The sequence below is a fragment of the Paenarthrobacter sp. NPDC091669 genome, from assembly GCF_044756725.1.
In the GTDB taxonomy this organism is placed as follows: Bacteria; Actinomycetota; Actinomycetes; order Actinomycetales; family Micrococcaceae; genus Arthrobacter; species Arthrobacter bambusae_C.
In genome coordinates this window covers 440,874-495,986 of record NZ_JBIVTK010000001.1, presented here as the reverse complement: position 1 = coordinate 495,986, position 55,113 = coordinate 440,874, and the positions used below count along the sequence as shown (strand labels likewise).

The 55,113-nt window shown below is 62.9% G+C and carries 56 protein-coding genes (2 of these 56 running past the window's edge); 34 read left to right on the top strand and 22 right to left on the bottom strand.

Annotated features, from left to right (window positions below):
* Both ACIQLI_RS02400 and ACIQLI_RS02395 read left to right on the top strand, forming a co-directional pair.
* On the top strand, window positions 1–658 hold the end of the coding sequence (locus ACIQLI_RS02400; protein WP_400384791.1) for a hypothetical protein. It extends 10,199 nt beyond the left edge of the window; only the last 658 of its 10,857 coding nucleotides appear in the window; its start codon lies beyond the left edge, outside the window; the stop codon is at window positions 656–658.
* A 91-nt stretch (window positions 659–749) separates the two neighbouring features.
* Window positions 750–1,178, top strand: coding sequence for a hypothetical protein (locus tag ACIQLI_RS02395; protein ID WP_172324518.1), 429 nt, complete (start codon window positions 750–752; stop codon window positions 1,176–1,178).
* A 64-nt stretch (window positions 1,179–1,242) separates the two neighbouring features.
* Here the strand turns inward: ACIQLI_RS02395 and ACIQLI_RS02390 are convergent, their stop codons facing one another.
* Window positions 1,243–1,620, bottom strand: a complete 378-nt coding sequence (locus ACIQLI_RS02390) for a hypothetical protein (protein ID WP_400384799.1) — start codon at window positions 1,618–1,620, stop codon at window positions 1,243–1,245.
* 296 nt (window positions 1,621–1,916) lie between these two features.
* On the opposite strand from ACIQLI_RS02390, the gene ACIQLI_RS02385 reads away from it, so the two are divergent.
* From ACIQLI_RS02385 to ACIQLI_RS02345, 9 genes are all read left to right on the top strand, one after another.
* Window positions 1,917–3,479 (top strand): aspartate aminotransferase family protein, encoded by a 1,563-nt coding sequence (locus tag ACIQLI_RS02385; RefSeq protein ID WP_354231875.1) that lies wholly within the window; start codon window positions 1,917–1,919, stop codon window positions 3,477–3,479.
* On the top strand, window positions 3,476–4,831 hold the full coding sequence (locus ACIQLI_RS02380) for a lysine N(6)-hydroxylase/L-ornithine N(5)-oxygenase family protein (RefSeq protein ID WP_400384602.1): 1,356 nt from the start codon (window positions 3,476–3,478) through the stop codon (window positions 4,829–4,831). The genes ACIQLI_RS02385 and ACIQLI_RS02380 overlap by 4 nt, the downstream gene beginning before the upstream one ends.
* Entirely contained in the window at window positions 4,828–5,418 is a 591-nt protein-coding gene (locus tag ACIQLI_RS02375; RefSeq protein WP_354231879.1) for a GNAT family N-acetyltransferase, read from the top strand. Before ACIQLI_RS02380 ends, ACIQLI_RS02375 begins: the two co-directional genes overlap by 4 nt.
* Complete coding sequence (locus tag ACIQLI_RS02370; protein ID WP_400384600.1) at window positions 5,415–7,265, top strand: IucA/IucC family protein; 1,851 nt, start codon at window positions 5,415–5,417, stop codon at window positions 7,263–7,265. Before ACIQLI_RS02375 ends, ACIQLI_RS02370 begins: the two co-directional genes overlap by 4 nt.
* A gap of 184 nt (window positions 7,266–7,449) precedes the next feature.
* Window positions 7,450–8,493 (top strand): LacI family DNA-binding transcriptional regulator, encoded by a 1,044-nt coding sequence (locus tag ACIQLI_RS02365; RefSeq protein ID WP_400384598.1) that lies wholly within the window; start codon window positions 7,450–7,452, stop codon window positions 8,491–8,493.
* The gene (locus tag ACIQLI_RS02360; RefSeq protein WP_354231885.1) at window positions 8,490–9,473 is read left to right on the top strand and encodes an ABC transporter permease subunit; all 984 of its coding nucleotides are present in this window, start codon (window positions 8,490–8,492) and stop codon (window positions 9,471–9,473) included. Before ACIQLI_RS02365 ends, ACIQLI_RS02360 begins: the two co-directional genes overlap by 4 nt.
* 7 nt (window positions 9,474–9,480) lie before the next feature.
* A complete protein-coding gene (locus tag ACIQLI_RS02355; RefSeq protein WP_354231887.1) occupies window positions 9,481–10,440 on the top strand; it encodes a carbohydrate ABC transporter permease in 960 nt (319 codons plus the stop codon).
* 77 nt (window positions 10,441–10,517) lie between these two features.
* Window positions 10,518–12,125 (top strand): ABC transporter substrate-binding protein, encoded by a 1,608-nt coding sequence (locus tag ACIQLI_RS02350; protein WP_400384595.1) that lies wholly within the window; start codon window positions 10,518–10,520, stop codon window positions 12,123–12,125.
* 93 nt (window positions 12,126–12,218) lie between these two features.
* Entirely contained in the window at window positions 12,219–13,727 is a 1,509-nt protein-coding gene (locus ACIQLI_RS02345) for a glycoside hydrolase family 32 protein (protein WP_400384593.1), read from the top strand.
* Window positions 13,728–13,827: 100 nt separating this feature from the next.
* On the opposite strand, the gene ACIQLI_RS02340 is transcribed toward ACIQLI_RS02345, so the two are convergent.
* A complete protein-coding gene (locus tag ACIQLI_RS02340) occupies window positions 13,828–15,153 on the bottom strand; it encodes a BNR-4 repeat-containing protein (RefSeq protein ID WP_400384591.1) in 1,326 nt (441 codons plus the stop codon).
* A gap of 58 nt (window positions 15,154–15,211) precedes the next feature.
* Between ACIQLI_RS02340 and ACIQLI_RS02335 the strand changes: the two genes are divergently transcribed.
* Together ACIQLI_RS02335 and ACIQLI_RS02330 are read left to right on the top strand one after the other, a co-directional pair.
* A complete protein-coding gene (locus tag ACIQLI_RS02335) occupies window positions 15,212–15,991 on the top strand; it encodes an SDR family oxidoreductase (RefSeq protein WP_089593303.1) in 780 nt (259 codons plus the stop codon).
* A gap of 129 nt (window positions 15,992–16,120) precedes the next feature.
* Window positions 16,121–17,887, top strand: a complete 1,767-nt coding sequence (locus tag ACIQLI_RS02330; protein ID WP_400384589.1) for a sigma-70 family RNA polymerase sigma factor — start codon at window positions 16,121–16,123, stop codon at window positions 17,885–17,887.
* 74 nt (window positions 17,888–17,961) lie between these two features.
* Here ACIQLI_RS02330 and ACIQLI_RS02325 read toward each other — a convergent pair whose 3' ends face one another.
* On the bottom strand, window positions 17,962–19,035 hold the full coding sequence (locus ACIQLI_RS02325; RefSeq protein WP_400384587.1) for an FUSC family protein: 1,074 nt from the start codon (window positions 19,033–19,035) through the stop codon (window positions 17,962–17,964).
* Window positions 19,036–19,168: 133 nt separating this feature from the next.
* On the opposite strand from ACIQLI_RS02325, the gene ACIQLI_RS02320 reads away from it, so the two are divergent.
* Window positions 19,169–19,639, top strand: coding sequence for an SRPBCC family protein (locus tag ACIQLI_RS02320; protein ID WP_207595884.1), 471 nt, complete (start codon window positions 19,169–19,171; stop codon window positions 19,637–19,639).
* Window positions 19,636–20,151 carry a GNAT family N-acetyltransferase gene (locus ACIQLI_RS02315; RefSeq protein ID WP_400384585.1) on the top strand — a complete coding sequence of 172 codons (516 nt, stop codon included), beginning with the start codon at window positions 19,636–19,638 and terminating at the stop codon, window positions 20,149–20,151. Before ACIQLI_RS02320 ends, ACIQLI_RS02315 begins: the two co-directional genes overlap by 4 nt.
* Window positions 20,152–20,162: 11 nt before the next feature.
* Here ACIQLI_RS02315 and ACIQLI_RS02310 read toward each other — a convergent pair whose 3' ends face one another.
* The 3 genes from ACIQLI_RS02310 to ACIQLI_RS02300 are packed head-to-tail and all read right to left on the bottom strand — an operon-like array spanning window position 20,163 to window position 22,142.
* Window positions 20,163–20,582, bottom strand: coding sequence for a VOC family protein (locus ACIQLI_RS02310; protein WP_400384583.1), 420 nt, complete (start codon window positions 20,580–20,582; stop codon window positions 20,163–20,165).
* A 9-nt stretch (window positions 20,583–20,591) separates the two neighbouring features.
* The gene (locus ACIQLI_RS02305) at window positions 20,592–21,215 is read right to left on the bottom strand and encodes an FMN-binding negative transcriptional regulator (RefSeq protein ID WP_400384581.1); all 624 of its coding nucleotides are present in this window, start codon (window positions 21,213–21,215) and stop codon (window positions 20,592–20,594) included.
* Window positions 21,216–21,221: 6 nt separating this feature from the next.
* Window positions 21,222–22,142, bottom strand: a complete 921-nt coding sequence (locus tag ACIQLI_RS02300; RefSeq protein WP_400384579.1) for a DMT family transporter — start codon at window positions 22,140–22,142, stop codon at window positions 21,222–21,224.
* Here ACIQLI_RS02300 and ACIQLI_RS02295 point away from each other — a divergent pair.
* Window positions 22,141–23,556, top strand: coding sequence for a PLP-dependent aminotransferase family protein (locus ACIQLI_RS02295; RefSeq protein ID WP_400384577.1), 1,416 nt, complete (start codon window positions 22,141–22,143; stop codon window positions 23,554–23,556). The genes ACIQLI_RS02300 and ACIQLI_RS02295 overlap by 2 nt on opposite strands.
* A 169-nt stretch (window positions 23,557–23,725) precedes the next feature.
* Here the strand turns inward: ACIQLI_RS02295 and ACIQLI_RS02290 are convergent, their stop codons facing one another.
* Both ACIQLI_RS02290 and ACIQLI_RS02285 read right to left on the bottom strand, forming a co-directional pair.
* Entirely contained in the window at window positions 23,726–25,360 is a 1,635-nt protein-coding gene (locus tag ACIQLI_RS02290) for an MFS transporter (protein WP_400384575.1), read from the bottom strand.
* A 229-nt stretch (window positions 25,361–25,589) separates the two neighbouring features.
* Complete coding sequence (locus tag ACIQLI_RS02285) at window positions 25,590–26,528, bottom strand: putative protein N(5)-glutamine methyltransferase (protein WP_400384573.1); 939 nt, start codon at window positions 26,526–26,528, stop codon at window positions 25,590–25,592.
* A gap of 183 nt (window positions 26,529–26,711) precedes the next feature.
* Between ACIQLI_RS02285 and ACIQLI_RS02280 the strand changes: the two genes are divergently transcribed.
* Both ACIQLI_RS02280 and ACIQLI_RS02275 read left to right on the top strand, forming a co-directional pair.
* The gene (locus ACIQLI_RS02280; protein WP_400384571.1) at window positions 26,712–26,945 is read left to right on the top strand and encodes a hypothetical protein; all 234 of its coding nucleotides are present in this window, start codon (window positions 26,712–26,714) and stop codon (window positions 26,943–26,945) included.
* A gap of 51 nt (window positions 26,946–26,996) precedes the next feature.
* Entirely contained in the window at window positions 26,997–27,257 is a 261-nt protein-coding gene (locus tag ACIQLI_RS02275) for a hypothetical protein (protein ID WP_354231922.1), read from the top strand.
* A gap of 90 nt (window positions 27,258–27,347) precedes the next feature.
* On the opposite strand, the gene ACIQLI_RS02270 is transcribed toward ACIQLI_RS02275, so the two are convergent.
* On the bottom strand, window positions 27,348–29,888 hold the full coding sequence (locus tag ACIQLI_RS02270; RefSeq protein WP_400384569.1) for an ATP-dependent DNA ligase: 2,541 nt from the start codon (window positions 29,886–29,888) through the stop codon (window positions 27,348–27,350).
* Window positions 29,889–29,926: 38 nt separating this feature from the next.
* Here ACIQLI_RS02270 and ACIQLI_RS02265 point away from each other — a divergent pair, with 38 nt between their 5' ends.
* Complete coding sequence (locus ACIQLI_RS02265; protein WP_400384567.1) at window positions 29,927–30,793, top strand: Ku protein; 867 nt, start codon at window positions 29,927–29,929, stop codon at window positions 30,791–30,793.
* A gap of 30 nt (window positions 30,794–30,823) precedes the next feature.
* Here the strand turns inward: ACIQLI_RS02265 and ACIQLI_RS02260 are convergent, their stop codons facing one another.
* Genes ACIQLI_RS02260 through ACIQLI_RS02250 form a run of 3 tightly spaced genes read right to left on the bottom strand, consistent with a single transcriptional unit; the run spans window position 30,824 to window position 32,355 of the window.
* Window positions 30,824–31,087: a Rho termination factor N-terminal domain-containing protein gene (locus ACIQLI_RS02260; RefSeq protein ID WP_400384565.1), complete on the bottom strand. Its 264-nt coding sequence runs from the start codon at window positions 31,085–31,087 to the stop codon at window positions 30,824–30,826.
* A gap of 24 nt (window positions 31,088–31,111) precedes the next feature.
* On the bottom strand, window positions 31,112–31,825 hold the full coding sequence (locus ACIQLI_RS02255) for a DUF6766 family protein (RefSeq protein WP_354231929.1): 714 nt from the start codon (window positions 31,823–31,825) through the stop codon (window positions 31,112–31,114).
* Window positions 31,826–31,830: 5 nt separating this feature from the next.
* Entirely contained in the window at window positions 31,831–32,355 is a 525-nt protein-coding gene (locus ACIQLI_RS02250; protein WP_354231930.1) for a DUF6328 family protein, read from the bottom strand.
* A gap of 116 nt (window positions 32,356–32,471) precedes the next feature.
* Between ACIQLI_RS02250 and ACIQLI_RS02245 the strand changes: the two genes are divergently transcribed.
* Entirely contained in the window at window positions 32,472–32,687 is a 216-nt protein-coding gene (locus ACIQLI_RS02245) for a hypothetical protein (protein WP_354231932.1), read from the top strand.
* Window positions 32,688–32,738: 51 nt separating this feature from the next.
* Here ACIQLI_RS02245 and ACIQLI_RS02240 read toward each other — a convergent pair whose 3' ends face one another.
* Complete coding sequence (locus ACIQLI_RS02240) at window positions 32,739–32,909, bottom strand: hypothetical protein (protein WP_172323795.1); 171 nt, start codon at window positions 32,907–32,909, stop codon at window positions 32,739–32,741.
* A gap of 307 nt (window positions 32,910–33,216) precedes the next feature.
* Here ACIQLI_RS02240 and ACIQLI_RS02235 point away from each other — a divergent pair, with 307 nt between their 5' ends.
* The 4 genes from ACIQLI_RS02235 (at window position 33,217) to ACIQLI_RS02220 (ending at window position 35,953) form a co-directional block, all read left to right on the top strand.
* The gene (locus ACIQLI_RS02235; protein WP_024819119.1) at window positions 33,217–33,696 is read left to right on the top strand and encodes a Dps family protein; all 480 of its coding nucleotides are present in this window, start codon (window positions 33,217–33,219) and stop codon (window positions 33,694–33,696) included.
* A gap of 41 nt (window positions 33,697–33,737) precedes the next feature.
* Window positions 33,738–34,700 carry a DNA topoisomerase IB gene (locus ACIQLI_RS02230; protein ID WP_400384561.1) on the top strand — a complete coding sequence of 321 codons (963 nt, stop codon included), beginning with the start codon at window positions 33,738–33,740 and terminating at the stop codon, window positions 34,698–34,700.
* 101 nt (window positions 34,701–34,801) lie between these two features.
* Window positions 34,802–35,359: a hypothetical protein gene (locus ACIQLI_RS02225; protein WP_354231936.1), complete on the top strand. Its 558-nt coding sequence runs from the start codon at window positions 34,802–34,804 to the stop codon at window positions 35,357–35,359.
* 6 nt (window positions 35,360–35,365) lie between these two features.
* The gene (locus ACIQLI_RS02220; protein WP_354231937.1) at window positions 35,366–35,953 is read left to right on the top strand and encodes a TetR family transcriptional regulator C-terminal domain-containing protein; all 588 of its coding nucleotides are present in this window, start codon (window positions 35,366–35,368) and stop codon (window positions 35,951–35,953) included.
* Window positions 35,954–36,075: 122 nt separating this feature from the next.
* On the opposite strand, the gene ACIQLI_RS02215 is transcribed toward ACIQLI_RS02220, so the two are convergent.
* The 6 genes from ACIQLI_RS02215 to ACIQLI_RS02190 form a co-directional block, all read right to left on the bottom strand.
* A complete protein-coding gene (locus tag ACIQLI_RS02215; protein ID WP_017197107.1) occupies window positions 36,076–36,354 on the bottom strand; it encodes an HPr family phosphocarrier protein in 279 nt (92 codons plus the stop codon).
* 69 nt (window positions 36,355–36,423) lie between these two features.
* A complete protein-coding gene (locus ACIQLI_RS02210; protein WP_400384558.1) occupies window positions 36,424–38,433 on the bottom strand; it encodes a fructose-specific PTS transporter subunit EIIC in 2,010 nt (669 codons plus the stop codon).
* On the bottom strand, window positions 38,430–39,422 hold the full coding sequence (locus ACIQLI_RS02205; protein ID WP_400384556.1) for a 1-phosphofructokinase family hexose kinase: 993 nt from the start codon (window positions 39,420–39,422) through the stop codon (window positions 38,430–38,432). Before ACIQLI_RS02205 ends, ACIQLI_RS02210 begins: the two co-directional genes overlap by 4 nt.
* Window positions 39,419–40,210 carry a DeoR/GlpR family DNA-binding transcription regulator gene (locus ACIQLI_RS02200; protein ID WP_280626056.1) on the bottom strand — a complete coding sequence of 264 codons (792 nt, stop codon included), beginning with the start codon at window positions 40,208–40,210 and terminating at the stop codon, window positions 39,419–39,421. Before ACIQLI_RS02200 ends, ACIQLI_RS02205 begins: the two co-directional genes overlap by 4 nt.
* 298 nt (window positions 40,211–40,508) lie before the next feature.
* Window positions 40,509–40,700 (bottom strand): hypothetical protein, encoded by a 192-nt coding sequence (locus tag ACIQLI_RS02195; RefSeq protein WP_400384554.1) that lies wholly within the window; start codon window positions 40,698–40,700, stop codon window positions 40,509–40,511.
* Between the two features lie 253 nt (window positions 40,701–40,953).
* The gene (locus ACIQLI_RS02190) at window positions 40,954–41,385 is read right to left on the bottom strand and encodes a hypothetical protein (protein ID WP_354231945.1); all 432 of its coding nucleotides are present in this window, start codon (window positions 41,383–41,385) and stop codon (window positions 40,954–40,956) included.
* 178 nt (window positions 41,386–41,563) lie between these two features.
* Between ACIQLI_RS02190 and ACIQLI_RS02185 the strand changes: the two genes are divergently transcribed.
* From ACIQLI_RS02185 to ACIQLI_RS02175, 3 genes are all read left to right on the top strand, one after another.
* Window positions 41,564–42,337: a GAF and ANTAR domain-containing protein gene (locus ACIQLI_RS02185; RefSeq protein WP_400384552.1), complete on the top strand. Its 774-nt coding sequence runs from the start codon at window positions 41,564–41,566 to the stop codon at window positions 42,335–42,337.
* A 216-nt stretch (window positions 42,338–42,553) separates the two neighbouring features.
* Window positions 42,554–43,009, top strand: coding sequence for a hypothetical protein (locus ACIQLI_RS02180; protein ID WP_400384550.1), 456 nt, complete (start codon window positions 42,554–42,556; stop codon window positions 43,007–43,009).
* Window positions 43,010–43,046: 37 nt separating this feature from the next.
* Window positions 43,047–44,222, top strand: a complete 1,176-nt coding sequence (locus tag ACIQLI_RS02175; protein ID WP_400384548.1) for a glutamate--cysteine ligase — start codon at window positions 43,047–43,049, stop codon at window positions 44,220–44,222.
* Window positions 44,223–44,286: 64 nt separating this feature from the next.
* Here the strand turns inward: ACIQLI_RS02175 and ACIQLI_RS02170 are convergent, their stop codons facing one another.
* Window positions 44,287–44,688 carry a VOC family protein gene (locus ACIQLI_RS02170; protein WP_207595927.1) on the bottom strand — a complete coding sequence of 134 codons (402 nt, stop codon included), beginning with the start codon at window positions 44,686–44,688 and terminating at the stop codon, window positions 44,287–44,289.
* A gap of 10 nt (window positions 44,689–44,698) precedes the next feature.
* The gene (locus tag ACIQLI_RS02165) at window positions 44,699–45,166 is read right to left on the bottom strand and encodes a helix-turn-helix transcriptional regulator (RefSeq protein ID WP_354231953.1); all 468 of its coding nucleotides are present in this window, start codon (window positions 45,164–45,166) and stop codon (window positions 44,699–44,701) included.
* 26 nt (window positions 45,167–45,192) lie between these two features.
* Between ACIQLI_RS02165 and ACIQLI_RS02160 the strand changes: the two genes are divergently transcribed.
* From ACIQLI_RS02160 to ACIQLI_RS02150, 3 genes are all read left to right on the top strand, one after another.
* Window positions 45,193–45,810, top strand: coding sequence for a phospholipase (locus ACIQLI_RS02160; protein WP_354232113.1), 618 nt, complete (start codon window positions 45,193–45,195; stop codon window positions 45,808–45,810).
* 541 nt (window positions 45,811–46,351) lie between these two features.
* Entirely contained in the window at window positions 46,352–47,083 is a 732-nt protein-coding gene (locus ACIQLI_RS02155; protein ID WP_354232115.1) for an HAD-IA family hydrolase, read from the top strand.
* A gap of 30 nt (window positions 47,084–47,113) precedes the next feature.
* A complete protein-coding gene (locus tag ACIQLI_RS02150) occupies window positions 47,114–49,468 on the top strand; it encodes a glycoside hydrolase family 65 protein (protein ID WP_400384545.1) in 2,355 nt (784 codons plus the stop codon).
* A gap of 33 nt (window positions 49,469–49,501) precedes the next feature.
* On the opposite strand, the gene ACIQLI_RS02145 is transcribed toward ACIQLI_RS02150, so the two are convergent.
* Window positions 49,502–51,097, bottom strand: coding sequence for a PucR family transcriptional regulator (locus ACIQLI_RS02145; RefSeq protein ID WP_400384543.1), 1,596 nt, complete (start codon window positions 51,095–51,097; stop codon window positions 49,502–49,504).
* 195 nt (window positions 51,098–51,292) lie between these two features.
* Between ACIQLI_RS02145 and ACIQLI_RS02140 the strand changes: the two genes are divergently transcribed.
* The 4 genes in view from ACIQLI_RS02140 to ACIQLI_RS02125 are tightly spaced (at most 28 nt apart) and all read left to right on the top strand, a layout consistent with a single transcriptional unit that may run on beyond the window.
* The gene (locus ACIQLI_RS02140; RefSeq protein WP_400384541.1) at window positions 51,293–52,594 is read left to right on the top strand and encodes an alpha-hydroxy-acid oxidizing protein; all 1,302 of its coding nucleotides are present in this window, start codon (window positions 51,293–51,295) and stop codon (window positions 52,592–52,594) included.
* Window positions 52,594–53,535 carry an ABC transporter substrate-binding protein gene (locus ACIQLI_RS02135; protein WP_400384539.1) on the top strand — a complete coding sequence of 314 codons (942 nt, stop codon included), beginning with the start codon at window positions 52,594–52,596 and terminating at the stop codon, window positions 53,533–53,535. The genes ACIQLI_RS02140 and ACIQLI_RS02135 overlap by 1 nt, the downstream gene beginning before the upstream one ends.
* 28 nt (window positions 53,536–53,563) lie before the next feature.
* On the top strand, window positions 53,564–54,487 hold the full coding sequence (locus ACIQLI_RS02130) for an amino acid ABC transporter permease (protein WP_400384537.1): 924 nt from the start codon (window positions 53,564–53,566) through the stop codon (window positions 54,485–54,487).
* On the top strand, window positions 54,487–55,113 hold the 5' portion of the coding sequence (locus ACIQLI_RS02125; protein WP_400384789.1) for an amino acid ABC transporter ATP-binding protein. The gene runs 138 nt beyond the window's last position; the window shows 627 of its 765 coding nt (coding positions 1–627); it begins with the start codon at window positions 54,487–54,489; its stop codon lies off the right edge, out of view. The genes ACIQLI_RS02130 and ACIQLI_RS02125 overlap by 1 nt, the downstream gene beginning before the upstream one ends.

Below are 55,113 nucleotides of genomic sequence, written 5' to 3'. Positions count from 1 at the left end.
CGGCGAGCTCCTGCCCGGTCAGACGGTGACGGCTACGGCAACGTACGCCATCACCCAGACCGACATCAACGCCGGTCACGTGGCCAACTCGGCCACCACCACTGGCACTCCACCCACCGGCACGCCGGTGACGCCTCCTCCGGGTGAAACGGATACTCCGTTGACCCCGAGCGCAGGCTTGGAGTTCACCAAGACGGCCGATGCCTCGGCTGTTGGAGACCCCACCCAGGTGGGTGACGTGATCACGTACACGTTCACCGCCAGGAACACCGGAAACGTCCCGCTGACGGACGTCTCCATCAACGATCCGATGCCGGGCCTTTCGGCCCTGGCTTACACCTGGCCCGGCGTTGCAGGAACCCTGCTGCCCGGTGAGACCGTGACCGCTACGGCAACGTATGCGATCACCCAGGCGGATATCAATGCCGGTGAGGTTGCCAACACGGCAACCGCAACGGGTACGCCTCCGACGGGACCCCCGGTCACCACACCACCTGCAAGTGCTGTTGTGACTCTCCCGCCGGTGGTTCCGAGCCAGCCTTCGGGTCCGTTGGCCAACACGGGAGCTGTCCTCACCGTGTTGCCCATCAGCCTGCTGGTAGTTGGCGCGGGGCTGTTCCTGTTCCTCGTCGGACGCCGCAAGCGTTCCGAGGCATAGGACAAAAAGTGCGCGGCAATCGGGGCCCCAACCCCGGTTGCCGCGCATTTTCAACCAACGTACAACCCAGAAAGAACCAGGTAGCCACACCATGAAGAAGACTGTTGCGTGCATTGCGGGGGTGCTTGTTTCGGCAGCCGCACTCGCCGGTTGTTCGTCGTCCCCGAGCAACGAGGCGGGGACATCGCCGTCGTCAACTACAACCCAGGCCGCCACCACCGGTGAGGCAAAACCTGCCAATCCCGGTACCGGCATCATTGAAGCCACCAAGATGACCTCCTGCGATACTGCGCAGGGAAAGGTTACGGCGAAGGGGACCGTGACTCCTCCTGAGGGAACCAAGGGCACGGTCAAAATTACCGTCAGCTGGGTGGACCCGAAGACCTCGGCCGTCCTGGCCCGTGGGGAGCAGACCTTCAAGGATGCTGCAGCGGGCAAGGCGCTTGACTGGGTCGCCAACGCAGAGGTAACCAAGCCTGCCGCGGAGATCAAGTGCGTCCTGGGGGCCACGGTCCTCTAGGCAAGCAGTTCCATCAAACGCAGTTCAACCAAGCACCACGCCAAAGCGGTCGATCAGGTATCCACTACCTGGTCGACCGCTTTTTTTGCCACTGAACCGCGTGCCAGAACAGCAGACCCGCAGTGATCAGCAAGGCGGCCAGCAGTACGTAGGGCGCGTTGGAAAGCAGGATGAACTTCATTTGGGCTGCTTCGGCGGATTCGGCGGGCTGGACGAATTGCGGAGAGCTCACAATCGCACCGACTGACGTAGCCAGCGCCCAGACCCCAAGCCAGGCCAAGCCGGCGTCCATGACCCACAACGCAATGATGTACGGGTTGATGGGAGTCCGCTTGCGTTCCCGGTCCGCAGGCTCCGGCACATGGGGGCTGACGGCCTGCACAGCGTTGCCATGCGCGTCGATTTCGCGGAAGCCGATGCGCTCGTGGACGTGGTCCTTCATAGGTCCCCCAACCGTTGACTGCGGATAGTCCTTGCACTCTACTCCTGTAGCCGCGAAGCCCGACAAGGAAGAGCGGCACCCAGGCATGGCCCATTGCCGACACTCCATGGCCGAAAAGAGTGCCACATTTTGCACCCAATGCAGTCTGAAAGAAAGTCAATGACGCGCAACCCAGCGGTACACAGGCGAGAAAGCGCCTTCTGAGCGAAATAGGTCACAAAAGTTTGACGGAAAGGCTTACCTAAGTAAGGCTTACCTTGCTAACAAGCGCCCCAACGCAATGGAAGGAAGCTGACGTGACGTCACCCAGTGTCGAAGAGCGGATCGCTCAGGAGCAGGATTTTGGCTCCAAAGTGGAACTGGCCCTCGCTGCCACCAACCAGCTGTTCAACGCACGAAATTCGCCCAGCTACGTCGCGCAGGTTCTCCAGGGAGTCAACGCTGTCTCCACCAAGGTCCAGCGCACCACCCAGCCGTTCACCGGCGTCGGGCATGCTGAACTGAAAGCCAGGGTAGGCGCCGTCGATCTTGAACGTCCGCTGCCGGACACGGCTGCCGCCCTGGAGGAGCTGGATGAGCTCTACCTCAAGGACGCCATCTACTTCCACGATTCCCGCTACGCGGCACACCTGAACTGCCCGGTAGTCATTCCTGCGTTGGTGGGGGAGGCCGTACTTTCGGCGGTGAACTCTTCCATGGACACCTGGGACCAGAGTGCGGGTGCCACCATGATCGAGCGCCGCCTCATTGACTGGACGGCGGAACGCATCGGGTTCAGCGCCGAGGCTGACGGCGTGTTCACCTCCGGTGGCAGCCAGTCCAACTTCCAGGCTTTGCTGATCGCCCGCAATCATGCCGTTGCCAAGCTCCGGGCAACGAATGGGGACGCCCGCCTGCCGCTCCTACTGGACCGCCTCCGGATCTTCACGTCCGTGGACAGTCACTTCAGCATCCAGAAGTCCGCTTCCATGCTGGGCCTGGGCTTCGACGCAGTCATCGCGGTACCCACCACCGAAGACCACCGCATGGACCCCACTGCCCTTGCGGCTGCTTTGGCCGAAGCGCACGACGCCGGGCTGGTGCCGATGGCTGTTGTGGCCACTGCCGGGACCACGGACTTCGGTTCGGTTGACCCGCTGTCCGAAATGGCCGCCTTGGTCCGCGCCTACGATTCCTGGTTGCACGTGGACGGTGCCTACGGTGGCGGGCTGATCGTGTCGGGCCGCCACCGCCACCTCCTGGACGGCATCCACCTTGCCGATTCCGTCACTGTCGACTTCCACAAGACCTTCTTCCAGCCCGTCAGCTCCAGCGCAGTCCTGGTCCGCAACGGCTCCATGATGGGGCACGTCACCTACTACGCCGACTATCTGAACCCGGAGAGCGCGGCCAAGGCCGAAATCCCCAACCAAGTAGACAAGAGCATCCAGACCACCCGCCGCTTCGATGCGCTGAAGCTGTGGCTGACCCTCCGCATCATGGGCGCCGACGCCATTGGTGCGCTCTTCGACGAAGCGATCGATCTCACCGCCCGGGTGGGAACTCTGCTGGCTGATGACGCGGATTTCGAGCTGGCTGCGGCACCACAACTAAGCACCCTGGTCTTCCGCTTTCGCCCCGTGACGGACGGTGCTCCCCTCGACGAAGACGCAGCGGACGTCCTCAACCCGGCCATTCGCGCCGCAATCTTCGCGTCCGGCGAGGCAGTTGTGGCCGGCACCAAGGTGGCTGGCCATCACTACCTCAAATTCACCCTCCTCAACGCCGAGGCGAGCCTGAGGGACATTCAGGAAATCATCGAACTTATCCGCCGGGCGGGCACCACCCTGCTGGCAGGCACCACGGAGGCTGCAGCGTGAGCACCCAAGACAACGGCAAGATTTATGACGTCGCAGGCATCGGCGTCGGGCCTTTCAACCTGGGCCTGGCCGCCTTAAGCGAGCCCGTGGAGAATCTCGACTGCGTGTTCCTGGATAGGCGCGAGTCTTTCGACTGGCACCCTGGCATGATGCTTGAGCCTGCGCACTTGCAGGTTCCGTTCATGGCGGACCTCGTGACGCTCGCGGACCCGACGTCGCCGTTCTCGTTCCTGAACTTCCTGAAGCAGACCGGCCGCCTGTACCGCTTCTATATCCGCGAGAACTTCTACCCGCTGCGCGCCGAGTACAACCAGTACTGCCAGTGGGTGGCCGGACAGCTTGGATCCGTCCGTTTTAGCACGGATGTGCTGGATGTGACGTACGACGACGGCGTGTACCGGCTTACGGTGCAGGGCCCGGACGGCGCTGAGGTGCTTCGCGCCCGCAAGCTGGTCCTGGGCACAGGTACGTCGCCTTACGTTCCGGACTCCTGTGCAGGAATTGTGGACGCAGGCGGACTCGTCCTCCACAACGCGGACTACCTGTCGAGGAAGAGTGAGCTGCAGTCCAAGCGCAGCATCACTATCGTGGGCAGCGGCCAGAGCGCTGCGGAGCTGTACTACGAGTTGCTTCAGGAAATTGATGTGTACGGCTACCAGCTCAACTGGGTCACGCGATCTGGCCGTTTCTTCCCGCTCGAGTACACCAAGCTCACCCTCGAGATGACCTCGCCGGAGTACGTGGACTACTTCCATTCGCTCCCGGGCGAGCAGCGCGACTCGTTGATCAAGAGCCAGAAGAACCTCTACAAGGGCATCAACTCAGACCTGATCGACGACATCTACGATCTCCTCTACACCAAGAGCCTCTCCGGAATGGTGGACACACAGCTGCACACGCACTCCTCGCTCACTGCCGCCGAGTGGGACGCTGCCACGGGCACCCACACGCTCCAGCTTCACCACGAAGAACACGGGCGCGGCTACACCCTGGAGTCCGAAGCCGTGGTCCTCGCCACCGGTTACACCTACAAGGAGCCTGCCTTCCTGGCGGGCATCCAGGACCGGATCCGCCGCGACGCCAAGGGCAGGTTCGACGTCGAACGCAACTATGGGACCGGCGTGGAACCCGGCGAAATTTTCGTCCAGAACGCCGAGTTGCACACACACGGCTTCGTCACGCCGGACCTCGGGATGGCCGCCTACCGCAACTCCTGCATCCTGCGGGAAATCACCGGCCGTGAGGTCTACCCGATCGAGCGCAGCATCGCGTTCCAGCAGTTCGGTGCGCCGGCTCCCGTGGCTGCTTCGGAACCTGCCGCCGTCCCCGAAACCGTGGGAGCCACCGTATGAGCTTCACGTTCCGTCCCGTCGATCCGGTAGCGGATGCACCTGTCCTCCACAGCTGGGTCAGCCAGGAGTACGCCCGGTTCTGGGGCATGGTTTCTGCCACTGAGCAGGACGTTGTGGAGGAGTACTCCAAGATCGCTGAATCCGGCCATCACCAAGCGTTCCTGGGGCTCGACGACGGCGCCCCCGCCTTCCTGATGGAGCGGTACCGGCCGGAGTCATCGCCGTTGGCGGACGTCTACGAGGTCCAGCAAGGTGATGTCGGAATGCACCTCCTGGTGTCACCGCCCACCGGCCAGCCGCAGCCTGGCTTCACTACCGCCGTCATGCAGTCCGTGATGGCTGAACTGTTCGCTGACCCCGCAACCCGGCGGGTCGTCGTCGAACCTGACGCCCGCAACCACAAGATCCACGTCCTGAACGAAAAGGTGGGCTTCCGGCCTCACGGCGTGGTGACCCTTCCCGCCGTCGATCCCGCCGAAGACCATAAGCAGGGCCTGCTGAGCTTCTGCACCCGCGAGGATTTCCTTGCTACTTTGACCCCGATTCTGGCCGCGCCTGCCGCGGCGACCAGAGGAGAATCCCTATGACCACCTCTGCCGGCACCACCGAAGAGACCCTGAACCACGCCGCCGAGCCCGTGTCCCACCTGACTCCCGAGCGCTGGTCCGTCGCCAACCTGCACTTGGTCCGGAAGGCGATCGCCGAGTTCTCGCACGAGCGCATCCTGGTCCCGGAGCTGATCCGCGAAGAAGGCTCCGGCGTCGGGCTGTACAAGGTAGTAAGCGACGACGATACGACGGAATACCGCTTCCGGGCCCGGGTGCTCCAACTGGAGCACTGGTCCGTTTCTCCGGAATCCATTGTCCGGTTGCGGGATGGCGTGGAGCTTCCGGTAGACGCCTTGGACTTCATTGCCGAATTCCACGAGGCCTTGGCCATCCGCATGGAAATGCTGCCAGTGTACCTGGAGGAAATCAGCAGCACTCTGGCCAGCCACGCCTACAAGCAGGGCAAACCGTTCAGCTCGGCAGAATTGGCTGCGGGTGTCACCGGCGGGACTGACCGGGCCGCAGATTTCCAAGCCATTGAACACAGCATGACCGAGGGCCACCCGTGCTTTGTGGCCAACAACGGCCGCTTGGGCTTCGGGATTACCGACTACCACGCGTTCGCGCCGGAAACGGGTGCCACGGTGAAGCTGCAGTGGATCGCCGTGCATCGTAGCAAAGCGGTGTTTACGTCCAGCGCAGGCTTGGATTACCGGACACATTTCGAGGCCGAACTCGGGCCCGCGACGATTGCATGGTTCAACGCGGAACTGTCCGCGTCCGGCGTGGATCCCGAGGACTACCTCCTCATGCCGGTCCACCCGTGGCAGTGGGACAACAAGCTTACGGTGACGTTCGCGGCCGAAATCGCCCAGCGCCACATCGTGAACCTGGGCACCGGTGAAGACTCGTACCAGGCGCAACAGTCCATCCGGACGTTCTTCAACACCGACTTCCCGGAGAAGGCCTATGTGAAGACGGCCATGTCCGTGTTGAACATGGGCTTTATGCGGGGACTGTCCCCGCAGTACATGAAGGCCACTCCGGCCATCAACGACTGGCTGCAGGAACTGATCGGCAATGACCAGGAGCTCCAGAACCGGGGCCTGGCCATGATCCGTGAAACCGCGGCCATCGGCTACCACAACCACTACTACGAGGCTGCTTCGGCCAAGGGTTCGCCGTACCGGAAGATGCTTTCAGCCCTGTGGAGGGAAAGTCCGCTGCCGTTGCTCAAGGACGGGCAGCAGCTGGCTACCATGGCGTCATTGCTGCACGTGGATGCTGCCGGAAACTCCGTGGTTTCTGCACTGATTCAGCGCTCCGGCCTGGCACCTACCGAGTGGCTTCGCCGCTACTTTGAGGCCTACCTCGTGCCGTTGGTCCACTGCCTCTACGAGTACGAACTCGCGTTCATGCCGCATGGCGAAAACGTGATCCTGATCCTCGAAGACGGTGTGCCCGTGCGCGCGATCATGAAGGACATCGCCGAGGAAATCGTGGTGATGGGGGATCGGCTGGAACTTCCCGAGGAAGTATCCCGCGTCAAGGCCGAGATCCCTGCCGAGGAAATGGTCCTGGCCATTTTCACCGACGTGTTCGACTGTATCTTCCGCTTCCTTGGAGCAATCCTTGTGGAGGACGGGACGCTGCGCGAGGACGAGTTCTGGGGTACCGCGGCCGCCGTGCTGCGGGAATACCAGCAACGCCACCCGGAACTTGCGGACCAGTTCGCCATGCATGATCTTTTTGCGCCGGACTTCGAGCTCTCCTGCCTCAACCGCCTCCAGTTGAGGAACAACCAGCAGATGCTGGACATCTCGGATCCCTCAGGGGGGCTCCAGATGGCAGGCCGCTTGGCCAACCCGCTGGCGAAGTTCGCCTAGACCCCCGCCGAGGTGGCATTTGATGGCAATCGTGGTCGCAGACATTGTCATCGCATGCCACCTCGGCGCAGTGGGTGCAGCGTAACCCTTGACACTCCAACGTGACGCGGGATACATTGATGCACGTTATACGAATAACTGATACGAATAACCCTTACGCTGGAACGGCCCAAGGAGGTGCCCCATGGCTCAGTCGAAGCCACATTCCAAGCCGACCATGCACGATGTTGCTGCTGCCGCCGGTGTTTCACAAGCCACCGTGTCCTTGGTGCTGAACTCAGCCGGCGGGTCACGTTTTTCGGACGAAACCCGCCGCAAGGTCAAGGAGGCCGTGAATCAGCTCGGCTACCGGACCAACGCCCATGCGAAGATGCTTCGCGATGGATTGGCCGGCATGGTCGGATTTCTTGGCGACTCCGTGGCTACCTCCCCGTTTGCGGGAGCAATCATTGAAGGCGCGCAAGAACGCGCCTGGGAGGACGGGCTCCTTCTGCTGACCATGAACACCGGCGGCGACAAGGACCTTGAGGCCGCATCCCTTGACGCAATGCTCTCCTACAATGTGGCGGGCGTCGTTTACGGCTCCATGTATCACCGGCTGCTGGAGGTGCCCAAGGCTCTCGCCGGGGTCCCCTCGGTGGTGCTGAACTCACAGGACGGGGCGGGGCGGCTTCCCAGCGTCGCGCCCGATGAGGTGAACGGCGGCTATTCCGCTACCCGGCACTTGTTGAACGCCGGTCACACCCGCGTGGGGATGATCAACATCGAATTGCTCGAAAGTGGACTCCCCGCCGCTGTTGGTCGCTACGAAGGCTACAAGGCGGCCCTTTCAGAAGCAGGGCTGGACGTGGATCCTGCGTTGGTGCGCTTTGGCAGGGGCGGCGAAGATGACGGCTACAAATATGCCATGGAATTGATGACTGCCCCCACCCAGCCTACGGCGATCTTCTGCGCCAACGACCGGACGGCATGGGGTGCTTACCAGGCTGTGGCCGATCTTCGGCTGTCGATCCCCGACGACGTCTCGATTGTAGGTTTTGATAACCAGGCAATTGTCGCTCCGCATCTTCGTCCAGGGCTGACAACCCTTGAACTGCCCTTTGTTGCCATGGGCAGGCGTGCGGTTGACCTGATCCTCCAAGGTGCCGAACCCGATGGGCGGGTGGAGCTGATGGAGTGCCCCCTTATTGAACGAAAGTCAGTTACACACCCTAAGGAGATGCCATGAGCCGCACTATGCCGGCGAAACGCGGGCGTCCGTCTGCGGCACCGGTGCCGCAACTTCCGCACAGAAAAATTTCTGCTTCGCTCCGCCTCAGGCGAATTCTTCGGGCCTGGCAGTTATACGTATTACTAGCTCCGGCGATTATCTACATCCTGGTCTTCAAGTACTGGCCGATGTATGGCGTGCAGATCGCCTTCAAGAATTACAACCCGGTGGACGGCTTCACGGACAGTCCATGGGTTGGGCTGGACCACTTCGTCCGTTTCGTGAACTCCTACCAGTTCGGCCAGGTGGTGGGAAACACGCTGTGGATCGCGGTTCTGGGCCTCCTGGTGGCCTTCCCCATCCCCATCATTCTGGCTTTGCTGGTCAACCAGCTCCAGAGCGAACGGTTCAAGAAGTTCACCCAGACGGTGCTCTACTCGCCGGCCTTCATTTCCACCGTTGTGGTGGTGGGCATCATGTTCGTGGTCTTGTCCCCACGGTCGGGGCTGGTCAATAACGCAATACAGCTGGCAGGCGGCGAGCCGATCTTCTTTATGGGTTCGGCTGAGTGGTTCCGGCCCGTGTACGTCATCTCGGATGTCTGGCAGAACGCTGGGTTCTCCATGATCGTGTATCTCGCAGCACTGGCCGCAATCGACCCCGCCCTGCACGATGCAGCGAAGGTGGACGGGGCGTCCAAGCTTCAGCGCATCCGCCACATCGACCTGCCGGGCATCATGCCGGTGGTGACCATTCTCTTCATCCTGGCTATCGGCAACTTGCTGAACGTGGGCTTCGAGAAGGCGTTGCTGATGCAGACACCCTTGAACCTCTCGTCCTCGGAGATCATCCAGACCTACGTCTACCACGCTGGCCTGCAGCAGGCGCAGTTCAGCTACTCGGCCGCCATTGGCCTGTTCAACTCCCTCCTCAACCTCGCGCTGCTGCTCGTTTTCAACACGATCGCGCGCCGGGCCAACCAAGCGACCCTGTGGTGATGCCGAAATGTCCCTGACAACCAAACCCTCAACTTTCCGTCCAGGGACCCGCAGTCCCGACCCGGGCCGCCCGAAACAGTCGCTGCGGGACAAATACGGCGATCGTGTCTTCAACGTGGCCGCCACGGCGGTGCTGCTGTTGTCCATCCTGGCTGTGGTCTACCCGCTCTACTTCATTGTCATCGCTTCCATCAGCGACCCCAATGCCGTCTATGAGGGGAAGGTCTGGCTGTTCCCTTCCGGTGTCACCACCGAGGGCTACGAACGGATCTTCGCTGACAGCAGGATTTGGAACGGCCTCGGGAACACGCTCATGTACACGGTCCTGGGAACCGCCATCAGCGTTACCACCATCCTGTGCGGCGCCTACGCGCTGTCCAGGAAGGACATGCCTGGCCGCAAAATCCTAATGCTCCTGTTCGTCATCACCATGTTCTTTGACGGCGGACTCATCACCAAGTATCTGGTGGTTCGGGACCTGGGCATGCTGGACACCATCTGGGCAGTGGTCCTGCCGGGAGCCGTGGGCGTCTGGAATTTGATCATCGCCAGGTCATTCTTCGAGCACACCATCCCGAACGAACTGCGCGAGGCCGCCCAGATGGACGGGGCAACCGACTTCAAGTTCTTCTTCAACATGGTCCTGCCACTGTCCAAGCCCTTGATCATGCTGATGATCATGGTGCACGTCGTCGCCCATTGGAACTCGTTCTTCGATGCGCTGATCTTCCTCAACGACGACACCAAGTATCCGCTGCAGCTGGTGCTGCGGAACATCCTGATCCAGTCAGACGTCTCCTCCACCGGAACAACCGGCGGGGACATCGAATCCTATGCGGCAGCGCAGAGGATCGCAGAGCTCACCAAGTACGCCATGATCGTCGTCTCGAGCCTGCCACTCATGATTGCCCTGCCATTCATGCAGAAGCACTTCACCAAGGGCGCCATGATCGGCGCTGTCAAATAGTCGTTCTCCCCGCAATACGGCCCCGGGCGTTCGGCTCAGGACCGCATCCACCCACACCCTCAGAACAGGAAATGACCATGGCTATCAGCCGCAAACTCGCCGTTCTTGGCGCCGTCCTGGCCGGAACGTTGACGTTCACCGCCTGCTCCGGCTCCACCCCGGGCACCACGGAGATCAAAGACGCCTCCGCGGACTTCGGCTTTCAGGAGACAGGCCTCCCGATTGTCAGCAAGCAGCTGACGCTGAAGTTCTCCGGAACCAAGGCAGCCCTGGCACCGGACTACAACACCATGACAGTGGTGAAGGAATGGGAAAAGGCCACCAACGTGCACGTCGAGTGGGAAAATCTTCCCGAGACGGTATTCCAGGAAAAGAAGAACCTGATCCTGGCCAGCGGCGACCTGCCGGACGCGTTCTTCAACACTGGCCTGACTGACGCCGAAATTGCCACGTACTCCGCCAGCGGCACTTTGATCCCGTTGGAAGGACTGATCGAGAAGAACGCGCCGAACCTGTCAAAGCTCCTCTCCGAGCGCCCGGACATCAAGGCAGCGATCACCTCGTCGGACGGACACATTTACTCCCTGCCCTCTGTGGAGGAGCTCGGGCTGGTTCAGTTCCCCAACGAATTGGCCATCAACACCGCTTGGCTCAAGAAGCTCGACATCCCCATGCCGAAGACCATCGATGAGTTCCACGACGCCCTGGTGGCCTTCAAGTCCCGGGACGCCTCAGGCACAGGCAGGACCATTCCCTTGAGCTTCATGCCCGGCTCGTGGTGCGGTGACATCGTGGACCTGATTGCGGCTCTCGGCGGGACACCGGACAATATGGACCACCGCATCGTCCAGGACGACAAGGTCATTTTCACTGCCACCCAGGATGGCTACAAGAAGGCCATCCAAACGCTGCACGAATGGTACAAGGAAGGCTTGATCGATCCTGAGTCCTTCTCCCAGGACGACAAAGCCTATTTGGCGAAGGGCAAGGCCGCTACGGAAAACCTCGGCTCATTCGTCTGGTGGGAAATTCCTGAAATGGTTGGCGCGGACCGTGCCGGCGAATACGCCCTGGTGCCGGTACTTGAGGGCGTCGACGGAAAACGAATCGCCAGCCAATCCAACAACCAGGAAATCGCCCGCGGCGCATTCGCCATCACCCGGGCCAACAAATACCCGGCAGCGACCATGCGCTGGGCCGACAACCTCTACGATCCCATCCAGTCCGCCCAAGCCAACTGGGGCCCTATCGGCGAGACCCTCCAGAAGGATGCCAACGGCATCCTGACCCAAATCCCGGCACCGGCCGGAACCAGCGAAGGCGAACGACGCCAAAAGGTCGCCCCGGGTGGACCGAAGGCGAACACCGCCGAAAACTTCACGTCCGTCGTCGCGCCCGAACCACGCGCCGCAGCGCGACAGAAGACTGTAACCGAGCACTACAAGCCCTTTGCGGGAAATGACGGCTACCCGCCCGTGGCGCTGTCCAACGAAGAGCTCCAGCAGATCGGCACCATTCAGGCCGACGTCACCTCGCTGGTCAAGCAAAACACCGCGAAGTGGATCGTCTCCGGCGGCATCGAGCAGGAATGGGATGGCTACGTCACCCAACTCAAGAACGTTGGCGTCGACAAAATGATCGAGGTCTATCAAGCCGCCTACGACCGCTTCAAGAAGAACTCCTAACCAACACCGCCTACTGGCAGGCCGACGCTGACCGCGCCGGCCTGCCGGCATCCCGGGGCTGCCCCCTCCACCGAGAAACGAGACTCGTCCTTCATGACTGCCGCCACCGCCACGACAACTGACATCTTCCGACCAGCCCTGCATTACAGCGCCGGAAGTACGTGGCTGAACGACCCCAACGGCCTCATCCATCATGACGGCGTTTACCACCTGTACTACCAAAACAACCCCTTGGACTCAGTCTGGGGAAACCTGTCCTGGGGCCACGCAACATCCGCGGATCTTCTGACCTGGACTGAGCGCCCGGTGGCCATCTCCTGCGACGAAAAAGAAGACATCTTCTCCGGAAGCATCGTTTTCGATCGTCACAACACCAGCGGGTTCGGCCAGGACGGAACAGCGCCGCTGGTGGCCATCTACACCAGTGCTTTCAAAGCTGCTTCCGGGCTGGAAGGCATCCAAGCCCAGTCTTTGGCGTACAGCCTGGACGGCGGTTACACGTGGACCAAACACACCGGAAACCCCGTCCTGAACCGCAACTCCGCCGAGTTCCGTGACCCTAAAGTCATCCGCTATTCCGGGCCAGCCGGTGACTACTGGGTCATGGTGGCCGTTGAAGCGAAGGACTTCCAGGTTGTCCTCTACAAGTCCCATGACCTCAAGTCCTGGGAGTACCTGAGCACCTTCGGGCCAGCGAACGCCACGGGAGGCGTGTGGGAATGTCCTGATCTGTTCCCCCTTCCGCTGGACGGCGACCCGAACAACGTCCAGTGGGTCCTGATCGTGAACCTCAACCCCGGTGGCCCCAATCTGGGTTCTGCCGGTCAGTACTTCGTGGGAGATTTCGACGGGACAACCTTTTCGTCCGCCACAACTGTCACGGAAGGGCACCAGGACTCCGAGCGGCTCAGGGAGTACCGGTGGTTGGACTGGGGGCGGGACTACTATGCTGCCGTGTCATTCGCGGACGTTCCGGACAACCGCAAGCTCACCATCGCCTGGATGAACAACTGGGAGTACGCCAACAGCATTCCCACCTCGCCTTGGCGGAGCCCCATGTCACTGGTCCGGGAGTTGACACTCCAAACCGTTGACGGCGAAGCGCACCTGATCCAGCAGCCAGCGGGAGACTGGGCTGCCCTGGAGGCCCCGGTAGCAAACTTCAGCCTTCCCGAGACCGCCATCTCCCAGGGCACCACCATTCTTGATGGTGCCGCAGGAACTGTCCAACGCATCGACGTCTCCTGGACGCCGGGAACCGCCGAAGAATTCGGGGTGGTGGTCCGTGGCGAAGGCGGGCAAGGAACCCGTATTGGCGTCCGGCCTGCGGAAGGGACCCTCGTAGTCGACCGCCGCGAATCAGGCCAGACGGACTTCCGCGAAACGTTCGCGTCCATTGACACCGCGCCCATCCGCCTCATGGACGGTCACTACAAGCTCACCGTCTTCGTGGACCGGTGCTCCGTTGAAGTATTCGCACAAGGCGGGCAAGTCACCATGACCGAACTCATTTTCCCTTCACCGACCAGCAAGGACGTCTCCGTCTATGCTTTGGGAGGCTCGGTCACGATCAATAGCCTGCACATCAGCCAGTACGCGTAGGCCACCCACGCCACCCAAAAGGCCGCCGCTGGCGAAGTGGCCCTGGACCATCCTCGAGGGGTTGGCTTTCGGCACTTTCAGGTTTTGAGAGAGTCGAGAGCTAACCCCTCGGCGAGGGAACCAGCGCCACGACCTCTGTTTGGTAGGCCTGCGAGGACGTCATCGATCCCCGGAACCAGCACAGTGCATGCACGGAGGGATCGCCCGGGACCACCATGGGCCTGAGATTGTCCCCGGTGGATCCCTCCGTGATGGCTTCCCATGTCCAGCCGGCACCGGAATCGGACGTGACGCCCCGGTAGATTTCGTAATGCGCAGTGGTGGCACCCGTCCGCGGATCCACAGGTGTGGAGATGTAGACGCGGTTCAGGTCATGGGGGTCTACGGCGCCCAGCCCGGTGTAGTCCTGCTCGTGCGGCAGGAGGCCAGGACCGGCGACGGCGAGCGCATGAAGCTCCCAGCGCACGCCATCGAAGCGCGCGTACAGCAGGCGGTGATCGTCGACGTCGAGCATTTGCTCCCGCTGCAGCGGACCGTTGACGTCGTTGGCCCGGCAGGTGACGATAGCTGCCAGTTCCGTGCCCTGCCGGCGCACGTCAGTAGTCCAACCGTGGGTGAGGACGTCGCCGTCGAGCGTTGTTCCGGCTTCGAAAAGCGTGGTGAGGGCTGACTGGTTGATGCCGGCCGAGCCGATGACCGGCTTGTTGACCACGTTCCCAGCAGCGTCGTGGAGGGCGTCGTTCTGGAGATAGCCGTGGTAGATGCTGTTGTTGAAATCGCGCGGATGGTGGTCCGTGGTGATGAGGTCGATCCGGTCCGTGCCATTCCCGACATAGCGCGTGTACCCGTTAACGTAGCCGATCTTGGGTCGGGTGAAGAGCTTGCCGCCGTAGGTCCAGGTGCTGCCGTGGTCGTCGGAGATCATCAGCGTGGGATCGTCGTTGATGGCACGGACAAAGTTGTAGACCCGGTCCTCCCCGCTCAGATGATGCAGGTTGGAGTAGGTTGCGCCTCGGCCGTCGGCGAGTTCTGTCCAATCGAACTGCTGCTCCGGCTCCCATTCAGAGGCGTCGTGAGGACGTGTCGAAATCCGCCACCGTGAGTAGTTGTCCGTTTTGTGCCTGGCGTACATCGCCACGTAACGACCATCCGGCCGGATCAGGAGGGCCGGGGCATTGTGGTCATCGGACTCCAAACGGTGGTGGAGCACGTGGACGCGGCTCTGGCCAGTCCCAAGATCCAGGACCGCAATTTCTATGTTTCCGCCGCGTTCTGCGCCACCAGGCCCTTCCGGCGAGGCCACGGATCCGAGCAACAAGGTGTTGTTGGCGGGGTCGATCAGTGCGCGCTCATCCTGGAACCAGCACCAAGCGCCGTTGTTGTTGAGGGGTAGTGGCACTTGTTGCGATGGGGCGGGGTTGGCCATGGGAATCCTTTGCGGCTTTGCATCGTTTCAATTCCAGAGTGGGTACTAGTCTAGGCGCATGACGACTCGAGCCAACGAACTCACTGCCCTGGTGACAGGGGCCACCGCCGGGCTCGGTGCGGAATTCGCCCGCCAGCTCGCTGAAGCCGGACACCACCTGGTCCTGGTGGCCCGCGACGAACAGCGCCTGAAAGAAACGGCCGAAGAGCTCGAACGCGACTTCAGTATCTCGGCGGAGGTCCTGTCCGCTGACCTGACCACCGACGTCGGGGTAACAGCTGTGGCGGACCGCTTGCGGGATGCTGCGCGGCCCGTGGATGTCCTGGTCAACAACGCCGGCATCGGGCTGTTGAAGTCGTTCGAAAGGAATGACCTGGACGAAGAAAAGCACCATCTGCGGCTCCACGTCCAGACGCCCATGGAATTGTGCCATGCGGCGCTGGAAGTCATGCTTGCCCGCGGTAAGGGCCGGATCATCAACGTTGCCAGCGTGGCGGCGTTTGCCAACAGGGGCACTTACTCGGCCGCCAAGGCGTGGCAGGTGACATTCAGCCGGTGGGCGAACATCACCTACGCCAAGTCCGGCGTTCAGGTCACTGCCGTATGCCCGGGTTTCACGCATACCGAATTCCACGACCGTATGGGCATGGACAAGTCCGTGGCTCCCCGTTTCCTGTGGCTCACTGCCGAGCGCGTGGTGCGTGAAGGGCTGGCGGACAACGCCAAGGGCAAAGGTGTTTCCATTCCGACGCGCAGGTACAAGGTGGTCAGCTTCTTCGCACGTGTCCTTCCAGCGCAACTTACGTCCGGACCGCCCAGGCGGCCGCTGGAGCCGTAAGCCTCCCAAAGTGTTCACTTGGTAGGCATTCGGCTTTAGGCTGAGGCTGGAGTGCGGCACCGGGGCGCGGCGGCTGTACTGGGGCTTCAGCAGCGTGGCTCCGCAAAATGAGGCTCGCGGGAGCCTCGTTTGCCCGCGAACAAGGCCGTGTCCGAAACGGGTAGCGGCATGGGCGGAACAGCACCGGCGGACAGCAACGGGCGCCACGGAACAGGGTTTGGCGGTGACGGAATTGTTGCCGTGGCTGACAGCGACATGGATTTGGTCCTTCAGGTTCGCGCAGGCGATAGGACTGCGTTCAAGGTGCTCTTCGAGAGGCACCAAGGGACGGCACGGAAGGTAGCAGCGGCGCAGGTGGATAACTTTGCAGACGTTGACGACGTCGTGGCAGACGCTTTCGCTTCCGTTTACCAAAGCATCACCGCGGGGAAGGGGCCAGACACATTCTTCCGCGCTTACCTGCTGACTGCCGTGCGGCGATTCGCCTATCACGCTAATCGGGGGGCGTCGCGTACCCGCCCTACCGCTGAGTCGTTCGTGCTGGATTCGGCGGTGTTCCATGATGATCCTGCAGTGGCCCACTTCGAATCCAAGGCCGTTGCCCAGGCGTTCCGCTCCCTTCCTGAACGGTGGCAGGAAGTCCTTTGGTACGTTGACATCGAAGGGTTGAAGCCGGCTGCTGCTTCGACGTTGCTCGGCTTGAACCCCAACGGGGTTTCCGCCCTGGCGCTTCGTGCGCGGGAACGCCTGCGCCAGGTGTACCTGCAGAACCACATCACGTCATCCGCTGGAGATGACTGCGAAGAATACTCGGCGCAGTTGGGTGCCTACGCCCGCGAAGGTCTGAGGCGGCGCAGCCAGGACAGGGTGCGGGCACATCTTGAGGGCTGTCCCAAGTGCACTGCCTTGCTGCTTGACCTCAACGATGTGCAGTCAGCCATGCGGGCTGTGGTCTTCCCGTTGGTAGCCGGAGTTGCGTTTACCTCCGTCTTCCCTGCGCTTGCGGCCACGGGCGCCGGAGCAGGGGTGGGCGCCGGCGTGGTGCACGGCCTGCCGCACAAGGAGATGGCCCTCTTCTTGAAGGTGGGCGCTGGAGTGATGGCCGTGGCAGCAGTGTCGGTGGGCGCAGCCGTAGCGTTGAGTGGCGCAGGGTCAAACACGGCTGAGGTACCAGTGGCGGAGGTATCGCCTACCGCTCAAGGGCAAATTTCTTACGATCCTGATCCAGCCGCCCCGGGAACCGGGGAGCAGGATCAGCCCCAACTTCCTGCCCCCAATGAGCCTTCGAACGGAGCGGTAGAGAAGCCTGCCGTGTTTCCCTTTCCCGTGCCAACGAAACCAGCGCCCAGCGGGTTTCCAGCACCCTCGCCGTCCCAGAAGAATCTACTGTTTCCGACGTTCGCACCGACGGGGCAGCCGACCATCCCGGCACTGGTGCCGGTTCCGAGCGCAACCCCGACCCCGAGCCCAACGCCAAGCCCCACTCCGACGCAAACCCTCACGGCCACGCCCAGCCCTACTTTCACGGCCACGCCATCACCGGCGCCCGCTGTGACAGCCACGTTCCGTGCTGAACCGGGGACCACGGCCTCCGACGTGAATGTCACTATCACCTTCACCCTTCAAGGCACGGCGCCCTCCGCGGCAGAAGCGGTTTTCACGATTTCTGAAGAGGCCCACATGATCCGCGGAAAACTCAGTGAACCGGCAGGCTGGACGTGTGCGTCCGGTGATGCAGCCACCCGGCAGTTCCACTGCACCAGCACCGCTGTGGATCCGGATGCGCTTGAATTCTCGCTGGGAGTTTCCAAAGTGGATGACGCCGGGACCACCACGATGTATTACGAGTTCGGCGGCATTGGCATTGAAACGGCAACCTTCTCCACCACGTTCTAGGGAACATTGACTGGATTCAAGTGCGGGGGACCGGGTGAGGATGACACTTCAACCTGGTCGTCCAGAACTGACAGCTACTGCAGCACGCGACTCCGTGGAGCCCGCACCAGCACCGCCACCGCGATGCCCACCACCGCTCCCACGAAAGTCTCGATGGCACGCTCCATCACCAGTACGCCCGGATCCACGGGGGCCGCGAGTTGGGCGATCAGCAGGATCACGGGAGTGAAGAACACCATGGCCCACCCGTAGTGCCGCGCCATGAAGAGCTCGGTAGGGAACTGGCACAGGACCACCAGCACGGCCAACACCACGGCGGTGTGGCCCGGGAAGTACTGGAGCGGCGACAGCGGGCTGGGGAAAAGTACGACGGCGACCACCGCCAACCCGAGGAACGTCCCCACGATGCGGTGGATGCCCCGGTGGACGCGGCTGGGGAGATCGGCGCCAGCGAGGGGTACGGCCGCGGCGGCCATGGCCCAGTGCGGATGGCCGCTGCCGCTGAGGATTCCGATGGCCCCGGCCACGCTGACAGCGAGGGCATAGCGCACAGCATGAACCATGGCCGCCTGGACCAATGGTCCCTGCCGGAGGGGGCCGCGGAGAACGGGAACGTCGCGGACGGCGCCGGACTCCCACCCCCGGTGCCGGAACCACCCGGCGAAGCCAACCAGCAGCGACAAGGCGGCGGACGCAGCCCCGATGAGCACCGCCGTCGTGAGTGGGACGTTGGTTGGCACCGAAGCGCAGGCGCCCAGCGCGAGGATGCCAAAGAACGGGCCGATGGGCTTGAGGCGGACGGCATCCGCATACAGGGATCCAGCTCCGGCGAACAGGGTGGCCACCAGCACCAGCCACCACGAGTGGATGTGGTGGACGGAAAGGAACACCCCGATGGTCAGCCCACCCACCAGGAACAGGGCGGCCTGGGCTTGGTGCTTGAGCCTGAGCTGATGCGTTTCGTTGCGTCCGTACATCCCTGTCAGCGCACCGAACACGGCGTACATCATGAGGTCCGGGCGGCCGATGAGAATGAGGAACAGTCCCGGGACTGCGACGCTCAGGGCAACACGGACGGCGGAGAGGCGATCGTTGTTGGCCGGGCCCAGCCGATGGAGTTCACGGGCATGGGCGATGATTGCGGGCACGGGGGAACACCACCAATCATCGAGGGACTCCCTTGAAAATTATCAGGATGGCCAACTGTGCCGCCATAAGCCCGGTCACAAGCCGTAGCGAGATGGGGCACACGGAGCCGGGAAGGTCTGGGAAGATCAAGGTATGCCCGTCGCTTTCGTCTGTCGCACCCGCTCCTCCATGCCGCCGCAGGAGTTGTTCGATCTCTCCCGCAACATCGACGCCCATGTGGGGTCGATGACCAAGAGCCGCGAGAAGGCAGTGGACGGGGTCACCACTGGTTTGATCTCCGAAGGTGAGACCGTCACCTGGCAGGCCTGGCACCTCGGAGTCCGGTTCCGCATGACCAGCCGCATCACGCAGATGGAGGCGCCGGCGTCGTTCTCGGATGAACAGGTGAAGGGCCCCTTCAAGTACCTCCGCCACACGCATGAGTTTCGGCCGGACGGCAGCGGGACGCTCATGGTGGACACCATCGAATTCGCTGCCCCCTTCGGACCGTTGGGCCGCTTGGTGGAGAAGCTGGTCCTGGGCCGCTACATGCAAAACCTGATCGAGAAGCGCAACGAATTCCTGGTGGCCCAGGCACCCCCGGCACTGGACGCCCGGCAATGATCAGGCTCGCGCATGCGGACGATCTCCTGATTCTGCAGGACATCGAGCGTGCCGCGGGCCAGGCGTTCCGGGCGTTGGGAATGGATTCAGTCGCGGACGACGAGCCACTCTCCACCAATGAGCTGCAGGGTTACGCCGCGGCCGGCCGTGCGTGGGTTTACGTTGACGGGCTCGACTACCCGGTGGCGTACCTCTTGGCGGATGTCGTTGACGAGGCCGGGCATGTGGAACAGGTCAGCGTCCATCCGGACTACGCGCACCAAGGCCTGGGCCGCGAGCTCCTGCATGCCGCCCGCGTATGGACCCGCGGCCATGGAATGCAGCGCCAAACCCTGAGCACCTTCCGGGATGTGCCATGGAACGCCCCGTACTACCGCCGCCTTGGCTTCGAGGTGCTCGACGCCGGCAGCTGGGGTCCGCAATTGACCCGCCTGATGGAGCATGAGGCTGAGCTGGGCCTGACGCGCTGGCCGCGGGTAGCGATGTGGCGTCCGGCTGTCCCGCCCAGGTAGCCCAAACACAGTCAGTCCGCCACCAGCTCCACCTCGTAGCTGTCCGTGTTGAGAAGGTACGCAGCGTAGTGGTCCGGGCCGCCGGCGTGCGGGTATTTGGACTCGAACATCTCATACCAGCCCGCGTCCGCGCCGAGCGCCCTGATCCGGTCAACATTCTCGCGGGTGCCTGCGTGGAAGGCCACGTGATTGACCCCCGGATCAGTGCGCCGGTGGGTTGTGGCGGTGGCAGCATCCGTCTGCTCCACCACCACGTAGGTGCCGCCAAGCTTCCAACTGCACCCTGTGGGCCACTCCTGGAAGGGCACGTAACCGAGCTCGCCCAGCAACCAGCCCCACTCTTCCCTGGCCCGCTCAAGGAATGGCACCCAGATCTCAAGATGATGGATGGACCCTTTAGGCCTGGGGGATTCCGAAACAACCTCACGCATGCGCCGAGTCTACGAGGTACGCGCCCGTTCCACATCGGCTGCGCTCGCCGAGTCGCCACGGGCCCGGAGTCCCGCGATGACTCCGTCAACATCAGCCGGAGTACGGTTCTGGCTGAGTTTCGTCTTCGCTTCCACCCGGGTGATGACGAGTTCGACGCCGACAATCGCCTTCAGCTGCCCGGCAATGAACCGCTCGGGTGCTTCGTCAACGGTCCAGGGTTTGGGCATGCCGGCCTCATGCTGGTTGGACAGACGCCGCACGTGCCGGCCCAACCAGTCGGCGTCGTCATGGATCACCAGCTCGCCGTACACATGGGCGGTGGAGTAGTTCCAGGTGGGCACCACCCGGCCGTGTTCGGCTTTGGAGGCGTACCAGGACGGCGAGATGTAGGCATCGTTGCCCTGCACGATCATGATGGCCTCGCCGGTTGCAGCTGAAGACCACTGGGCGTTGTTGCGGGCCATATGCGCGTGCAGGGCACCGTGCCCACCGATCGAGGGTTCGTAGACGAAGGGGAGCAGCGTGGCGAGCAAGCCGTCCCCGGTCATGGTGACAAGGTTGGCAGCCCCGGTGTGCTGGAGCAGCGATTCAACGGCTTCGGGGGAGGGGGCAAAGTGTGCCGGCGTGTACATGGGTTCCTACTTCCTGAGCCGGACGCGGACGGCGGCACCGGCGCAGACGATGACCGCGAGGCCACCCACTACGGTGGTCCACGTCATCGGTTCGCCCAAGAGGAGGCCGGCCCACGCGATGCTCATTACGGGTTGGACGAGTTGGATCTGGCTGACCTGGGCCATGGGCCCGATGGCCAGGCCGCGGTACCAGGCGAAGAAGCCAAGGAACATGCTGACCACGCCCAGATAGGCAAAGGACAACCACTGAAGCGGCGTCGCCTGCGGCATGCCGGAGCTGAGGGAAACCACCGTCAGCAGGATCATGACGGGGGCAGCCACCACCAGCGCCCACGAGATGGTTTGCCAGGAGCCGAGCTCCCGGGCCAGCAATCCACCTTCCGCGTAGCCAATGGCTGCCGCAATCACGGCCCCGAGCAGAAGCAGGTCGGCCCAGTGCAGCGAGCCAAAGCCGCCGGATTGAACCAAGGCAAAGACCAGGGCGGCAACAACGCCCACGGCCGTGAGGATCCAGAAGAGCAGCCGGGGGCGTTCACGTCCCCTGATCACCGCAGCAGTTGCCGTGGCCGCAGGCAGCAGCGCAATGACGATGGCTCCGTGGCTTGCGGAAGTACTGGTGAGCGCAAAGGTCGTCAGCAGGGGGAACCCCGCCACAATTCCGCCGGCCACCACCGCCAGGCGGATCCACTGGGTGCCGCGCGGAAACCGCTGCCGGGTGAGGGCCAAGGCGAGTGCGGCAAGAAGGGCGGCAACGACGGCCCGGCCCGCTCCAATGAAGAGGGGCGACATGCCCTCCACAGCTACCCGGGTGAGTGGAACGGTGAAGGAGAAAGCAACGACGCCGAGGAGGCCCCACCAGATACCGGTCGAGGTCCGGGTGGATACCACTGGCCGCAAAAGTGTAGTAGCGCTACTATTAGGACTCATGAACAACGATAGCAGTTCCCGGATTGTCTCGCGAGTAAAAGAATGGATCGCAGGCGCAGCCCCGGGGGCCAAGCTGCCATCAACGCGCCAACTCGTGGCCGAGTACCAAGCCAGCCCGGTCACTGTTCAGAAAGCGTTGCGGACACTCACGGCGCAGGGGCTGATTGAAAGCCGTCCCGGCGTCGGTACCTTTGTGCGGGCCTACCGCACCGCACGGCCCTCCGACTATGGCTGGCAAACGGCCGCGTTGCGTTCAGCCCAGGTTGCGCGCCCCCTGAATTCTGCCGCGATGCGGAGCGCTGCCAATGACGTCATTGCGTTCCACTCCGGTTACCCCGACCGCGAACTTCTCCCGGAACGGCTGGTCCGCGCGGCGCTGACGCGTGCCGCAAGGGGAGACGCCGCCCTTTCCCGGCCTCCTGCGCAGGGCCTTCCGGAACTGCAATCCTGGTTCGCGCAGGAGCTCAGCACCTCAACGCCGGTGGGCGTCACTCCGCCCCAGCCGAGCGACGTCGTGATTCTTCCCGGCAGCCAGAGCGGACTGAGCTCGATATTCCGCGGGCTGGTGGGCCACGGCCAGCCGCTGCTGGTGGAATCGCCCAGCTACTGGGGTGCGTTGCTGGCCGCCGGTCAGGCCGGCGTGAACGTCATTCCCGTTCCCAGCGGCCCGGAAGGCCCCGATCCGGAAGAGCTGGATCGGGCGTTTGAAGAATCGGGTGCGCGGTTGTTCTACGCGCAGCCCAACTTCGCAAATCCCACAGGAGCGCAATGGTCGGCCGGGCGCGGGGAGGAGGTCCTGCGGATCGTCCAGCGCCACGGAGCTTTTCTCGTGGAGGACGACTGGGCGCACGACTTCGGCATCACGGCCCCGTCCGTTCCGCTCGCAGCCAAGGACGATTCCGGCCACATTGTTTACATCCGGTCACTGACCAAGAGTGTTTCGCCGTCCGTTCGCGTTGCGGCGATCATCGCCCGGGGCCCCGCGCGCGAACGCATCATGGGCGCGCAGGCTGCCGAGTCCATGTACGTCAGCGGCCTGCTTCAGGCGGCAGCGCTCGACGTCGTCACGCAGCCCGGGTGGCAGACGCACCTTCGCGGCCTCGGCCATCAGCTGCAGTCCCGCCGGGACCTCCTGGTCACCAGCCTCAGGGAGCACGTTCCGCAGGCGCACCTCAGCCATCTGCCCAAAGGCGGCCTGAATCTGTGGTTGCGCATGCCGGACGGGTTCGACGTCGAGCAACTCACCAAGGACTGCGAGGCGGCCGGGGTGCTCATCGCAGCAGGCACGGAGTGGTTCCCGGCAGAACCCGAGGGACCGTACGTCCGGCTCAACTACGCCGGGCCCAACCCGGGCGCATTCCCGGAAGGTGCCCGGATCATGGGTGAGGCGGTCAAAGGCTTGCTGAGGGCCTGAGGCGGGCGGCGGCGTCGAACGCTTCTTGGTAACCCTGTTAACAGCCGCAGCCACCAACCTCAAGGAGAGCGCCTTGGGGATGGTGGCTACGGTGGGCGGCAAGCTGCCGCGAACTATCTGAATCGCTTGTCATAAGCGTCGCTGTGCAGAAGTTGCAGGCAAAGAGTACCTAAGCGGGGGTCAGGTCCTTGTTGCCTTTGCCGAACACGGCGTCATCAATGGGCTGGCCGTCGAACGGCATCTCGTCCAGGTTGATGAGCGGGTTGGTGTCCTGTGTTGCTACGAGCTCACGTGCTTCAGCCTGGGTGTCCACGCTGGGCATGGAGCCCGGCAAGGGACGCTGGGCGGATTCACGCAGGAAGTAGATGGCGATCGCACCCACGATGGACGTGGCCATCAGGTAGTACGCCGGCATCATGTCATCGCCGGTGCCCTCGATCAGGCCCTGGACGATGAACGGCGTGGTTCCGCCGAAGATCGCCACCGAGAAGTTGTACGCGATGCCCATTCCGCCATAGCGGCTGGACGTCGGGAACAGTGCCGGCAGGGCCGAAGCCAGGTTGGCGATGTAGAACGTCACAGGGAAAGCGATCAAGGCAAGGCCGGCCAGCGTGGACCAGATCTCGCCAATGCCGATCAGCATGAACGCAGGTACCGAGAAGACGATGGTGCTGCCTGCGCCTACCCACAGCACCGGACGGCGTCCGATGCGGTCGGAGAGCTTACCGGTCAGGGGAATGCAAACAGCCATGATCACCAGGACCGGGATGGTCAGCAGGGTGCCGTGGACGGGGTCGTAGCCCTTGGAATCCGTGAGGTACGTGGGCATGTAGGAGGTCAGTGCGTAGCCAACAGTATTGGCAGCTGCCGCCAGAATCATGGCCAGCACGATCTGGCGCCAGTAGGCCTTGACGATTCCGATGGGTCCCTTGGCGACTGCAGCGTCCTGTGACGCTGCATCCTTGGCAGAGGCCTCCTGGGCGTCCAGGGTGGCCTGGAACTGGGGGGATTCCTCGATCTTGCTACGGAAGTACACCGCGATGAGGCCCAGCGGACCTGCGATCAGGAACGGGATCCTCCAGCCCCACTCCTCCATGGCAGCCTGTCCCAGCGTGAGCTGCAGGACCGAAACCAGGGCGGCGCCGAGGGCGAAGCCAATGTAGCTGCCCATATCAAGGAAGCTGGCAAAGTAGCCGCGGCGCTTGTCCGGGGCGTACTCGCTGACAAAGGTGGTGGCACCGGCGTACTCGCCACCGGTGGAGAAGCCCTGGATGAGCTTCAGGATGACCAGCAACGCGGCGGCCCAGATGCCGATCTGCGCGTAGCCGGGAAGGAGGCCGACGGCGAACGTACTGGCCGCCATCAGCATCAGTGTTGCTGCGAGCACCTTCTGGCGGCCAACCTTGTCGCCCAGCCAACCGAACACCACGCCGCCAAGGGGGCGGGCGATGAAGGTTGCGGCGAAGGTGCCCAGAAGGAAGAGTGTTTGGACGGACTTGTCTGCTTCCGGCAGGAAGACAGGGCCCATGGTGGTGATGAGGTAGCCGAACACGCCGACGTCGTACCATTCCATGGTGTTGCCGACGATCGTGCCGCCGAGTGCTTTGCGCAGCATCGGCTTGTTCACCACGTTGACGTCGGACTCTTTGAGCCGGCGCTTCGGGCGAAGCTTCGTTTTCTTCGTTGCGTTCTTTACTGCATCTGTTGCATTTGTGGCGGCCGGGGTTGGGCCTGCCAATACCTGGGTCCCGGTGGCGTTCCTTGCGCCATCCGGAGAGACGGTGTTGCTTTGGTCTGTGGGCATTTGGGCTTCTCCTAGGGAGGTCATTTGCTTGCGACTTCTGCTGCCCCGCTCTGGGCAGGGTTTCAATTTTACGGGTTTTGGGCTGAAAACCCGAGTTGAGATCCGATTTTTGGGCCATCTGAGGGTGCAAATTGCCTAGCTGTGTTGCATCTCATTACCCGCTCTTGCCCCGTCATCATGCGGATCCGGGCCCGTTTTTGCCCTCCGGAGCACGTTGTTACCAAATTGTTTAGCTGAGCCCACGTAATGGGGCTGATTCGGGCCCAAAAGCTGATGCATCCGGCGACCCGAGGACCAGGGTAGCGTCGAGATCGTCGTCCGAAACCACCCGGGGGAGCAGGCCGGCCCTGGCCATGATCCCCGCCGTCCCGGACGCCTGCGTTTCCGACGTTTCCACCAGCAGCGATCCACCCGGCGCCAGCCACTCGGCCGCCCCCTGCGCAACCCGGCGCTGGACCGCCAAACCGTCAGCGCCGCCGTCGAGCGCTACCAGTGGTTCATGAAGCCGCGCCTCCGGCGGCATCATGCCGATGGAGTCCGTGGGAACATACGGCGCATTCGCGAGCAGTACGTCCACGCGCCCCAGGAGTTGGCGGGGGAGTGCTCCAAAGAGATCGCCCTGGTGGACCCTTCCGCCACGGGGCTCAACGTTGCGTCGTGCACAATGGACGGCGGCGGGGTCGATGTCCGCCGCGTGCAACTCGCAGTTCCCCAGAACATCGCTCACGGCCGCACCTATTGCCCCGGAACCGCAGCAGAGGTCGACGACGACGGCACCTGGCTTGGCGATCAGGGTCGCCTGGTGCACCAGGAACTCCGTTCGACGCCGCGGTACGAACACGCCGGGTCCCACGGACATGCGCGTCCCGCAAAACTCAGTCCAGCCCACAATGTGCTCAAGGGGCTGTCCACCGACCCTCTGTTCCACCATGCGGTTGAGCTCGTCCCGGTGGTTGGCGGCGTCCAGGAGGAGGCGGGCCTCGTCCTCCGCGAAAACGCAGCCCGCTTCACGCAGTGTGGTGGCGATGGATGCTCTCCGGGTCACGTTTGCCATGCTAGCCGAGGAAGACTGGTGGGTCGTCGGAAAGGTGAATTGGACGTCGGATTGGAAGCAGCTGCAGGTGAGGGGTTCACAAATCTGCCGCGACTTGGTTAGGGTATGAAGCATGGGAACACTGATTTTTGAGTAGACCGGCCTCTGCCCGTTACGGCACAGCCGAGTTTCACCTGACAAAAATCCACGCCTGTTGAGGCCCTGCCTCCATGCCGTTCCCGTTCTCGACGTTTTTTCCCGAACCGCAACGACATGGGATACGTGTCTCTTCAGGACTCAGACTTAAGGAGTCCACGAATGACTGCCAACCCTTCAGAAAACAACACCCCCGGGACCCCGTCACCGGAGAGCTCAGCCAAGTCTCCAGCGTCCGGCGGCATCAAGTCCAAGCTGACCGACGCCCAAAAGGCCATGTTGGCCAGCAAATCCGGGGGCGGTGCACCGGCCGGCTGGCAGAGCACCGGCAAGGGGCACAAGCCCACCTCCGCCAGCGGCAAGCAGGCCAAGACCGAGAAGAAGGTCCGCTGGTAAAACCTGCGGACAGGCACAACTGGAAAACAGGCACACTGGAAAGGAAGAACCATGACTGCGAATCACGATTCCGAACGCATCAATCCTGAGGTTGCAAGCCACTTGGTGGAGTCCATGGACATGGCACCGATGCCCGAGCCGACCACCATCGCCGTTGCACTGGGCGCGGACCAGAGCAGGCAGTGGCCTGACGGGAACGGTAAACGTCGCCACCCGAAAGAGCGCGACCAAGCCCACGGCCGCATGGGCCAGGGCGCAGCTGTGACGGCGATCCACAGGACCAGCCGCCCGCAGATGCCGCACTCCTCCTAGGGTTACCCGAACTGCACCACCCCGCGTAGCCAGCCCAACTGAGTGACAGCACACGTCCTATTGAACCTTCAATAGAGCGTTATCTGTTACTCAGTTGGGCTGGCTTACGTCCTCGGGGGACTTGTCCGGGCGCCACCCACGCCACACGGGATGCCGCAGCCGGCCGGGCCCCGTCCATTCTCCGAAAGTCACCTCGGCCACCAGTTCAGGGCTGACCCACGTGGCTCCAGCGGCATCCTCACGGGGGATGTCCGCGAAAGGGGATTCGGTCACGGCGCGGGGCTCCAGAACCTCCATGATGTCCCGCAGTTGCCAGTCCTTGAATCCGCTTCCAACTCTGCCCACATAGTGCAGTTTGCCGCCGTCCGGGATGCCCAACAGCAAGGAACCGAACGTCCCGCTTCGAGCCCCGGCACCGGGACGCCAGCCACCCACCACCACCTCCTGGCTCTGCTCCAGCTTGAGCTTGAGCCAGGACCTGCTCCGGCGGCCGGTCACATAACGGCTGTCGGCTTTCTTGGCCATCACACCTTCCAAGCCCAGCTCGGCGGCGCTGCCCATGAGGTCCTCTACATCGTGGTCCAACACTGCTGAAAGGTGAAGCGGACAGCCCTTGGGCAAGCGCTCCGCGAACCCCGAGAGTTTTTCGCGACGCTCCCGGAAGGGCAGCCCGCTCAGGTCCGTGCCGTCGTCGTACAGAAGGTCGAACAGCATGAGCTGCACCGGGACTGCGGCCCGGGCCCGCTGGATGTCGGCGGTCTTGACCAGGTTCATCCGGAGTTGCAGCCGGCCAAAATCAGGCCGCGATCCTTTGCCGAGCGCAACAATTTCGCCATCAGCCACGAAGTCGCCATCGGGCCAGCATTCGCGGTCCGTCAGTTCCGGGTACGTGGCCGTGAGGTCGTTCCCATTGCGGCTCATGAGGCGGATCCTGCCCTCGGTTCCCGTGATGATCGCCCGGATCCCGTCCCACTTGAGTTCATACAACCAATCATCGCCATGGAGGTCGGCCGTGGATCCGGAGGTAGCGAGCATGGGGGTGTAGTTCGGCATGGGCTGCGGAGCCGCCGGCTTGGATTCGGCTGCCACGGCTTTGGCTGCGGATGCTCCGCCCCGCCGCCTGCCAGGCTGTTCTTTCATCAGATGGATCAGCCAGTTCTGACCCGTATTGATCAGCGCGAGCCGTTTGGTACCACCAAGTCCACCGCCCGGCTCGCCTGTGAGGGTCGCAATCACTTCCTTGCCGTCGCGCCATTTCTCGCACGTGTATTCGCCGCGGTCCCAGATGCTGACCGTCCCCGCGCCGTACTCGCCTTTGGGGATGACGCCCGCGAAGTTGGCATAGTCCATGGGATGGTCTTCGGTGTGCACGGCCAGATTGTTGCGGTCCGGAGTTTCAGGAACGCCGCGGGGGAGTGCCCACGAAACCAGGACGCCGTCGCGTTCCAACCGGAAATCCAGATGGTAGCGGCGGGCGTGATGCTCCTGGATGACAAAAATGCCACCCGGCGGCGGCGGGTCGCCCGGCTTCGGTTGATCCGAGGACGAGCCCCCTGTTTGCGGGGAGGCAGTAACGGCCGACGACGACGGAAACGGCTCCGGGGTCTTGCCCGGATCGCGCATCCCGACATACTTGGCGAGACGGTTCTCCACCGTCACCACCCGCTCACGGGAGGTGCCTGAGCCGCCTGCGGCAGCGCCGTCGTCGTCCTTCTCGTCCTCACCGTGGGGCGGAAGGTGCCGTTCGGAAATTGGTGCGAAGTGGTCCTTCCCGGTAGCCACACGCTTCATCACGGCCTGGAAGTCCAGGTGCTCCAACGAGGCGGAGGTGAGCTCACGCCACGTACGCGGTGCCGCGACGGTAGGGCGCGCCTTGCCGCGGAGTGAGTAGGGGACGATGGTGGTCTTGTTCCCACTGTTCTGGCTCCAGTCCACCAGCACCTTGCCGTGGCGGAGGGACTTTTTCATGTCGCTGACCACCAGCTCGGGGTGGTCGGACTCCAGGGCGCGGGCAAGCTCTTTGGCGAAGGCGGACACTTGCTCGGACTTCAGAGTGCCGTCGAGGCCCGTATAGAGGTGGATGCCTTTGCTGCCGCTGGTGACGGGGACAGGATCCATGCCCATATCCTGCAGGATGGAGCGGGCCAGCTTGGCCACCTCAACGCACTCGGGCAGTCCCGCCCCGGGCCCGGGGTCAAGGTCCAGGACAAAGCGGTCGGGGCGGAGCGGCTTTCCCGAGGGATCCACTTGCCACTGCGGAACGTGGATTTCCAGCGAGGCGATCTGTGCCATCCACGTGAGTGTGGCCAGGTTGTTGACCATGGGATAAACGTTGATGTGGTCCGAATGCTGAATGGCGGCCCGGGGAATCCAGCGGGGGGCGGAGTCCTCAAGGTTCTTCTGGAAGAACACCTCCCCGGGATTCTCAACTGTGCCCACTCCATTGACCCAACGCTTGCGGGTCACCGGCCTGTTGGCCGCTGCGGGAATGAGGAAAGGAGCGACGGCGGCGTAGTACTCCAGCACTTCGGCCTTGGTGGTGCCGGTTTCCGGGTAGATGACTTTCCCCAGGTTGGTGAGGGTGAGCTCGTGGCCTTCCACGTTCACGCGCTCCTGTTGCTTGCCTGCCACCTCTTCTCCTCTGCTGTGTTGTGCTGTTGACTGGGTGCATGAGGGCCATATGGAAGGGATCCATCGCGTTCGGTCTGGTCAACGTACCAGTGAAGCTCTACAGTGCCACGGAGGATCACGATATTAGCCTGCACCAAGTCCACAATAAGGACGGCGGGCGTATTCGGTACCAGCGGAAATGCGAAATTTGCAGCGATGTCGTGGCGTATGAGGATATCGACAAGGCTTACGAAGAAGAAGGCCGCACCGTTGTCCTGACGTCTGCGGAATTGAAGTCGCTGCCGGAGGAGAACAGCCGCGAAATTGAGGTGGTGGAGTTTATCCCCGCTGAACAGCTGGACCCCATCATGTATGAACGCAGCTATTTCCTGGAGCCGGATTCCAAATCGCCCAAGGCTTACATGTTGCTGAGGCAGACGTTGGAGGACACGGACAGGATTGCCATTGTCCAGTACGCGCTGCGGCAGAAGACCCGTTTGGGTGCGCTGCGGGTGCGTGGTGATGTCCTGCTGCTGCAGGCTTTGCTATGGGGCGACGAAGTCCGTGAAGCCAAGTTCCCCTCCCTTGAGAGCGACATCAAGATTTCGGACAAGGAGCTGGAGATGTCCTCCGCCTTGGTGGAATCCATGGCTCATGACTTTGATCCCGATGAGTACACCGATGACTACCAGGTCCAGCTGAAGACGTTGATCGAGGCCAAGCTGGACAAGGGCGAGGCCCTGGACACTGAGGCCACGTTCGGCGCTGTTGAGGGCGAAGGCGAAGGCGGCGACGTCATCGACCTCATGGAGGCGCTCAAGCGCAGCCTGGACAAGAAGCGCGGCAAGGAAAAAGCGGACGACGACGGCGCTGCCGCCGGCAAAACTGCCGGCAAGCCCAAGGCGCGGGCCAAGAAGAAGGCCTGAACCGGCGTCGTTATTTGCTTTCTCTTGCTTTTAGTGACGCAGCATGGAAATGAGCTCGGATTTCTTCTTGTCTGAATAGCCTTTGAGGCCGAGTTCCTTGGCGCGGGCTTTCAATTTATCCACGGTCCAGTCATCGTAATCGCCGGACTTTCCGCCCTTGCGTCCTACTTCCGTGCGGCCCTTGGCCGCGGCCGCGTTCGAGACGCGTGCAGCCTTTTCCTTTGAGGCGCCATCCTCGCGAAGCTCTTCATAGAGTCCCGGGTCCTTCACACTGGAATTCTTCTTTCCTGGCACGGTGCGTTCCTTTCTCTTCATTGGTTAGGCGCCGGTCTCGTAGTGCGGCTCTGCCACGGGCTTTGACTCCGGCGAACCCCTCTCGCGAAGGTACACAGAAGCGCCCACCAAAACTGCCACGGCAAGGAATTCGCTTTGCCAGTTCTGGAAGGACTCAAACCAGAACTGGCTGGAACCGATGTACTCCCACGTGGAGACCTCCGGAAGGCCATGGCTGAGCTGTTCCTCGTTGTAGGCGGCCGTACCGCCCACCGCGTGCAGGGTGAACGAGAGCAGGAAAAGCAGGCCCAGCAGCCCGGACAATGAGTGCTCGTAAACCTTCAGAACCCAACCGCCGCGCCTCACCGGCCACGGGGTCTTGGCGGACACTTTGGCATCTCGGGGATCTTCGTCCTGGGGTGCGTCCTTATCCACCGGCTTGGATTCCGAGGAGCCGCGCTGGAACAGGAAAACCGTCAGGACCACGTACATGGCCATCTGGAGGAACTCCGACTCCCAGTTCTCAAAGACTGCTTCCCAGAAGCTGCCTGACGTCAGAAAATCCGAAATTCCGGTTGCCGGCCCACCGTGGGCTTGCTGTTCCTCGCTGTAATGGGCTGCTCCTGAGAGGATCATTCCGCCGAGGAAGACGACGAACAGCCCCGCATTGACCAGCAGCAAGCCGTGGTCCTTGACCCAGTGACGCGGGGGCCGGGTGTCCTTGCCGGAACCCTGGTTGTGCTTGGCGGGTCGCAGCATCCCACTCACTCTTCCTTTGCAGTCCCGTTGTTGCCGCTGCCGTTTCGGACGGCCCGGCGGTGCAGCCAGAGCGGCGTTCCCACCACCAGGAGCAGCAGCACCAGGATGATGAATCCGGCGGCTACCAGCCCGGCGGTCCGTCCGGCGGTGAAGTCGAACACCAGAGTGGCGGAGCCAACAATCAACAAGGCCACGCCGGCCAGGGCCCACTTGGTCACAACGTCGGCGCTGGAGACCAAGGTGGCTTTGAGCCCCCTGCGGAACAGGCGGCGATGAACACTGACGGGCAGCACAATCAGGACGGTGGTCAGCGCTGCCACCATCACGTTGAACAGGTAGAGACTCCGCTGCCAGTCATCCAGGAGTTCGAACCGTTCCTGAAAGGGGAGCGTGAGCAGGAAACCGCCAAGGATTTGTACCCCTGTCTGGAGAACCCGTAACTCCTGGATCAATTCCATCCAGTTGCGGTCCATCCGTTCCTCTGTGGACTCGTTCCTGCCAATCCTGGGAGCCTGCTCCGGCTCAACCATCTATGCACCTCCGTGGTGGTTTCTGTGGACGCCGACCAAGCACCGGACTACGGTCGGAACTGTCAGCATTCCTCGATCTCGCTATCGGGGCCTCATCGGATTTTCAAGGAGGAAAAATGAGCCAGGACGATCACCGGGTAGACCCGGAAAACGAACCCGGGGGTTACGGAACGCCAACCCCCGAACAGGAAATGCCTGGTCAGGGAGACGAACGCGAGACCCCGGAACGGCCCGCTCAGGGGGTGCCTGAAGCTCCCGGCGACGAGTTCCCGACGCCAAAGGATCCGGATGCGGCCCCGCCGCCCTCGGCCACCGGAGATGGCCCGGCCTGAGAGCAGGAATGCCGGAGGCGGTGCCCCCGGCATTCCACCCTGTCCCCTGCTCTATACCGTGTGTCCCCTGCGACCCGACATGAAGCTCAGCAGCCAGCCAATGGCTGCGACGACGAGCAGGATGACGCCTACCCACAGCAGCCAGCTCAGTGCTTCGGTGAAGCCGCCTACCAAGAGAAGAACAATTGCTACTACACCAGCAATGATCAGAAGTGTATTCATGGTCAGCACATTCCTTTCTGGGGGAATCTTTGACTAATGTCGCAGGTTCCCAACTATGCATTCCGATTACTTCGATTGAGTTATGCCGGTACCTGGAGGCGTTCCGCCGCCTCAAAGTGCCTTTGCCGTTATTGCCTGCCAGCGGCCCTCCGGAGTGGTTCGCCAGTCGTGAACACTAACAGTTCTCATTGTACTACTAAGCTTCCTTATGAAAGGCTTATTGAAGTCGTCACCTGATGATTGGGCAGTTGCCGCAGAAACTTTGCGGCACGTTTTAGGCTCACATGAACGTCTATGAGAGGAACACATGAAAGCGTCACAGCAGCTTGCAGACAACCTTCAGATCGTCCTGACAGACCTTATTGAGCTCCAGCTTCAAGGGAAGCAGGCGCACTGGAACATTGTGGGGCCGAACTTCCGTGACCTTCACCTCCAGCTGGACGAGCTGGTAGTGGCCACGCGGGAATTCGCTGACGACACCGCCGAACGCATGAGGGCCCTGCACGCCCTGCCCGATGGCCGCAGTGCGACCATCGCCAAGGGCACGCGCCTGGAGGAGTTCCCGGCAGGCCTGGTCAACACCAAGAATGCGGTCAAGCTGGTCACCGACCGCGTGGAGCGTGCTGTCCAGACAATGCGCGATGTCCATGACGAAGTGGATGAGGAAGATCCCACGACGGCGGACCTGCTGCACGCGTTCATCTCCCGCCTTGAGCAGCTGGTATGGATGATCAACGCGGAAATCATGAATGCCGGCGCTGCCGTGACGGATCCGGACGAGGCCTAGAACCCAACGGGCCGGGCCGATCACGAGCAGGCGGAAGAACCGTGCCAAGGCTTAAGCGCACTGACCTGTCCAAGCCCGGCATCGTCCGCCGCAAGGTAGGAAAAGGGTTCAGCTACCGGCACCCCGACGGGAGCCTGGTCAGCAAAGAGGATCGCCGGCGCATCAATGCGCTGGCGATCCCTCCTGCATGGACCGATGTGTGGATCAGCCCTTTCGAGAATGGACACATCCTTGCCACGGGCGTCGATGATGCAGGGCGCAGCCAGTACATTTACCACCCCACGTGGCGGGAGCGGAAGGATACCGAGAAGTTCATTCGGGCCGCCAAGCTGGGGCTGGTCCTGCCGGCGATCCGGCGCAACGTCACCGTCCACCTGCAGAACACCGAAGATCCCCGGCAGCAGACCCTCGCCGCGGCAGTACGGCTGATGGACCTCGGGGCCCTTCGGGTTGGCTCTGAGGTCTACATGAAGCAAAACGGCTCCTATGGGCTCACCACTCTTCGATGCCGTCATGCACGGGTGGAAGGGCATGATGTCTTCCTGAAGTTCCCGGGCAAAAGCGGGCAACTGTGGGACAAATCCATCCACGACCCCGCTTTGGCCGCTTTTTTGGAACCGCTGGCCGGGCGCCCAGGCAAGGAACGCCTGCTTGCCTACCTCTCAGAGGGGACGTGGGTCTCGGTGGACGCGTCCATGATCAACGAATACCTGCGCGGTGTCGCAGGCGAGGCATACTCCTCCAAGGATTTCCGAACCTGGAAGGGTACTGCGGCTGCGGCTCTTTGCCTGATCAAATCCGGCCATGAGGGAACTCCCCGGCAAGCGATTGTGAGGGCCATCAAGGAGGCCTCGGAACTTTTGGGCAACACCCCGTCCGTGGCCCGTTCCTCCTATGTTGACCCCCGCATCATTGAGGCTTACCTCTCCGGAGAGCTGAAGGGCGTGAAGCCCACGGAGGCTTCCGTGGCCGCCTTCCTGAACGGCGAAACGCCGAGGATGTAACCAGGGGCGACTGCCATGCCCTGACGCCGGCTCCTCGAGTGAATTTTATGAGTACACTCGTACTAATAAAGCTCGACTGGAAGAACGTTGAGGAGCGGTAAATGATCCTGATCGCGATCGTGGTGTGCGAAGTTGCCTTCTGGGTGGCGATCATCGCCGGGCTCGCAGCGCGGTATCTGCTGCGGAAACCCCGCCTTGGCGGAACTCTCCTGATCCTTGCTCCCGTGATCGATGCAGTCCTGCTTGCCTTGGTCGCAGTCGATCTGCTGGGCGGGGGAACAGCCTCATGGCAGCACGGACTGGCGGCGATCTACATTGGCGTCTCCATCGCGTACGGCAAACGCATGGTGGCATGGGCCGATGCGCACTTCCAACACCGGTTCTCCGGCGGGCCCGCGCCGGAACGGCTCACAGGAATGCGCTACACGGCCAAATGCTGGCGGGATGTCATCCTTACTGCGTTGGCGGTGGTCATCGCCGCTGCGACCCTGGGAGCGATTATTCTTCTTGTCAACGACGCGGAACGAACCTCAGCCCTCTCGGGGTTCTTTCGCATCCTGGGAATCATCTTCGCCATCGATTTCCTGTGGGCAGTGAGTTACACGATCTGGCCGAAGAAGGCCGCCGGAACCGTGTCCGCTGCTTCTTCTTCGCGGTGAAGCGCCATGCCCCGGAGAATCGACGCAGAGGCACGCACCGCAGCGATTGCGGAGGCTTCGTTACGTGTCCTTGAACGTGATGGGCTCCAGGGCCTCTCGGTGCGCGGGGTCGCAGCGGAAGCGGGCATTGCCGCCGCTTCGTTGCGGCGTGCCTTTGCCACGCAGCATGCCCTCAGGGAGTACTGCCTGCAACTCATTGAGGACCGGGTTACCGCCAGGGTCTCCGCACTTGAGCTGACCGGCCGCGCCCTGGTTGATGGGTTGCTGCTGCAATTGCTTCCTCTCGACAAAGAGCGGCGCTTGGAATTGGTGGCACAAGTCCAACTCGGCGTTCTTTCCCTTACCGACAGCGGGCTTCGTCCTGCTGCGACCAGACTGAGCGACGCAGTAGAGCGCGCATGCCGCGCAGCTGTGCACATCCTGGCTGAAACGGGTCAGTTCCACGCGGAGCGCGATCCGGAGTATGAAGCCCAGCGGTTACGTGCACTTCTTGACGGAATCGCGATGCATGGATTGTGGAGTGGGAAACTGCCTGGGTCCAGCGAGATGCCCAGCTTGCTCGCGCGCCATCTCGACGAGCTCGCCGGTCCATGACCCGTTGGCGCTTCCGCACGTGATGGCGACACCGGGGACGCCGACAGCCACAAAAAGAGCCTGGCGACACCCGGATCCGGGAGTCGCCAGGCTCTTTGCGCAGCGCTGAGGGTTGAATATCCCTATTCGGCGTCGTGGTCCGTTTCCAGGATCTTCACCAGGCTGTCCAAGGCGGCGTCCGCACCTTCACCTTCGGCGCGCAGCACCACCACGTCGCCGTGGGAGGCGCCCAGGCTCATCAGGGACAGGATGCTGGCCGCGTCCATGGCGTCATCGGCAGGTTCTCCCTGGCGTGCAATGGTGACATCGAGGTCCAGGTCCCCTGCTGCCTCGGCAAAGATGGCTGCAGGGCGGGCGTGGAGGCCGACGCGGCTTGCGATGGTGGCTGTACGTTCTGGCATTGGTGCTCCTTTTGTGAAGGGTGGCGGTTGTGGGAGGTGGCGTTGTTGGAAGTCTAGACCGGTGGGGGTTTAGACGCTGGCGGTTGCCGGCGCGGCTTCCGCTTCCACCGGCTTCTTGACGGCAAAGCGCTTGAGGGCGATGACGGCCAGGGCGCTGACCACCATGCCGGCCACGATGGCGATGATGAACATCGGCAGGTTGCCAATGGCGAAGAAGACGAAGAAACCGCCGTGGGGTGCCTGGGAAGTTACTCCCGTGGCCATGCAGAGTGCACCGGTCAGGGCGCCGCCCACCATGCTGGCGGGAATGACCCGCAGGGGGTCTGTTGCAGCGAAGGGAATGGCACCTTCGGAGATGAAGGAAGCACCCAGCAGCCAGGCCGCCTTGCCGTTTTCACGCTCGTTGAGGGTGAAGAGTTTCTTGTTCAGGACGGTGGCAAGCGCCATGGCCAGCGGCGGAACCATGCCTGCTGCCATCACTGTGCCCATGATCAGCCACGGAGCCTGGTTGTCGGCACTGCCCGCGGTCAAGCCGGCCACCGCGAAGGCGTAGGCAACTTTGTTGACGGGGCCGCCGAGGTCGAAGCACATCATGAGGCCAAGGATGATGCCCAGAACCACTGCTGAAGCGCCACTCATGCCCGTGAGCCAGTTGTTGAGAGCCAAGGTAAGGCCGGCGATGGGTCCGCCGAGGACAAGGAACATCAAACCTGAAGCAAAGATGGAACCGAGGAGGGGGATGATCACCACGGGCATCAAGCCACGGAGCCAGCGCGGTACCTGCCAGGTGCCGATCAGGTAGGCGATGTAACCGGCCAGCAGACCGCCGATGATGCCGCCGAGGAACCCGGCGTCCATGAAGCTGGCCACGGCTCCGGCAACGAAACCGGGGGCAATACCCGGCCGGTCGGCGATGGCGTAGGCGATGTAGCCAGCCAATGCCGGGACCAGGAAGCTCATGGACAGGGCGCCGATCTTGAACAGGACCGCACCAAGGTAGATGGTGAGCCCTCCTTCAGGCAGGTTGCCGAAGTTGTTCTCCAGCACCACCTTGTCCGCTACTTCAGTGATGTCGTAGCCGCCCAACAGGAAGCCGAGGGCGATCAGCAGACCACCGCCGGCCACGAAGGGAATCATGTAGCTGACGCCGGTGAGGAGTGCACGCTTCAGCTTTTGGCCAATGTGCTCGCCCTTCTCGTCCTCGGCACGCTCGGCTTGCTCTTCGGCTCCGGCATGGGGAACGCGACGTGCGCGGGGGTCCTCGGCAGCTGCAAGTGCTTCCTCGACCATCTTGGTGGGTTCGTCAATGCCCCGCTTGACCGGCGCGTTGATGACCGGCTTGCCGGCGAAGCGCTCCTTGCCGCGAACATCAACGTCGACGGCGAAGATTACTGCGTCGGCTGCTGCAATCACGGCCGGGTCCAGCGGCTTGGCACCTGAGGAACCTTGGGTCTCCACCTGGAGGTCAACGCCCATTTCCTTGGCAGCAGCAACCAGCGAGTCAGCCGCCATGTACGTGTGTGCAATACCTGTGGGGCAAGCGGTCACCGCCACAATGCGCTTTGGCGCGGCAGCCGCCGTCGTGCCGGCAGCAGCAGGTGCAGCCTCGGCGGGCGCAGCCGCAGGCTTGTCGGCCAGGGCGCCGTCCACGAGGTCCACAATGTCCTGCTCGGTGGCAGCTGCACGCAGCGCCGCCGTGAAGTCCTTTTTGATGAGGGAGCGGGCCAGCTTGGACAGCAGCTTCAAGTGTTCCTGGTCTGCGCCATCCGGGGCTGCGATGAAGAAGATCAGGTCTGCCGGGCCGTCCTTGGCACCGAAATCCACCTTGTGGGACAGCCGGGCCATGGCCAAGGCAGGCTCCTGGACCGCAGCAGAGCGGCAGTGCGGGATGGCGATGCCGCCGGGGACGCCGGTTGCGGTCTTCTGCTCGCGGGCGAAGGCGTCGGTAAAGAGCCCTTCAACCTCGGAGGCACGGCCGGTGGCGGCAACTTTGCCGGCCAGGACGCGGATGACGTCGGCAGGGGAGTCGCCCAGGTTTTGGTCGAGGGTGACCAATTGGGTTGTGATCAGCTGGGTCACTGTGAGTCCTTCTGGAGGGCCGTGATGGTTACGGCATTGGGGGTTGTCTGGTGGACTGCCGGGACAGTGGAGCCCGGCAGGGAGGCAGCAGCGGCACCATGCGCCACGGCTTGACGAAGGCAGTCCTGCGCGGAGCCGCCTTGGGTTGCAGCCAGCAAGTAGCCGGCCAGTGCAGAGTCCCCGGCGCCTACCGTGCTGACGGCTTTGATGGGCGGATGCGTGGCCAGCCACGCTCCGTCCGCCGTCACCAGGATTGCTCCTTTGGACCCGAGTGTTGCGAGAACGGCACCTACACCGCTGGCGACGACGGCGGCTGCAGCTTCAGCGGCTTTGGCCGGATCCGCTTCCAGTTCGTCAGCAGTGGAGACGCTGGTGAAACCGGCGGCGGCGGCAAGCTCTGCGAGCTCTTCCGCGTTCGGCTTCAGGAGGTCCGGCTTACCGGAGGCATCGCCCACCAAAGACGCCGCAAGCGGCCCCCCGGAGGAGTCAATGGCGATGCTTGGGGAGGTCGTTCCGTCCGGGGTTGACCGGAGCCGGCGGGCGATGGTGGCGTAGAAATCCGCGGGAACTCCTGGTGGGAGCGAACCTGCGAGTACCACCCAGCTCGCGCCACGGGAGCGTTCCAGCAGCAGCCCGATCAGGGCTTCCTGCTGTTCTTCGCTCAGTTCCGGGCCGGGTTCGTTGATCTTGGTGGTGACGCCGTCAGGTTCGGTGAGCGTGACATTGCTGCGGAGCGCCTGGCCGATGGGCAGCGCCGCGAACGGCACGCCGCCGTCGTGCAGTCCGGAAAGTACCGGGTCCGAATCCGCGCCCGGAAGCACTGCCAGGGTGTCGAGGCCGGAGGCCACGAGCGCCCGTGAAACGTTGACGCCCTTTCCGCCCGATTCCTGATGGACGGCCACGGCGCGCTGCACCTCGCCGCGGGCCAGGGCGCCGGGTAGTTCCACAGTGCGGTCCAGGCTGGGGTTGGCAGTCAAGGTGACGATCATGCGATCACCACGTCTACGCCGGCGTCGGCCAAGGCCGCGGCGAGTTCTGCGGACGGTTGGCTGTCTGTAATCAAGGTGTCAACATCCTTCAGGGTGGCGAACTGGACCAGCGTTTCGGAGTCCAGCTTGGAAGAGTCGGCCAGGGCTACTACGCGGCGGGCTGAGGTGACGAAAGCGGCTTTTACCGCAGCTTCCTCGGGATCGGGGGTGCTGAGGCCGAAGGTTGCGTGGATGCCGTTGGCACCCACGAAAGCGATGTCCGGGCGAAGTTTGTACGCAGCTTCCACCGTGGACTGCCCGACGGCGGCTTGCGTCAGTCCGCGGACCCGGCCGCCAAGGATCTGCAGTGCTATGCCCGGCGTGGAGGAAAGTTTGCCTGCGATGGGGATGGCGTGGGTAATCACCACGAGTTCATCGTTTCCGTTGGCCGCGGGTGTCCGCTGGGCCAGTAGGTCTGCCAGCGTTTCCGTGGTGGAACCTGCGTCCAGCAGGATGCTGCCTGTTGTGAGTTCCGGGATCAGTGCCAGGGCTGCGTTGGCGATGCGGAGTTTCTCCACCTGACGCTGTACCGCCCGCTCAAGGATGCTTTCCTCGCGGGTGCTCAGGCGGTCGGACGGTACTGCACCGCCATGGACGCGGCGGAGGTTTCCGGAGACTTCGAGGGCCGCGAGGTCGCGACGGATTGTCTCAGTGGTGATGCTGAAACGGTCGGCAAGGTCTGTGACGCTCACCCGTCCGCGCTCTGCGACGAGTGCGGAGATCAGTTGCTGGCGTTCTTCGGCGAACACTTACCCTCCATTGCGGTCAAGCCAGGTCTTCAGGACGGCCACTTCCGTGACTGCTGTCACAACGATGTGGAATTGCTTGACTCTATCTTTGTTTATGTTGGTAAGTCAAGAGAAAGCAACACAAACAAAGATCGTGGGGAATTGCAGTGCGCGGACACGCCAAAGGGCATGCCGCGCTCCCTGTAGCGCGACATGCCCTCGTGCGGATCCTGACTGGGGGATTTTGCCAGGATCCGGTCTGTGGAAGAGGCCGGGAGGTACCTGCCTGGTGTGGAGTGGTGTCCAGTTCCCCGTTACGTCAGGGGAACGGGCGGTTCACCGTGCCCGGAGGGGGAGGCGCCGTAGGTCCCGGCGTAGGGTCGGGAACCGGCGGCGGTCCCGGCTCCGGCAAGGGAACGGGCTCGGGTGTAGGCCCGGGTTCGCGGGTTGGATCCGGGCCGGGATCGCGGGTGGGGTCCGGATGTGACGGGTCCGGTGGGAATTCACTCATGGTCAGGAACTCCTTTGGCGCGACGGGCGGTGCGGTCTGAGGCTTTCCGGGGCAGACGACGGATACCAGGTGGTGGCCCATCCGGAACTCCGGTAGTCAATGGGCAGATTATCCGGATCCGGCGGGTCGGGAAGCTTGCGCCTGCTGGCCGGCCTGAGCTGCGAGCTGGTTGTCGAAGGTTCTTTTCTCTGTGATTCCGCGTGCATGCTGTCCCTCCCGGTAGCTCCAGAACTGGTGTTGCGGCCGCTGATCCTCATTCCGGGATCTCCATGCGGAAGCCGCAGTGGCATCCGAGGATGCGTGTGTTGATAAGGACCTCGTACATCCTCAATTGACCGCCGGGCCTCAAGACCAAGGGGGCTTGGATCCGGCGAAGCTCGCAGCTTTTGGTTTTCATGGGCTCGCCGCAATGCAGATACTGGCCGCCGAACTGCAGCACACCCTGGGAGACGCCTGGACGGTTCAGTACCAGCGCAACCCTTTGGACGGACGCAACCTGTTGATAGGCGTACCTGCAGGCGTGGCACTCGTAGGTGACTTCAACCATGTTGGGCGCGGGTGGATAGTGCGATTGGATGGAATTCACCAGCAGGTGCTTGTCCGAGTCGCAGTGCTGGCACCACAAAGGCTCATCGGGTGGTTGGTGTGCTTCATCCGGAACTCTGGACGCTGGCTGGGCCGGCATGGGTCTGTACCTCGGCATCGAAAAAATGCGGCACGCCCGTCTGCTTGAGCTAAAAGCCTGGGTCCTGTGATGGGGACTTTAGCTAGATTGTGCACATAGGTGCACCGCATATGCAAGGATTCTGCAACCATTCCTGCCGGGGGTGACAAGCCCGGCCCGGACGATCGTAAACTAAGGCATGAGCGAAATGAACGTTGACTTGGTGCTGCCTGATGCCGCCTCAGCGCCTGACGACGATTCGGTACCTGACCGTCTTCAAGACCTTGTTATCGACAGCGAGGACGTGGGCGGATTCCTGGGAGAGTTGGCCGTCTTTTCAGCAGCGGCTGTGTCCCAAGCCGTGGGCGTGCCTGTGCACTGCGGCATTACCCTCAGCCGGCGACGACGTACGGCAACGGTGGCCGGGAGCACCCCCGAAGCCAGGCTGATCGACGAAATTCAGCAGGCCTACGGTGATGGGCCGTGTCTGGAAGCAATGCGAAGCCGTGCCACTGTGCACGTTCCGGACACGTCCACTGAAGAGCGGTGGAAAGAGTATTGCACCGTCATCGCCGCACGAGGTCATCTGTCGGCCCTCTGCGTCCCCCTGGAGTTGGACGAAGGTGCCGCTGCTGCATTGAACTTCTTCGCCCCGCAGGCAGGCGTCTACGACGAAGCCACCATCCGAAACTGTGAGCTGTACGCAAGCCAGGCCGAGCGCTCGCTGCGGTTGGCCGTGCGCATCGGGGTGAAGCAGCAGCACGCTGACGATCTCCAGGACGCCATGCAATCCCGGACCGTCATTGACCTTGCCAGCGGGATCATCATGGGTCAGAACCGCTGTACCCAGGAAGAGGCGTTCCAGATTCTGAAGAAGGCCTCCAGCACCCGGAACCAGAAGCTGCGGGAGGTCGCCGAGTCCCTGGTCCAGAGTGTTGCCAAGCAGGCTCCTGTGGCCCATTTCGAGCCCTAAGCCAGACAGGCGGGCTCCCGACCGCCAGGCCGTGACTTGTGACGCGCGCCACTGGTGAACTACATTTTAGGTGGGTTAAGCAGATAGCCCTTGGAGCCACATGTCACCCGGTGCCATCTCGGATGGTCCAAGAACTGCACTTTCAGCCGTGGCCGCATTCGGCCGGCTCTCCGTGCACGCATGCGGGCTCCTTGGAGAAGTAAAAGGAGAATGGCAATGACGCTTGGATCCCTGCCCGTCCCGAAACCTGCCAAAGGGACGGATCCCGCAGCCGGTGAGACCGGAGCGCGGCCCTGGTGCACAGTATGCGGCACTGATTCGTACATTTTTGTTGAAACGGTGGTTGAAGCCCAGCCGAATCAGTCCGAGGTAGTAGAAGTCAGCTACACCTGCAGCGAGTGCGATACGTTCTACGCCCACGCTGTCCGCCTGGAGGCCTTGGTCCCTGAGATCCAACGTGAATTTCTCTCCACTTCCGCAGCGGGACTCTGGTTCAGCTGCACCCATTGCGGGGATCCCATGACCTTGGGACGTCCCACCGAGCGGGTGATTGAGGCGCCCCGGACCACGGATGATCCGGACAGCCCCAGCCTCCTGGAGGTCTATTTGCAGACGCAGGTGCTGCATTGCCGTTGCGGTTTCCAAATGGAGGTTCCACGCCACGTTGGATGACCGCCGTCTCTGAACAACCAACAGCGGGAGGGTGGCTATGCGCACGTTTGGTGTTGAAGAGGAACTGTTGATCGCGGATCCCGCGGACGGCACGCCTTTGGCGTTGGCCGCAGACATCCTGGACGTGGCGGCTCCGCTCTACGGAGAAGCAGCCGGAGAAGCAACCGGCGAAACAACCGGCGGGGAGGCCGGCGCCGGGAATGCGACGTTGAAGTCGGAGTTCAAGCAGGAGCAGGTGGAGGTCAATTCGCGCCCTTGCCGGACTGCGGCCGAACTCAGGGCCGAGATCCGTGCCGGGCGGGCCTTGTCTGACAAAGCTGCGCGGGCCGTGGGTGCTCGCGTCGCGGCGTTGGCCACCCCGCCGGTCTTCCACGCCACACCCACACTGGGCAACCAGCGGTACGCGGCGATGGGGACGGAATTTGGCTTGATTTCCCGTGAGCAGCTCACCTGCGGTTTCCACGTCCACGTCTCCATCGAATCGCCGGAAGAAGGGGTCGCCGTCCTTGACCGGATGCGGCACTGGCTGCCGGTCCTCCTGGCCTTGAGCGCCAATTCTCCTTTCTGGATGGGAGCCGACACCGGCTTCGCCAGCTACCGCACCCAGATCTGGAACAGGTGGCCCACGGCGGGCCCCATGGACGTTTTCGGTTCAGCGGAGAGCTACCAAGCGATGCTTTCGGAGCTGTTGGGGACGGGCGTTCCGTTGGATGAGGGCATGATCTACTTCGATGCCCGCCTCTCCAGGGGGCACCCCACCGTTGAACTCCGGATCGCCGACGTTTGCCTGTACGCCGAAGACGCCCTCACCATTGCCGTCATTGCCCGTGCCCTGGTGGAGACTTCGGCGGCTGAATGGCGGCGGGGAAAACCGGCGTCGAGCACGTTGACGCCGGTCATCCGCATGGCGAACTGGAAGGCCAGCCGCTTTGGCATCAACCAGCAGTTGTTGCACCCGCTGGAGCAGCGGCCCTACCCCGCCGCGGACGTTGCGGGCGCCCTGCTCCGGCACATTCGTGTGGCCCTAACGGGGGCCGGCGACCTCGCGCTCGCACGGGCAGGCGTGGCCAACATCCTCCGTCGGGGCACCGGCGAGCGGCTGCAACGCCAGGCGTACAGCCAGCGGCGCCGGTTGTCCGACGTCGTATCCGCCGCCATCGCGTCGACGCACCAGGATGGCGAACGGTCCGACGCCGGACTGCTGAGTCTGTGACCACCGGCCCGCTGGGCCTGTGACCACCGAACTGGAAAACCGCCGCCGGACGGGAAGCTGCCCGTCAGCCCTGATTGATGCGGATCATGTTGCCGGAGGGATCGCGGAAGGCGCAGTCGCGCGGGCCCCACGGTTGGTCGATCGGTTCCTGGAGTACCTCGGCTCCGGACGCGCGGAGTTTCTCGAACGTGCCGTCCAGATCATCCGTGGTGAACACCAGCATGGGCATGACGCCCTTTGTCAGTAGTTCCTGGATGGCGTCGCCGTCGGCCTGGGAGCGGCCGGCATGCGGCGGGGAAAGGACCAGTTCAAGGTCCGGCTGGGCATCGCTGCCGATGGTGACCCAACGCTGGCCGTCCGAGCCGACGTCGTTCCGGACGTCGAAACCCAGGGCGTCGCGGTAGAAGGCGAGCGACTCGTCTACATCGTTGACAGTGACATGTGCGTACTTCAATGAAATGTTCATGAACCACACGCTATTGCAGCTGTGACGTGGGCGCTTCTTCAATCCTGCTCAGTGTTTCAGGAACCGGATTTTTGCCTTTGCCGGCTCTTTCAGGCCGGGTGTGCTGTTTGGCGATGCAGGTGGGCATGGCCTTGACCGCGTGGTGTTCGCGGGAGCGGTATTCGCTGGGGTTGATGCCTACGATTTCCGTGAAGCGCGTGCTGAACGATCCCAGCGACGTACACCCCACTTCCATGCAGGCGTCCGTGACGCTGGTCCCCGCCCGGAGCAGGGCCATGGCCCGCTCGATCCGCCGGGTCATGAGGTAGTTGTAGGGCGATTCTCCGTAGGCGGCCTTGAACTGGCGGGAGAAATGCGCGGGGGACATGAGGGCGCCGGCGGCCATGGTGGGCACGTCCAACGGACGCGCGTACTCGCGGTCAATGAAGTCGCGGGCGCGCCGCAGATGGGCCAGGTTGGCCAGTTCCTGCGGAGTCATGGCGCCAGTCTACTAGGCTCATGCCCATGGATTCAGTGGTGTGGTCAAAGCCCGAAAACCAGCGCGAGGGCACTCCGTTGCTGGTGATGATGCACGGGTATGGAACCAGCGAACAGCGCATGGTGGACCTCTTTCCGCATCTCCCGGGCGAGTTCACGTGCGCTGCGCTTCGCGGTCCCAAGGTGATCGGGGACCATTACGGTTGGTTCCTGCTGGACTACTTCCTGACCAACGACTTTGCTGATGTCATCGCCTCCACCAACTCGGTATTCAACTGGATCAACTCCGTCAAGGACAACCACAGCAGCGTCAGCTTGCTGGGGTATTCGCAGGGGATGGCCATGGCCAGCACGCTCCTGCGCCTGCGGCCCCACGCCTTCAAGGCCACGGTGGGCCTGTCCGGTTTTGTGCTGGACAACGATCTCCTTGCCTTGAGTGAATCCTTCGACACCCCGCCGCCGTTCTTCTGGGGAAGGGACAAGGCCGATCCTGTCATCAATGAGGACGCGATTGCCCACACAGGCGAGTGGCTGGAGGCCAACGTGGCCCTGACGGCACGGACCTACCCGGGCATGGGACACAGGATCGAGCCGCCTGAGCTGGTGGACGTCAGCGCCTTCTTGAAGTTCTACGTGCTGGGTTAGAGCTGGGGGTTGGGGTCCGGATTAGAAGGCATCGGGGCTCCGGAATCAATCTCGTGGTGCGATCCGCGTCACAATTTCGCATTCGACTGCACACTGTTGAATGACAAAATTGTAAGCGCTTACACTTTTGGCTGGTGGCCCCGCGGGGGTCTCCCGTGAAGGCGTCAGGCGAGCAGGGAAGGGTTGAGGCCGTGGTGCATGCTAATTGTTCCGTGGGACAATGTAGGTATCGATGACGAACACGCAACCTGGCAAGTACCCCAACACTTGCTGGGCTGGGGCATGTGGACTTGGCCGTTCTCTCGAGCAATGAGCACCGCGTTGTGACTGAGCGGGCAATGACGGAACCCATCGCCCGTGGTGGGAGGCCCGCGGCGGCGTTTGCCCATGGTGATGAATCCGCGTTCGGTGCGTTGACCGGGTTCCGGGAACGCGGCTGATGCGTCCAGTACGTGTCAGTGAATACTGAAAATCCTTCCAACCACTTGCCCGATACCAAGCTCATCGAACGCAAAAACACGCGCCGCAAGCGCTGAACGGAATGCACATGACTGATCTTCGTAATGCCTGGACGGGCGCTTCGGCGCTGTTGTTCGACCTCGACGGCGTGCTGACGCCCACTGCCGTGGTGCACGAGCAGGCGTGGCAGGAACTGTTCGACGGCTACCTTGCCCGGACGGGACACCCGCAGGGGTATCAGGAAAGCGATTACTTCGACCACATTGATGGCAAGCCGCGCTTCGATGGTGTCCGGGATTTCCTGGCATCCCGTGGCATCACTTTGCCCGAAGGCCCGGTCCACGACCACCCGGACAACGTCACCGTGCAGGGCCTGGGCAACCGCAAGAATGCCATCTTCAACGAGATCGTGAATTCCCGTGGCGTTGAGCCGTTTGAAGGCTCGGTCAAATTCATCAATGCCGCGGTGGAGCTGGGCCTGAAAGTCGCGGTTGTGTCCTCCTCGCGCAACGCGCCTGCCGTCCTGAAGGCTGCCGGCCTGGACCACCATTTCGAGGTGGTGGTGGACGGTCAGGTGGCTGCCGGTGTTGGGCTTCCCGGCAAGCCTGACCCTGCCACCTATGTCTACGGCGCAGGCCTGCTGGGCGTGCCTGTGGAGGAATGCATAGTGGTGGAAGATGCGGTGTCCGGGGTGCAGGCCGGTGCAGGTGCCGACTTTTACGCCGTGATCGGCGTGGACCGCGGGGCGGGCCGCCAAACCCTGCTCGACGCCGGTGCCACGTTGGTGGTGGACGACCTCAACGATCTTCTCTGACCCTACTTTTTCGAAGGATTTCAACCGCCCATGGCACTCATCAGCTCCGATCGGCTGCGCTTCCCCTGTGAGCCCTGGAGGCTCGTGGAGAATATCCACGTCCCCGGTGACGAGGGAACGCTGGAAACGCTGTTCGCACTTGGCAACGGCCACCTTGGTATCCGCGGCTCGCACTCAACGGCGGGCGACGGCGAACTTCCCGGCACGTTCATCAACGGTTTCCACGAGATCTGGGACATCAAGCACGCCGAGAATGCTTACGGTTTCGCCAGGACCGGCCAACGGATTGTGTATGTCCCGGATGCCAATAACTTCACGGTGTCCATCGATGGCGAGGCCCTGAGCCTGGCTGAGTCCACGGTGACTGACTACAGCCGCAGCGTGGACTTTTCCACCGGCGTCTATGAAGAGAGCATCACGTGGGCCTGCCGTTCGGGTGCCACCGTCACCACGGTGGAGCGCAGGGCGGTGGGGTTCGATTCGCGCGGTTGCCTTGGCCTGGAACTGTCACTGACAGCTGACCGGGACGTGTCCGCGGACATCACCTCGGGCGTCGTGAACCGTCAGGACCAGCCTGTCGAGGACCAGTCGGCCCACGATCCGCGCCGCTCGGGCCGGCACGCCGGCCGTGTCCTGCTGCCGTTGCACCTGCAGGGTACTGACGGTTCCCTGCGCCTTGCCTGGGAGACGGCCGAATCGCGCCAGCGCGTGGCCATGGCCGTGGATCACTGGATCTCCGCCGAAGGCCAGCCCTTCGAGACGTTGGTGGGGGAGGACGACTCATCCGTCCGCTACGTTCTGGCAATCCACGACGGCGACACGTTCCGTTTGGAGAAAACGGTCAGTTACCTGGTGGCAGGCTCCACGGACGCCGAAGACCGCGGCGAAAGCCTGGCAGCGGAAGCCGAAGCGAAGCTGGTGCCGTTCGCCGATATCCTGGCCCAGAGCAAAGCGCACTACGACGAGTACTGGACCACGGCCGACATCTTGATCGGTGGCCAGCCGGAAATGCAGCAGGCGGTCCGGTGGGGACTGTTCCAACTGGCCCAGGCCACTGCGCGTGCCGGAGTAGCGGGAATCCCCGCCAAGGGTGTGAGCGGCTCCGGCTACGAGGGCCACTACTTCTGGGACCAGGAAATCTACCTCCTGCCGTACCTGACGTACACCAATCCTTGCGGTGCCCGGAAGGTCCTGGAATCGCGGCACGCCATGCTGCCCGACGCGAGGGTGCGAGCCAAAGAACTCAGCGTGGACGGTGCACTGTTCCCCTGGCGGACCATCAACGGCCTGGAAGCCAGCGCCTACTACGCCGCCGGCACGGCCCAGTTCCACATCGCCGCGGCCATCGCGTTCGCCGCCAACAGGTATGAATGGGCCAGCGCAGATCCCACCTTCCGTGCGGAACTGGGTGCCGACCTGCTGATCGAGACAGCACGCATGTGGGCGTCGCTGGGCTTCTTCGGCAAGGACGGCATGTTCCACATCCACGGCGTCACCGGCCCGGATGAGTACACAGCCGTGGTCAATGACAACCTGTACACCAACGTCATGGCGCGCTTTAACCTTCGTGCAGCCGCGGCGTTGGAGCACGAGGGCATTGCCGGCACGGAGCGTTTGGTGTGGCGTCAGGCAGCCGAGCGGATGTTCCTTCCCTACGATCCACACCTGCAGCTCCACAGCCAGGACAACGACTTCATGACCTTGGAGCCGTGGGACTGGAACACGCCCAAGTCCAAGTACCCGCTGCTGCTGAACTTCCACCCGTTGGTGATCTACCGGCACCAGGTCCTCAAGCAGGCCGATACTGTGTTGGCGATGTTCCTCCAATGGCAGGACTTCTCGGCCGAGGAAAAGCAACGAGCTTTCGACTTCTACGATCCCATCACCACAGGCGATTCCACCTTGTCCGCCTGCGTGCAGGGCATCATGGCTGCTGAGGTGGGGTACGGCGACGTCGCGCTCCAGCACTTCACGGAGGCGCTGTTCATCGACCTCGACAACTCGCACGGCAACACCATCGACGGCGTCCATATCGCCTCCACCGGAGGAATCTGGAGTTCCTTGGTCTGTGGGTTCGCCGGGATGCGGGACCAGGGTGAGCTGCTGCGGTTTGATCCACGCCTGCCTGTGGAGTGGGAGGGCCTGTCCTTCCGCCTCAAGGTCCAAGGGCGCCTTCTGGCTGTTGACTTGGCGCAGGGTTCCATCGGGCTGACACTCATCCCCGGGACGGACTACAGCGACGAACCGCTGCACGTGAACGTACGGGAGCGGGTGGTGACGGTCGGCGCGGATACCGTCCTGGTTCCGCTGGGAACGGTGCCGGTGCCACCGCCGTCGATCTTCCCCAGCGTCTTCCCCACGGCGGGACTTCCGATCATCCGGTAGCGTCCAGGCTGCGCGGGCTACTGGAGCAGGGAGCTACTTGGCGGCAAGGTCCATGGTGGTCAGGCGAAGCCACAGCCACAACCGTTTCTGCGGATCCGCCAGGTCAAGGTTGAAGTCCTCGGCCAGGCGGGTCACGCGGTAGCGGACCGTGTTGTTGTGGACATGGAGTTGGGCGGCCATGGCCGAGATGTTTCCGTTGCTCGCAAGATAGGCGCGGAGGGTTTCCAGGTAGTCCGTTTGCTGCTCGGCGTCCCGGGCCTGGATGCTGGCGATTTCGTCCGTTCCGCCCAGTCCGTTCTCCTCAATGAATGCCCCGATCTTCAGCAGGTTCAAGGGAATCTGGAATTCCTCATAGAGGGCCACCTTCGGCGGATTCCCGGCATTCCCGGCCCCCCGCGTGTTCCCGGCGCGCGACTGCAGGTTCAGCAGGTGGTTCAGCGTCTGGACGGCCTCGGACCGGGATCGGGGTAGGTCTTCGATTCCTTGGGCTATGCCCCCTACGGTAGCGATGACCGGGAATGGGCTGATGGTGTGTGAGTACGCCTCAATCTCCTGGATGATCCGCCCGTGCACGGCCCGGGGCGAGGACCCCTTGCCGCCCGGCAGGAGCGCATAGACCACGGAGCCGAGCAGTGCGCTGTGGCTGGTACCAAACTGCACATTGCAAACCGTGGTCACCAGATGCAGGAGCCGGTGGATATCGCGCACCGATTCCAGGCTTCCAGTCTCCGGGCGAACAATCGAGAACGCTGCCACGGCCAGGCCGTTGGCGGTGTCCAGTCCCAATTGGGCGGCAGCGAACGCGGCGTGCGGAGTGTCGTCCATGAGCGTTCGGATCAGGTCCGCATTGCGGCGCTCCCCGAAGTCCGAGGCGGAACGGGCATGCAGCATGTGCAAGCCGGCCAACGGTGCCATCCGGTCCAGTGCGTTCAGCGCTGCAGCCCGGTTTTCTTCGCCGGGATCGATGATCCAGATGGAGCCCAGCAGCTCACCCCCGGCCCGGACAGCCAGCGCAAGGCGGGCCATGCCGTCGTCGGGCGCCGGCACCAGCACCGCTCCCGGGGCGGCATAGACGATCTTGAAATCCTGATCGAAAGCCGGCGGTGTGGTTTCCTCCAGGGTGAGCGTGGTGATGCGCCGGAGCTCATCGATGGGCTGGCCCGGCAAGGTGGAATAGCCAAGGATCCGGCCCAGCGGATCCACGATGCTCGCGGCGCCGTTGGTGATGGAGGCCGCGGCATTGGCGAAGGCGTACAGGTCTCCCAGGCGGACCCCGGCCACCGAATCGGTTGCTGCACCCATGACTGAGGCCCTGGCCAGTGCCACAAGCCTTGTCCAGTCGGCGTCGTCCGGCGCCACCAAGACGGACATGCTGTATCCCACCGCTGCCGAACGCAGGTGCTCCATCTTTGCGCCATGCGCCTTCACGATCACCGCTGCGGCGTTGCTGTTTGCTGCCCTGTGGAGGAGTTGATCGAAATCCGGTGAGCCGTAGGTGCACCCGACGGCCAGGATGATGCGGTCATCCACGCTGGACCAGTGGTCAAGGGGGTCGTACATCAACACGTCCGAAACGGGATGTCCCAGGTTCTCCGGTGTGGGGTTGGCATGCACCAAATCCGCCTGCATCAACTGAATGCAGTCGGATAGCCGAACCGCGGATTGCTGGATTCCTATTTGCTGGCCCGTCTCCATACGTGGACGTTATCACAAGTTCAATCAGCATCTTATGGAGGAATTCACATATAGCGGGGGAGAGATCTGCGTCACTATTGGGAAAGGAGCTGGGCGGGTAACCCAGCAGGAACGCAGAGGACCAACCCCATGAAACTCAAGGACATCAAGGCGCTCGCCTCGGTGCAGGGACCAGCCCGATCAGTCGCGGAACGACTGTCCCGGAAGTGCTACAGCGTGGAAGACATGCGCAAGCTGGCAGCCAGGCGCCTGCCCAAGAGCATCTTCGAATACATCGAAGGTGGCGGCGAGGACGAGGTCTCACTCCGCCGCAACCAGTCGTCGTTCGAAGACTGGTCCTTCCTCCCCAAGTGGGGATCCGTGGAGAACTTCGACCTCAGTTCAACCCTCCTGGGCGGCCCGGCTTCCATGCCGGTGACCCTCTCGCCCACAGGCGGTACCCGGCTGTTCCATCCGCAGGGAGAGTCCGCGGTGGCCCGGGCAGCGCTCGCTGAGGGAATTCCGTACGGACTGGCCCACCTCAGCACCAGCACCATGGAAGATGTCAGCGCTGCCGCGCCGGGACTCCGCCGGTGGTTCAACCTGGAACCCATTCCGGATAAGGGCTTGCTGCAAGCCGTCCTGGAACGGGTGTCCAACGCCGGCTACGAAGCACTGCTGGTCAACGTTGATTGCCGGGCCATCGGCCACCGCGAGCGCGACTACCGCAACGGGTTCACCGCACCCCCGTCCATCAAGCCCAAGACGGTGGTGGAGGGCATGTTGCACCCCGCCTGGGCCTTGGGATTCCTGGCCAACGATGCCATTGCCTTCCCCAACCTTGATGCCGATGTTCCGGAAGGCCCGCTGGCCAGTTCCCCGGACATGTGGCGCACGCTGCTGGCCGGGTCCTATGAGCCCACGGATTGGGACGACATCCAGGATCTGAGGGCGCGCTGGAACGGACCGATCATCCTCAAGGGTGTCGTCAACCCGAACGACGTCGCACTGGCCGTTGCGCTGGGCATCGACGCCATCCAGGTCAGCAACCACGGCGGACGGCAACTTGACCACATGGCCGCTCCACTGGATGTCCTTCCGGACATTGTGGACAGGGCCGCCGGCCAGTTGGAAATCATCGTCGACGGCGGCATCCGCCGCGGTTCCGACGTTGTCAAAGCCTTGGCGCTGGGCGCGGATGCCTGCTCGATCGGGCGCCCCTACCTCTACGGACTGGCTGCGGCCGGCGAAGCCGGCGTGGCGCACGTGCTGAAAATGTTCCGATCAGAAATGACCCGCACCATGATGCTCCTCGGAGTGTCAACCATCGAAGAACTGCGGACGGAAGGCCGGGACTTGATCCGGCACCGCAATGAAGCCTTCGCCCGCACCCAACCCACCCGTATCCCCAAGGCCGCCCCCATGGGCCTTGCACAGATGAGGACTCCCTAATGAACAATGTCTCAGCCACCCAGCGAACCAAACGTGCCTTGCCTGCCGTCGTCCTGACGGCAGCGCTCATGCTGGCGGTGACGGCTTGCAGCCCCACCGGCAACGCATCGACGTCGGGCCCGTCCGGCGGTTCCGCGGCAGGAGGCACGGGCGTGCCTGCGCTGGAAGTCAACCAGGCCGCCGTCGAACTTCTGCCGGAGTCCATCAAGGCGTCCAAGGTGCTGCGCGTGGCCATCCCCACCAACGAGCAGCCGACGCAGTTCTACCGTGAAGGCACGCAGGAAATGACCGGAACCAACCCGGACGTGGCCCGTCTCATCGGCGAGGCACTGGGTGTCACCGTGGACATCCAGGTGGCCAACTTCGACTCCATCATTCCCGGCCTGGCGGCCAACCGTTACGACATGACAGTGTCCTCCATGACCCCCACGGAGAAGCGCATGGAAGTCCTGGACTTTGTGGACTACATGCAGATTGGCAACGCGATCGCCGTACCCAAGGGCAACCCGGCAGACATCAAGGACGAGAATGCGCTCTGCGGGAAGAAGGTGGGGCTTCTCACTGGTTCCTACCAGTTGACCGTGAACGTTCCTGACTACGATGCTGCCTGTGCTGCCGCCGGCAAGGATGCCATCCAGAAAAGCGAATTCCAGGACACCCGGCAGGCGATCTCCGCACTGACCAGCGGACGCCTGGACACGGTGCTGGCCGATTCTCCCATCCTGAACTTCGCGGCCACCCAAAACCCGCAGATCGAGGTTGCGCGGACGTACGAGTTCGCTCCTGTGGGGGTGGGCGTGCCCAAGGAGTCCGGCCTGGTGAAATCCGTCTCCGCCGCCCTGGATGCCGTGATCAAGAGCGAGTCCTACACCAAGGTCCTCGGGAAGTACGGGCTGGAGACCAGCGCCATCACCGAAGCCCGCGTCAACTTCGCCCAGTAAGAATTTTGCCCAGTAAAAGGTGACAACCATGCAAAAGCAACCCTCAGTTCCCGATACCAAGGAGCCGGTTACAGCGGCTTCGGGTGATTCGATTCCCGTGGTGCCGCTGAAGCATCCGGTCCGTTTGGTCCTGGCAGTGGTCCTCATCCTGGTGGCGCTCAGTGCCGCGTGGGATGTGGCTGTGAACGAACGGTACCGGTGGGACGTGGTGGTGTCCTACCTGTTCGCCCCGCAGATCCTGGCCGGTGCCGGGCTGACCGTCCTGCTGACTGTGGTGTCCATGACGGTCGGCATAGCCCTGGGTACGCTGCTCGCGATCATGAGGCTCTCCGAGAATCCCATCCTGAGCACCATCAGCCGCGGCTACATCTGGTTCTTCCGGGGCACACCCCTGCTGGTCCAGTTGATCTTTTGGTACAACATTGCGGCCCTCTACCCGGTCATTGCCTTCGGGCTTCCTTTCGGTGGACCGTCCATGGTCCTTGGCTCTGCGAACGTCCTGATTTCCCCGTTGGGGGCAGCCCTGCTGGGGTTGTCCTTGAACGAGGCCGCTTACATGGCGGAGATCATCCGCGGTGGCATCGGCTCCGTGGACAAGGGCCAGTACGACGCCGCCCGCGCTTTGGGCATGAGCGGCGGGAAGCTCATGAACCGGGTGATCCTGCCGCAGGCAATGAGGGTGGTGCTGCCGCCCACGGGCAACCAGGTCATCTCCATGCTGAAGGGCACGTCCCTGGTGAGCGTCCTGGCGATCTCGGACCTGCTCTACTCGGCACAGATCATCTATGCGAACAACTACCAGACCATTCCGCTGTTGATTGTTGCCAGCGTCTGGTACCTGCTCATGACCACCGTCCTGAGCTTCTTCCAAAACAAACTCGAACGCAGGTACGGCCGCGGTTTCGACTCAGCACCGCGACGGACCCGCAAGCCCAAGACAAGGACAGCATGATGACTACCGCCATGGTGGAAGCCCGGGGAGTCCGGAAGAACTTCGGTGTTATCGAAATCCTGAAAGGCATTGACCTCAGGGTTGAAAAGGGATCCGTGACCTGCCTGATCGGCCCGTCCGGTTCCGGCAAGACCACGTTCCTGCGGTGCATCAACCACCTTGAAAAAGTTGATGCCGGCAGGCTCTATGTCGACGAGCACTTGGTGGGGTACACCGAGCGCAACGGGAAGCTCTACGAAATGAAGGAACGCCAAACCGCCCGCTCACGGCTCAACGCGGGCATGGTGTTCCAGCGCTTCAATCTCTTCCCGCATATGACCGTGCTGGAGAACCTCATCGAAGCACCGGTGCACGTTCTTGGGCGGCCACGCCGTGAGGTGGTGGTGGAAGCACAGGCCCTGTTGGACCGTGTTGGCCTGGGCAACCGGGGACACTCCTATCCGCAGGAGCTCTCCGGTGGGCAGCAGCAGCGGATCGCGATTGCCAGGGCGCTGGCCATGAAGCCCAAACTGATGCTCTTCGACGAGCCCACATCCGCGCTTGACCCCGAGTTGGTGGGCGAAGTCCTGGACGTCATGAAATCCCTGGCCGAGGCCGGGATGACCATGGTGGTGGTCACGCACGAG

What these genes read in the sequence shown, in the direction of transcription:
- ACIQLI_RS02395 (WP_172324518.1), top strand. Translation starts at nt 750, where the DNA reads ATGAAGAAGACTGTTGCGTGCATTGCGGGGGTGCTTGTTTCGGCAGCC.
- ACIQLI_RS02390 (WP_400384799.1), bottom strand. Translation starts at nt 1,620, where the DNA reads ATGAAGGACCACGTCCACGAGCGCATCGGCTTCCGCGAAATCGACGCG.
- ACIQLI_RS02375 (WP_354231879.1), top strand. Translation starts at nt 4,828, where the DNA reads ATGAGCTTCACGTTCCGTCCCGTCGATCCGGTAGCGGATGCACCTGTC.
- ACIQLI_RS02370 (WP_400384600.1), top strand. Translation starts at nt 5,415, where the DNA reads ATGACCACCTCTGCCGGCACCACCGAAGAGACCCTGAACCACGCCGCC.
- ACIQLI_RS02365 (WP_400384598.1), top strand. Translation starts at nt 7,450, where the DNA reads ATGGCTCAGTCGAAGCCACATTCCAAGCCGACCATGCACGATGTTGCT.
- ACIQLI_RS02360 (WP_354231885.1), top strand. Translation starts at nt 8,490, where the DNA reads ATGAGCCGCACTATGCCGGCGAAACGCGGGCGTCCGTCTGCGGCACCG.
- ACIQLI_RS02355 (WP_354231887.1), top strand. Translation starts at nt 9,481, where the DNA reads ATGTCCCTGACAACCAAACCCTCAACTTTCCGTCCAGGGACCCGCAGT.
- ACIQLI_RS02350 (WP_400384595.1), top strand. Translation starts at nt 10,518, where the DNA reads ATGGCTATCAGCCGCAAACTCGCCGTTCTTGGCGCCGTCCTGGCCGGA.
- ACIQLI_RS02345 (WP_400384593.1), top strand. Translation starts at nt 12,219, where the DNA reads ATGACTGCCGCCACCGCCACGACAACTGACATCTTCCGACCAGCCCTG.
- ACIQLI_RS02340 (WP_400384591.1), bottom strand. Translation starts at nt 15,153, where the DNA reads ATGGCCAACCCCGCCCCATCGCAACAAGTGCCACTACCCCTCAACAAC.
- ACIQLI_RS02335 (WP_089593303.1), top strand. Translation starts at nt 15,212, where the DNA reads ATGACGACTCGAGCCAACGAACTCACTGCCCTGGTGACAGGGGCCACC.
- ACIQLI_RS02320 (WP_207595884.1), top strand. Translation starts at nt 19,169, where the DNA reads ATGCCCGTCGCTTTCGTCTGTCGCACCCGCTCCTCCATGCCGCCGCAG.
- ACIQLI_RS02315 (WP_400384585.1), top strand. Translation starts at nt 19,636, where the DNA reads ATGATCAGGCTCGCGCATGCGGACGATCTCCTGATTCTGCAGGACATC.
- ACIQLI_RS02310 (WP_400384583.1), bottom strand. Translation starts at nt 20,582, where the DNA reads ATGCGTGAGGTTGTTTCGGAATCCCCCAGGCCTAAAGGGTCCATCCAT.
- ACIQLI_RS02305 (WP_400384581.1), bottom strand. Translation starts at nt 21,215, where the DNA reads ATGTACACGCCGGCACACTTTGCCCCCTCCCCCGAAGCCGTTGAATCG.
- ACIQLI_RS02295 (WP_400384577.1), top strand. Translation starts at nt 22,141, where the DNA reads ATGAACAACGATAGCAGTTCCCGGATTGTCTCGCGAGTAAAAGAATGG.
- ACIQLI_RS02300 (WP_400384579.1), bottom strand. Translation starts at nt 22,142, where the DNA reads ATGAGTCCTAATAGTAGCGCTACTACACTTTTGCGGCCAGTGGTATCC.
- ACIQLI_RS02290 (WP_400384575.1), bottom strand. Translation starts at nt 25,360, where the DNA reads ATGCCCACAGACCAAAGCAACACCGTCTCTCCGGATGGCGCAAGGAAC.
- ACIQLI_RS02285 (WP_400384573.1), bottom strand. Translation starts at nt 26,528, where the DNA reads ATGCTTCATACCCTAACCAAGTCGCGGCAGATTTGTGAACCCCTCACC.
- ACIQLI_RS02280 (WP_400384571.1), top strand. Translation starts at nt 26,712, where the DNA reads ATGACTGCCAACCCTTCAGAAAACAACACCCCCGGGACCCCGTCACCG.
- ACIQLI_RS02275 (WP_354231922.1), top strand. Translation starts at nt 26,997, where the DNA reads ATGACTGCGAATCACGATTCCGAACGCATCAATCCTGAGGTTGCAAGC.
- ACIQLI_RS02265 (WP_400384567.1), top strand. Translation starts at nt 29,927, where the DNA reads ATGAGGGCCATATGGAAGGGATCCATCGCGTTCGGTCTGGTCAACGTA.
- ACIQLI_RS02255 (WP_354231929.1), bottom strand. Translation starts at nt 31,825, where the DNA reads ATGCTGCGACCCGCCAAGCACAACCAGGGTTCCGGCAAGGACACCCGG.
- ACIQLI_RS02250 (WP_354231930.1), bottom strand. Translation starts at nt 32,355, where the DNA reads ATGGTTGAGCCGGAGCAGGCTCCCAGGATTGGCAGGAACGAGTCCACA.
- ACIQLI_RS02245 (WP_354231932.1), top strand. Translation starts at nt 32,472, where the DNA reads ATGAGCCAGGACGATCACCGGGTAGACCCGGAAAACGAACCCGGGGGT.
- ACIQLI_RS02240 (WP_172323795.1), bottom strand. Translation starts at nt 32,909, where the DNA reads ATGAATACACTTCTGATCATTGCTGGTGTAGTAGCAATTGTTCTTCTC.
- ACIQLI_RS02235 (WP_024819119.1), top strand. Translation starts at nt 33,217, where the DNA reads ATGAAAGCGTCACAGCAGCTTGCAGACAACCTTCAGATCGTCCTGACA.
- ACIQLI_RS02225 (WP_354231936.1), top strand. Translation starts at nt 34,802, where the DNA reads ATGATCCTGATCGCGATCGTGGTGTGCGAAGTTGCCTTCTGGGTGGCG.
- ACIQLI_RS02220 (WP_354231937.1), top strand. Translation starts at nt 35,366, where the DNA reads ATGCCCCGGAGAATCGACGCAGAGGCACGCACCGCAGCGATTGCGGAG.
- ACIQLI_RS02215 (WP_017197107.1), bottom strand. Translation starts at nt 36,354, where the DNA reads ATGCCAGAACGTACAGCCACCATCGCAAGCCGCGTCGGCCTCCACGCC.
- ACIQLI_RS02205 (WP_400384556.1), bottom strand. Translation starts at nt 39,422, where the DNA reads ATGATCGTCACCTTGACTGCCAACCCCAGCCTGGACCGCACTGTGGAA.
- ACIQLI_RS02195 (WP_400384554.1), bottom strand. Translation starts at nt 40,700, where the DNA reads ATGAGTGAATTCCCACCGGACCCGTCACATCCGGACCCCACCCGCGAT.
- ACIQLI_RS02190 (WP_354231945.1), bottom strand. Translation starts at nt 41,385, where the DNA reads ATGCCGGCCCAGCCAGCGTCCAGAGTTCCGGATGAAGCACACCAACCA.
- ACIQLI_RS02185 (WP_400384552.1), top strand. Translation starts at nt 41,564, where the DNA reads ATGAGCGAAATGAACGTTGACTTGGTGCTGCCTGATGCCGCCTCAGCG.
- ACIQLI_RS02180 (WP_400384550.1), top strand. Translation starts at nt 42,554, where the DNA reads ATGACGCTTGGATCCCTGCCCGTCCCGAAACCTGCCAAAGGGACGGAT.
- ACIQLI_RS02175 (WP_400384548.1), top strand. Translation starts at nt 43,047, where the DNA reads ATGCGCACGTTTGGTGTTGAAGAGGAACTGTTGATCGCGGATCCCGCG.
- ACIQLI_RS02170 (WP_207595927.1), bottom strand. Translation starts at nt 44,688, where the DNA reads ATGAACATTTCATTGAAGTACGCACATGTCACTGTCAACGATGTAGAC.
- ACIQLI_RS02165 (WP_354231953.1), bottom strand. Translation starts at nt 45,166, where the DNA reads ATGACTCCGCAGGAACTGGCCAACCTGGCCCATCTGCGGCGCGCCCGC.
- ACIQLI_RS02160 (WP_354232113.1), top strand. Translation starts at nt 45,193, where the DNA reads ATGGATTCAGTGGTGTGGTCAAAGCCCGAAAACCAGCGCGAGGGCACT.
- ACIQLI_RS02155 (WP_354232115.1), top strand. Translation starts at nt 46,352, where the DNA reads ATGCACATGACTGATCTTCGTAATGCCTGGACGGGCGCTTCGGCGCTG.
- ACIQLI_RS02150 (WP_400384545.1), top strand. Translation starts at nt 47,114, where the DNA reads ATGGCACTCATCAGCTCCGATCGGCTGCGCTTCCCCTGTGAGCCCTGG.
- ACIQLI_RS02145 (WP_400384543.1), bottom strand. Translation starts at nt 51,097, where the DNA reads ATGCAGGCGGATTTGGTGCATGCCAACCCCACACCGGAGAACCTGGGA.
- ACIQLI_RS02140 (WP_400384541.1), top strand. Translation starts at nt 51,293, where the DNA reads ATGAAACTCAAGGACATCAAGGCGCTCGCCTCGGTGCAGGGACCAGCC.
- ACIQLI_RS02135 (WP_400384539.1), top strand. Translation starts at nt 52,594, where the DNA reads ATGAACAATGTCTCAGCCACCCAGCGAACCAAACGTGCCTTGCCTGCC.
- ACIQLI_RS02130 (WP_400384537.1), top strand. Translation starts at nt 53,564, where the DNA reads ATGCAAAAGCAACCCTCAGTTCCCGATACCAAGGAGCCGGTTACAGCG.